The 40,428-nt window shown below is 43.3% G+C and carries 41 protein-coding genes and 1 other RNA gene; 7 read left to right on the plus strand and 35 right to left on the minus strand.

Annotation, left to right across the window (positions count from 1 at the left end; translation table 11 throughout):
- Positions 1–145: 145 nt before the first annotated feature.
- The 3 genes from rpmF to pta form a co-directional block, all read right to left on the minus strand.
- On the minus strand, positions 146–325 hold the full coding sequence (gene rpmF / locus EV212_RS12195) for a 50S ribosomal protein L32 (RefSeq protein WP_132093879.1): 180 nt from the start codon (positions 323–325) through the stop codon (positions 146–148).
- A gap of 3 nt (positions 326–328) precedes the next feature.
- The gene (locus EV212_RS12200) at positions 329–847 is read right to left on the minus strand and encodes a YceD family protein (RefSeq protein WP_165873373.1); all 519 of its coding nucleotides are present in this window, start codon (positions 845–847) and stop codon (positions 329–331) included.
- A gap of 151 nt (positions 848–998) precedes the next feature.
- Positions 999–1,997, minus strand: coding sequence for a phosphate acetyltransferase (pta, locus tag EV212_RS12205; protein WP_132093885.1), 999 nt, complete (start codon positions 1,995–1,997; stop codon positions 999–1,001).
- Between the two features lie 184 nt (positions 1,998–2,181).
- Here pta and EV212_RS12210 point away from each other — a divergent pair, with 184 nt between their 5' ends.
- Together EV212_RS12210 and EV212_RS12215 are read left to right on the plus strand one after the other, a co-directional pair.
- Entirely contained in the window at positions 2,182–3,414 is a 1,233-nt protein-coding gene (locus tag EV212_RS12210; RefSeq protein WP_165873374.1) for a tRNA(Met) cytidine acetate ligase, read from the plus strand.
- 39 nt (positions 3,415–3,453) lie between these two features.
- Entirely contained in the window at positions 3,454–4,326 is an 873-nt protein-coding gene (locus EV212_RS12215) for a hypothetical protein (RefSeq protein ID WP_132093891.1), read from the plus strand.
- A gap of 9 nt (positions 4,327–4,335) precedes the next feature.
- On the opposite strand, the gene EV212_RS12220 is transcribed toward EV212_RS12215, so the two are convergent.
- The 7 genes from EV212_RS12220 to EV212_RS12250 all read right to left on the minus strand — a co-directional run bounded on the left by EV212_RS12220 (position 4,336) and on the right by EV212_RS12250 (position 10,747).
- On the minus strand, positions 4,336–5,043 hold the full coding sequence (locus EV212_RS12220) for a hypothetical protein (RefSeq protein WP_207669118.1): 708 nt from the start codon (positions 5,041–5,043) through the stop codon (positions 4,336–4,338).
- A 2-nt stretch (positions 5,044–5,045) separates the two neighbouring features.
- Positions 5,046–5,534, minus strand: a complete 489-nt coding sequence (gene coaD, locus EV212_RS12225; protein ID WP_132093894.1) for a pantetheine-phosphate adenylyltransferase — start codon at positions 5,532–5,534, stop codon at positions 5,046–5,048.
- A 19-nt stretch (positions 5,535–5,553) separates the two neighbouring features.
- Complete coding sequence (gene rsmD / locus EV212_RS12230; protein WP_132093897.1) at positions 5,554–6,108, minus strand: 16S rRNA (guanine(966)-N(2))-methyltransferase RsmD; 555 nt, start codon at positions 6,106–6,108, stop codon at positions 5,554–5,556.
- A gap of 176 nt (positions 6,109–6,284) precedes the next feature.
- Positions 6,285–6,494, minus strand: coding sequence for an alpha/beta-type small acid-soluble spore protein (locus EV212_RS12235; protein ID WP_132093900.1), 210 nt, complete (start codon positions 6,492–6,494; stop codon positions 6,285–6,287).
- A gap of 95 nt (positions 6,495–6,589) precedes the next feature.
- Positions 6,590–8,638: an ATP-dependent DNA helicase RecG gene (gene recG / locus EV212_RS12240; RefSeq protein WP_243115557.1), complete on the minus strand. Its 2,049-nt coding sequence runs from the start codon at positions 8,636–8,638 to the stop codon at positions 6,590–6,592.
- A 68-nt stretch (positions 8,639–8,706) separates the two neighbouring features.
- The gene (locus EV212_RS12245; RefSeq protein WP_132093983.1) at positions 8,707–10,368 is read right to left on the minus strand and encodes a DAK2 domain-containing protein; all 1,662 of its coding nucleotides are present in this window, start codon (positions 10,366–10,368) and stop codon (positions 8,707–8,709) included.
- A gap of 19 nt (positions 10,369–10,387) precedes the next feature.
- Complete coding sequence (locus tag EV212_RS12250) at positions 10,388–10,747, minus strand: Asp23/Gls24 family envelope stress response protein (protein WP_132093903.1); 360 nt, start codon at positions 10,745–10,747, stop codon at positions 10,388–10,390.
- Positions 10,748–10,925: 178 nt separating this feature from the next.
- Between EV212_RS12250 and rpmB the strand changes: the two genes are divergently transcribed.
- Positions 10,926–11,111 (plus strand): 50S ribosomal protein L28, encoded by a 186-nt coding sequence (gene rpmB / locus EV212_RS12255; RefSeq protein ID WP_132093906.1) that lies wholly within the window; start codon positions 10,926–10,928, stop codon positions 11,109–11,111.
- 106 nt (positions 11,112–11,217) lie between these two features.
- Here rpmB and EV212_RS12260 read toward each other — a convergent pair whose 3' ends face one another.
- The 7 genes from EV212_RS12260 to EV212_RS12285 form a co-directional block, all read right to left on the minus strand.
- A complete protein-coding gene (locus tag EV212_RS12260) occupies positions 11,218–12,372 on the minus strand; it encodes an FHA domain-containing protein (RefSeq protein ID WP_132093909.1) in 1,155 nt (384 codons plus the stop codon).
- A gap of 30 nt (positions 12,373–12,402) precedes the next feature.
- A complete protein-coding gene (locus EV212_RS13515; protein ID WP_165873375.1) occupies positions 12,403–12,543 on the minus strand; it encodes a hypothetical protein in 141 nt (46 codons plus the stop codon).
- A gap of 57 nt (positions 12,544–12,600) precedes the next feature.
- Entirely contained in the window at positions 12,601–12,999 is a 399-nt protein-coding gene (locus EV212_RS12265; protein WP_132093912.1) for a GerW family sporulation protein, read from the minus strand.
- Positions 12,990–14,012 carry a DUF2953 domain-containing protein gene (locus tag EV212_RS12270; protein ID WP_132093915.1) on the minus strand — a complete coding sequence of 341 codons (1,023 nt, stop codon included), beginning with the start codon at positions 14,010–14,012 and terminating at the stop codon, positions 12,990–12,992. Before EV212_RS12270 ends, EV212_RS12265 begins: the two co-directional genes overlap by 10 nt.
- Before the next feature lie 10 nt (positions 14,013–14,022).
- Positions 14,023–14,334 carry a hypothetical protein gene (locus tag EV212_RS12275; RefSeq protein ID WP_132093918.1) on the minus strand — a complete coding sequence of 104 codons (312 nt, stop codon included), beginning with the start codon at positions 14,332–14,334 and terminating at the stop codon, positions 14,023–14,025.
- Positions 14,335–14,347: 13 nt separating this feature from the next.
- Positions 14,348–15,160, minus strand: coding sequence for a rhomboid family intramembrane serine protease (locus EV212_RS12280; protein ID WP_132093921.1), 813 nt, complete (start codon positions 15,158–15,160; stop codon positions 14,348–14,350).
- A gap of 137 nt (positions 15,161–15,297) precedes the next feature.
- Complete coding sequence (locus tag EV212_RS12285) at positions 15,298–15,648, minus strand: LysM peptidoglycan-binding domain-containing protein (RefSeq protein WP_132093924.1); 351 nt, start codon at positions 15,646–15,648, stop codon at positions 15,298–15,300.
- A gap of 153 nt (positions 15,649–15,801) precedes the next feature.
- Between EV212_RS12285 and EV212_RS12290 the strand changes: the two genes are divergently transcribed.
- Positions 15,802–20,037, plus strand: coding sequence for a 2-hydroxyacyl-CoA dehydratase (locus tag EV212_RS12290; protein WP_132093927.1), 4,236 nt, complete (start codon positions 15,802–15,804; stop codon positions 20,035–20,037).
- 63 nt (positions 20,038–20,100) lie between these two features.
- Here the strand turns inward: EV212_RS12290 and EV212_RS12295 are convergent, their stop codons facing one another.
- Genes EV212_RS12295 through hisH form a run of 3 tightly spaced genes read right to left on the minus strand, consistent with a single transcriptional unit; the run spans position 20,101 to position 22,186 of the window.
- A complete protein-coding gene (locus EV212_RS12295) occupies positions 20,101–20,781 on the minus strand; it encodes a uracil-DNA glycosylase (protein ID WP_132093930.1) in 681 nt (226 codons plus the stop codon).
- Positions 20,782–20,808: 27 nt separating this feature from the next.
- A complete protein-coding gene (gene hisF, locus EV212_RS12300) occupies positions 20,809–21,570 on the minus strand; it encodes an imidazole glycerol phosphate synthase subunit HisF (RefSeq protein ID WP_132093933.1) in 762 nt (253 codons plus the stop codon).
- A 10-nt stretch (positions 21,571–21,580) separates the two neighbouring features.
- Complete coding sequence (hisH, locus tag EV212_RS12305) at positions 21,581–22,186, minus strand: imidazole glycerol phosphate synthase subunit HisH (RefSeq protein WP_132093936.1); 606 nt, start codon at positions 22,184–22,186, stop codon at positions 21,581–21,583.
- A 136-nt stretch (positions 22,187–22,322) separates the two neighbouring features.
- Here hisH and EV212_RS12310 point away from each other — a divergent pair, with 136 nt between their 5' ends.
- Positions 22,323–22,523, plus strand: coding sequence for a DUF6465 family protein (locus EV212_RS12310; RefSeq protein ID WP_132093939.1), 201 nt, complete (start codon positions 22,323–22,325; stop codon positions 22,521–22,523).
- Between the two features lie 49 nt (positions 22,524–22,572).
- Here the strand turns inward: EV212_RS12310 and EV212_RS12315 are convergent, their stop codons facing one another.
- Both EV212_RS12315 and EV212_RS12320 read right to left on the minus strand, forming a co-directional pair.
- Positions 22,573–24,210: a HAMP domain-containing sensor histidine kinase gene (locus EV212_RS12315; RefSeq protein WP_132093942.1), complete on the minus strand. Its 1,638-nt coding sequence runs from the start codon at positions 24,208–24,210 to the stop codon at positions 22,573–22,575.
- A gap of 12 nt (positions 24,211–24,222) precedes the next feature.
- Complete coding sequence (locus EV212_RS12320) at positions 24,223–24,906, minus strand: response regulator transcription factor (protein WP_132093944.1); 684 nt, start codon at positions 24,904–24,906, stop codon at positions 24,223–24,225.
- Between the two features lie 178 nt (positions 24,907–25,084).
- Between EV212_RS12320 and EV212_RS12325 the strand changes: the two genes are divergently transcribed.
- Positions 25,085–25,657, plus strand: coding sequence for a xanthine phosphoribosyltransferase (locus EV212_RS12325; protein WP_132093947.1), 573 nt, complete (start codon positions 25,085–25,087; stop codon positions 25,655–25,657).
- A gap of 58 nt (positions 25,658–25,715) precedes the next feature.
- Here the strand turns inward: EV212_RS12325 and EV212_RS12330 are convergent, their stop codons facing one another.
- The 13 genes from EV212_RS12330 to EV212_RS12390 form a co-directional block, all read right to left on the minus strand.
- Positions 25,716–26,546: an Mrp/NBP35 family ATP-binding protein gene (locus EV212_RS12330; RefSeq protein WP_132093950.1), complete on the minus strand. Its 831-nt coding sequence runs from the start codon at positions 26,544–26,546 to the stop codon at positions 25,716–25,718.
- 32 nt (positions 26,547–26,578) lie between these two features.
- The gene (locus EV212_RS12335) at positions 26,579–27,073 is read right to left on the minus strand and encodes a hypothetical protein (protein ID WP_132093953.1); all 495 of its coding nucleotides are present in this window, start codon (positions 27,071–27,073) and stop codon (positions 26,579–26,581) included.
- Positions 27,074–27,156: 83 nt separating this feature from the next.
- Positions 27,157–28,710, minus strand: coding sequence for a ribonuclease Y (gene rny / locus EV212_RS12340; RefSeq protein WP_132093956.1), 1,554 nt, complete (start codon positions 28,708–28,710; stop codon positions 27,157–27,159).
- Positions 28,711–28,842: 132 nt separating this feature from the next.
- Complete coding sequence (locus EV212_RS12345) at positions 28,843–29,448, minus strand: regulatory protein RecX (RefSeq protein ID WP_132093959.1); 606 nt, start codon at positions 29,446–29,448, stop codon at positions 28,843–28,845.
- Positions 29,449–29,519: 71 nt separating this feature from the next.
- Complete coding sequence (gene recA, locus EV212_RS12350) at positions 29,520–30,599, minus strand: recombinase RecA (protein ID WP_132093986.1); 1,080 nt, start codon at positions 30,597–30,599, stop codon at positions 29,520–29,522.
- A 134-nt stretch (positions 30,600–30,733) separates the two neighbouring features.
- A complete protein-coding gene (locus EV212_RS12355; protein WP_132093962.1) occupies positions 30,734–31,606 on the minus strand; it encodes a CPBP family intramembrane glutamic endopeptidase in 873 nt (290 codons plus the stop codon).
- A 75-nt stretch (positions 31,607–31,681) separates the two neighbouring features.
- Positions 31,682–32,030: RNase P RNA component class A (gene rnpB, locus EV212_RS12360), an RNA gene on the minus strand.
- 41 nt (positions 32,031–32,071) lie between these two features.
- Positions 32,072–33,736, minus strand: coding sequence for a nucleoside kinase (locus tag EV212_RS12365; protein WP_132093989.1), 1,665 nt, complete (start codon positions 33,734–33,736; stop codon positions 32,072–32,074).
- Positions 33,737–33,749: 13 nt separating this feature from the next.
- A complete protein-coding gene (locus tag EV212_RS12370) occupies positions 33,750–34,526 on the minus strand; it encodes a Nif3-like dinuclear metal center hexameric protein (RefSeq protein WP_132093965.1) in 777 nt (258 codons plus the stop codon).
- 14 nt (positions 34,527–34,540) lie between these two features.
- Positions 34,541–35,236: a tRNA (adenine(22)-N(1))-methyltransferase gene (locus EV212_RS12375; protein WP_132093968.1), complete on the minus strand. Its 696-nt coding sequence runs from the start codon at positions 35,234–35,236 to the stop codon at positions 34,541–34,543.
- A gap of 9 nt (positions 35,237–35,245) precedes the next feature.
- Positions 35,246–36,352, minus strand: coding sequence for an RNA polymerase sigma factor RpoD (gene rpoD, locus EV212_RS12380; protein ID WP_132093971.1), 1,107 nt, complete (start codon positions 36,350–36,352; stop codon positions 35,246–35,248).
- 32 nt (positions 36,353–36,384) lie between these two features.
- Positions 36,385–38,154: a DNA primase gene (gene dnaG, locus EV212_RS12385; protein WP_132093974.1), complete on the minus strand. Its 1,770-nt coding sequence runs from the start codon at positions 38,152–38,154 to the stop codon at positions 36,385–36,387.
- Positions 38,155–39,165, minus strand: a complete 1,011-nt coding sequence (locus tag EV212_RS12390) for a deoxyguanosinetriphosphate triphosphohydrolase (protein WP_132093977.1) — start codon at positions 39,163–39,165, stop codon at positions 38,155–38,157.
- 93 nt (positions 39,166–39,258) lie between these two features.
- On the opposite strand from EV212_RS12390, the gene mutY reads away from it, so the two are divergent.
- On the plus strand, positions 39,259–40,314 hold the full coding sequence (gene mutY, locus EV212_RS12395) for an A/G-specific adenine glycosylase (protein WP_207669119.1): 1,056 nt from the start codon (positions 39,259–39,261) through the stop codon (positions 40,312–40,314).
- Positions 40,315–40,428: the final 114 nt, after the last annotated feature.

The raw sequence follows: 40,428 nt of genomic DNA on the forward strand, positions 1-40,428 counted from the left end.
TCCGCCCGCATAGCAGGCGGTTTATTGTTTCACCGCTTTTCATTTTTCTTCCCAGAAAAACTCAAACCGGTTCAACAGGCTAAAGCCCATAAAAAAGAAAGACAGGAAATTCATTCCTGTCTTCTGTTCAATCCTGTTTAATGAATTACTGAACTTCAACGATAGATTTCTTATCGTAGTATCCACAAGCTTTGCATACTCTGTGAGGCATCATAAGCTCGCCACAATGACTGCACTTAACTAAAGCTGGAGCACTCATCTTCCAGTTAGCTCTACGGCTGTCTCTTCTTGCTTTGGATGATTTATTCTTTGGACAAATGGACATGGATCACACCTCCTTAAAATTCTTAAAAATATCCTGAATGGCAGCCATTCTGGGGTCTAACGAGGCCCTGTCGCAGCCGCACTCTCCATGGTTTAAATCCTTTCCACATTTCAGACATATACCTTTGCAATCTTCACGGCATAATGTCTTCATCGGAAAACGAATTAAAATTTCATGATCGATCAGAGCGTCCGTATTAATGCTATTTTCTTCCACATAACTGTCATCTGCCGCATCTTCCTGACGTTCCGGGGATAAATCCACCGTTTCATCCAGTTCAACGTGAAACGGCACAACCACTTCCTTCAGGCACCGATCGCATGGTATACCAAGGCTTCCCTGCCATTGACCTTCCAGATGAACTTTGCGATTTCCTGCATTGGATATAGTCAGAATAAGCTTTCCCTTCTCCCGAAACGGAAAACGGTCGCCCTGCAACTCATAAAAATCCATATCTACAGGAACAGTAAAGGTCTCAGTTTTTAATGGTGTAGAAATAAGCTCTGAAATATTAATAAACATAGACATCTCCTAACTCCATACCTCACTAATTATACATAGGAGAGAATATTTTGTCAATAATTATTTTTAAGTAATGTCAAGTGTTTTTACTTGACGAGTGTCGTCAAAAAAGACCGGCAATCTCTTGCCGGTCCCAATCCTGTAATTCTGATTATTTTGCCATCTGAGCCTGTACAGCTGTGATTGCTACAACACCAACGATATCGTCTGCGGAGCAGCCACGGGACAAGTCGTTAACAGGACCTGCAAGACCCTGTGTGATTGGTCCGTAAGCTTCTGCTTTGGCAAGTCTCTGAACAAGTTTGTAACCAATGTTACCTGCATCCAGGTCAGGGAAAATAAGAACATTTGCATGTCCGGCGATTTCATTGCCAGGAGCTTTCTGCTGTCCCACTTCAGGAACGATAGCCGCATCAAGCTGGAACTCACCATCAACCAGAAGTTCCGGATATTCTTTATGAGCAAATTCAACAGCATTCTGAACCTTATCAACATCCGGATGGCTTGCACTACCCATTGTGGAATGGGAAAGCATAGCTGTGATCGGTTTTTTGCCGATCAATGCCTCAAATGTCTTTGCTGAATCATAAGCGATATGTGCAAGTTCTTCGGAATTCGGATTCTGATTCAGACCGGCATCGGAGAAGATGAACACACCGTCAGCACCATATTCGCAGTTTGGCACATCCAGTACGAAGAATGCGGAAACGAGTTTGCTGTCCGGAGCAGTTTTAAGGATCTGCAGAGATGGACGAAGAAGGTTTGCTGTAGGTGTTGTACAGCCGCCGACCATACCGTCTGCATAACCCATTTTAACCATCATAACACCGAAAAATAAAAAGTTGGATGTAAGAATACGTCTTGCATCATTTAATGTCATACCTTTTCTCTTACGAAGTTCATAGAAATGAACGATAAAGTCGTCCAGTCCGGCAAAAGTTTCTGGATTAACGATTTCAACCCCTGTCAAGTCATAACCTGCAGCGGATTTAGCAATATCTTCCGGGTCACCGATCAAAATAACTTTGGCTACGCCTTCTTTTTCAATCTTGCTTGCTGCTTCGATCACACGCATATCGTAAGACTCTGGAAGAACAATTGTCTTGATGTCGTTTTTTGCGCGTGTTTTGATGCCATCAATAAATCCCATGATGAATACCCCTTTCATATTATAATATGTTTATTTTTTCTCTGATCATTATTATTATATACTAGTTAAAAGTTCAAAACAAGTAATTTTATTAGACATTAACATGAATTTTTGTATTTTTTTTGGAGCATATTCTCAATATAGGTGTTATAATAACAATGAATCAATGCCCCTGGAGGAAGATATGAAAGTCGGAGCCATTATTGCCGAATATAATCCGTTTCACAACGGACATAAATATCAGATTGAAACATTTCGCAATGAACAGAACATAGATTATATTATTGTTATCATGAGCGGCGATTTTACCCAACGCGGTGAACCAGCCTGGATGCCAAAGCACCTGCGGGCCAAAGCCGCTCTCATGGGCGGTGCGGACCTGATTCTTGAACTGCCCGTATATTATGCCACCGGAAGCGCTCAGATATTTGCCGAAGGCGCCGTCGCCCATCTGAATGCTTTAAACAGTGTGGATACTCTCTGTTTCGGATGTGAGACAGAAAAAAGTGAAACCAAGCATTTAGAATGGATTGAAACCGCTGCAGACGTTCTTCTGGAAGAGCCAAAATCCTTCAGAGAAAATCTTTTCGTTGCTTTAAAGTCTGGTCTTTCCTACGCGGCCGCCAGGGCCAAAGCCCTGGAAAGTTTCATCGAAACGCCCGAACTTTTGGCGATGCCGAACAATATTCTTGCATTGGAATATATAACGGCACTCAGAAAAACCCATTCCTCCATCCGGCCCATACCTGTCCGCAGAAAAGGCGAAGGATATCACAGCAAAAAAACTGACCGGACCTTTGCCTCCGCTTCTGCTATACGAAAGGCCTTCCCGGACATAACCCCATCGGCTCCATGGTTCAGTCTCCCGGACGGTACACAGGAAATCATAAAAACACATTTTAATAAGGATTTTCCTCTGATGCCAGAGGATTTTTCCGCCATGTTCGCTTCAGCATTTCTTCGTTCTGCTCCGAATTTAAATCAATACGCAGATGTTACCGAAGAAATTTCCAACCGTATGATACATTATTTTAAGCAGTATCGGACTTTAGATGATTTTCTTTTAGAAACAAAAAACAAATCCTGTACCTATAGCCGGCTGTGCCGATGTGCCGCTCATATCCTCCTGGAGCTGCGCAAAGATACTTTGATTCAGGCTAAAACCGATGGTTTTGCCTATTACGCACGGATTCTTGGATTTAGGGAGAAAGCTTCGCCTCTCCTTGGATATTTGAAGAAAAATACATCGATACCGCTCATAACGAAAATGGCCTCTTATCCAAAACATCTGTCCGACAATGGGTGTCATCTTATGGAAGCCGACATCCGTGCAGCCGATTACTACCGAACGGCTCTCCAGATAAAATTTGGTCAGACTTTAAAAAATGAATTTAATCAGGAAATTATCATATTATAATTTCAGGAGACATAGCCTATAACAAAAACGGTGTTGTTCATGGTCCTCTGTCTCCTGATATTTTTCTTATGTCTTTGTTTTCCCGAAATCACCGGTTCGGGTGTTAAAAATGGTCTCTCTTTGATCGCCGGTCAGGTCCTTCCGGCTCTCTATCCCTTCATTCTTCTGACAACCCTCTTTAAATATCTGGCAGGTCGCCGACCAGCCAATCAGTATTTATCTATTTTGATTGGTTTTCTTTCCGGCTATCCTCTCGGGGCTAAAGTAGCAGCTGAGCATGGTCCGTCCACTGGCTTCCTTTCCGGCCAATCTCTGCTTCTGATCTGCAACAATCCGAGTCCGGCCTATATGATCAGTTTTATAGGACTGCACTGTTTTGGTGCGCCATTCCTGGGTTTCCGTATGTATATCGCTATTATCATCGGAAATCTGATCACCGGTCTGCTTTTCACTTTCATGGACAGGATACTGTACCGAGGCTCTCTTACGTCTGAAAACATCCCGTCATGTTTAAAGGACACTCCGTCAGGAATTACAATACAAAAAAATTTACTGGATCAGGTCATCCGTGACACTTTTTCAATCATTATCAATGTATCCAGTTATATCCTTATTTTTTCCGTAGCCGCCGCCTTTATCCAACGCCTTTCTTTCTTTCCGGGAACAGCTCAGGGGCTTCTCTCCGGACTTCTCGAAATGACGACTGGCATCCAGATAGTTGCCGCCCAGCCCATACCCATGACAATCAAAATATATTTAACGACAGGAATCATTTCTTTTGGAGGTCTTTCTGTAATGGCCCAGACAAACAGCATGATTGCCGGAAGTGGTTTATCCATAAAAAAATACATGACAGAAAAAACCATAGCCTGCGCTATAGCTGTTTCTGTCATGTATATGATAAATCAATAAACACAAAAATCAGTCGATATCATCATAGTCGAAATCGTCGTCATCATCCGCTTCTTCCTCGACCTCTTCGTCATCATAATCCTCATCCGAATAAAGGTCTTCGTCATCGTCATCATCCGATGAAAGATCGGCATTTTCCGGTGTATAGATCGGAGGCTCTTCCGAAATGGTCGGTACATTTAACTGGCTGGCCAGAGCTTCCTGATTCTCTTTAAGCACCTGAAGACTTGAGGAGAGACCATTGATCAGTCCCCGGGAATGTTCCTGAGAAACGCTCAGCGCACCGCTCACGATATTCTCAAGATTATCTACCAGTTCCTTTGTATACTGAAGAGCGTTCATCCGAATCTCCTCAGCGTTGGCGTTCGCTTCATTGATCGTAGCTTCAGCCTGAGCATTAGCAGCATTCAGTACTTCCTCAGCGCGCTCGTAAGCTTTGAGCATAATCTGATGCTCTTCTACAAGCTGATTTGTATAAGCTGTTGTTTCTTCCAGCATACGTTCAGCCTGAGCCTGGGCATCATTGATGATCTTATCTTTATTTGCAATGATTTTCTGATATCTCTTTATTTCATCCGGAGTTTTCAACCTTAATTCCGTTAATAATTCAAATAATTCATCCTTTGGTACGATTATCTTTGTCTGAGAAAAAGGCTGTGGTTTACAGCTCTCTACAAATTCTTCAATTTCATCAATTAACTGCTCGATTCTACTCATCATTATTCTCCTTTTATATTGTATTTTGACTTGACCTTTTCAATAATACATGGCGGAGCAAAACGGTCCAAAGCTCCCCCGTATCTGGCAATTTCTTTTAAGATTGTGGAGCTCAAATATGAATATTCCTCGCTGGTCACCAAAAACATGGTATCCACCTTTGGATTTACAATTCGATTTGTCTGTGCCATCTGGAGTTCGTATTCGAAATCCGTAATTGCGCGAAGTCCACGCACGATAATACGGGCATCCATTGCATCCGCAAAATCAATGGTAAGCCCCTCAAAAGAAGTAACAGATACATTCGGCATATCTTTTGTGACTTCTTTTAACATTTTAACACGTTCTTCTACAGAAAACAATGGAGTTTTTGCACTGTTTTTCAGTACGGCAACAATCAATTCATCCACCATACGGGATGAACGACCGATAACATCCAGATGTCCATAAGTCACCGGATCAAAACTTCCGGTATAAATTGCTCTTTTCATTTTTGTATCCTCGGTTATATTATTTTATTTTCAGGAAAATATGTTTGTTTGTTTTATAATTTTTCTCTCTGACAACGGCATAACCATAGCCCTCTATGTATGAATAGTCAGTTTCCATACTCGCCTCGACCACGATCAACGTATCCTTATGAAGCAGGCGTGAACCGGATAACTGTTTCAGCACCCTCTTTTCATAAAAATGGTCATAGGGCGGGTCCATAAAAATAATATCAAAACATTTCCCCTCATTCTCCATCTGCTGCAGTGCTATAAATACGTCCTTTTGCATAACAACAGCGTCATCGGAGAGTCTTGTGGCATTTAGATTTTCCCGGATACAATTTACAGCATTCCGGTTATTTTCAACAAAAACAGCCATCTCACATCCTCTGCTTAAAGCTTCGATGCCGATGGCCCCACTTCCGCTGAACAAATCTAAAAAGCGAGCACTATATAGCTCCGGTTGAAGTATATTGAACAGTGTCTCTTTAATCCGGTCAGTCGTGGGTCTCGTATCCATCCCGGGAACAGTTTTTAATTGTATACGCCGGGCTTTTCCAGCTATGACTCGCATAAGATAACCATCCTTCGTACTTAACTGTTTATAATTTTAGTATGTTTCTACAATTTGTCAAGGGAATCCCTGGGATTTTTGTAAATTTTTCTTCTTATATTGCACATAGAGTAAAGTGGCCGCAAAATACGACCACTTATCTCCAGGTTTCTCCGCAACATTCACGGCTTCTTCAATTACTGACGGTTTGCCATTTCTTCTTCCTGTCTCCGAATCATCTGACGAACCATTTCGCCACCGACAGAGCCATTTTCACGGGAAGTCAGATCGCCGTTATAGCCCTGCTTTAAAGGAACGCCGATTTCATTGGCCACCTCAAATTTAAATCGGTCAAGTGCATTTTTTGCCTGGGGTACTTCAGGAGTATTAGAACTTCTTCTGCTCATAGCAAATTCCTCCGTTTCAAATTCTTAGTTCATTGGTTTCCTTTGTAGCTACAAGTCTAGTATGTGCTATCCACGTTCAAATACTCTGGAATTTTTTAGAGAATCACATCGTTACCCGCAAGACGCATATAGCGTTCCATGCGCCGTTCCAGGTTTTCCGGAATTTGATTTTCATATTTTTTTGCACAATCACCGGCCACCTGTAAAAGGTCACTGTCCTGATATAAATCTCCAATATGAAAATCCATCAGACCACTCTGACGCAATCCAAACATATCTCCCGGACCACGGAGCTTTAAATCTTCACTGGCAATTTTAAAGCCATCATTGGATTTAACAAGAATCTCTAAACGTTCTTTCGCACTCTCACTTTTTCCGGACTGAACAAATATACAGTACGACTGGTCATCGCCCCGGCCTACGCGGCCGCGAAGCTGATGGAGCTGAGCAAGGCCGAATCGTTCCGCATTTTCCACCATCATGACTGTGGCATTGGGTACATTGATTCCAACTTCAATAACAGTCGTGGAGACGAGGACCTGAATCTCCTGGCGATGGAAACGTTCCATGATTTCATCCTTTTGGGTTCCTGTCATTTTTCCGTGAAGATATGCCACTTTAATCGATGGCGGAAGGATTTTTCGTATTTTTTCTGTATAATCCAGAACATTTTCCAGATCCATAAATTCACTTTCTTCCACCATCGGGCAAATAATATACACCTGATGGCCCTGACGGACCTGATTTTCAATAAAGCGATAAGCGGCTGGCCGATATCCCGGATCCACCACACAATTTTTAATCGGCTTTCGTTTTTCCGGAAGCTCATCGATGACGGATATATCCAAATCTCCGTAAAGAATGATCGCCAGAGTTCTAGGAATCGGCGTGGCGCTCATAACGAGTACATGAGGCAGACTCCCCTTTCCAAAAAGCCATTCCCGCTGACTCACGCCGAAACGATGTTGTTCATCGGTAATGACCATACCCAGATCATGAAAATGAACCTTTTCCTGAATGACCGCATGTGTGCCGATGAGAATATCAATCTCATGGGTTTCCAATGCTTCATAAACCGCCCGCTTTTCTTTTGCCTTCATAGAACCAGTCAAAAGTCCGATTCGGAGACATATCCCTGTTTTTTGATAAAATTTTTCAAAATCATTCACAAAACTTTCATAGTGCTGTCTGGCCAATACCTCTGTCGGCGCCATCAAGCATCCCTGATATCCGGCCTGTACTGCAGTTAAGAGCGTCAATTGGGCAATGACCGTTTTTCCAGACCCCACATCACCCTGAAGCAGACGATTCATCACATGTGGTCCGGAAAAATCTGCTGAAATTTCCTTCCATGCTCTGAGCTGAGCATTTGTCAGACGATACTCCAGGCATCCGATAAACTGTTCTGCCCAAGTCCTGTCTGAGGCCGGATGAATATTTTCTGACCGTTCTCTGGATGCTTTCATCCGACGAATTGCCAGAGCAAACAGAAAAAACTCATCAAAGCCAAGACGGCGGCGTGCCAGAGTCAGCGTTTCCTGATTTTTTGGATAATGAATATTTTGCAGAGCAAAATTATACTCGGCCAGTTGAAATTCCATACGGAGTTTTTCCGGAAGATAATCTTGAAAAAGCGTCTTTTCCTCCAGCACCTGCCGCACCAGCTTCCCAATCAGCTTTTGATGCACACCTTCGGTCAAGGAATAAATAGGCTGTATCGTTGAACATATTTTCTCATAGGCTTCCGGTTCATAGATTTCCGGCTGTTCCATCGTCCACTGTCCATTTTTATTTTTTACAACACCGTAAAAAATATAAGTTTTTCCCGCTATCACCTGTTTTCTTAAATAAGGCATCCGATACCACAGAAGCTGAAGGCGGGTATCGCCATCGACCAGTGTGCCAGCAGTTTTCTCCACATGACCACCGGGAATCCGCACAAGACTCCGATGAAGAACTCCTCTGACAGCCAGATGTTTCCCCGGTATAATGTCGCTGACGTCCACCGGTACATCATAAGTCTGATAGGCTCTCGGATAATATTCCAGTAGATCTTCCACCGTAAAAATACCCAGTTTATTTAAATTGTTTTCCACTTTATCTCCGACACCTTTCAGACGTCGGACAGAATCCGTGATTTTCATACCGCACCTCTAAAACCGTTTCAAAAAAAGGAATGCCGCCTTTCGGAGACATTCCCTGATTATTTTTATTATTCTACAGAAAGTACATAGTAGTAAATCGGCTGTCCGCCATTCTGAAGTTCCACATCCACATCCGGATATTTTTCTTCAATCTGCTCAGCCAACGCCTCCGCATCTTCCTCTGCAACATCTTCCCCATAGTAAATACTGATCAGTTCCGATTCTTCATCCACTAAGGCATCAATCAATTCCGCTGTGGCTGAATCAACACTCTGTGTCACAGAAAGAATACCCGAATCGCCGATTCCCATAATATCGCCTTCGGTAATCGTCTTGTCATCAATGACCGTATCTCTGACAGCATAGGTCACCTGACCGGATTTCACCCGGGCCATCTCCTGAACCATATGCTCCGCATTCGCCTCTGCGCTCTCACCATCAATGTAATTCACAACCGCCGTAATTCCCTGCGGTACGGTCTTTGATGGAATGACGATCAGTTTTTTATCTTCTACTAAAGATCTGGCCTGTTCAGCCGCAAGAATAATATTTTTATTATTTGGCAGAACATAGATCGTATCTGCGTTGACCTTATCAACAGCGTTCATGATATCCTCCGTACTTGGATTCATCGTCTGACCGCCTTCAATAATATAATCCACGCCAAGACCTTTGAAAATCTCATTCATGCCCTCGCCGATGGACACCGCGATAAAACCGACCTCTTTTCTCGGCGCCGCAGCATCAGCCGCTTTCTGCTCTGCTGCCTTACGTTCAGCATCCTTAATCACTTTTTCGTTATGTTCTTCACGCATATTATCAATCTTCATACTGGTCAGAGAACCATAGGATAAACCTTTCTGAATCGCCAGGCCAGGATCATTGGTATGTACGTGAACCTTAACGATGTCCTCGTCATTGACACATACAATACTGTCGCCAATCGAAGAAAGGAATGCTTTAAATTCATTCTCCCTGTCCTGTGTATATGGTTTTTCCAACATAACGATGAATTCGGTACAATAACCAAATTTGATATCCGCCGTATCAATATCACTGTCCGGAACGACAACCTTCGCTGCCGGCTTAAAGTCTGAAGACATATCCACTTCTTTTCCGAGCAGACCATCATAAGCACCTTTGAGTACTTCCATAAGTCCCTGACCGCCTGAATCTACAACACCGGCCTGTTTCAATACCGGCAGCATTTCCGGAGTCTGACTCAGAACATAATCACCGTATTCCAAAACCCGGGCAATGCCTTCCACCAGGTCGTCTGTCTCTTCAAACACTTCCAGCGCCTTTGTGGACATTCCTTTGGCTACTGTCAGGATCGTACCTTCCTTTGGCTTCATAACCGCCTTATAGGCCGTCTCAGCTGCCCGTTCCAGGGCGGAAGCAAGAATCTGTGCATCAATAACTTCTGCTTCTTTGATTTCTTTTGAAAATCCCCGGAAAAGCTGTGAAAGGATAACGCCGGAATTTCCTCTGGCGCCTCTTAATGCTCCCATAGAAATTGCTTTTGCAAGATTTTCCATCGTCGGTGTCTCGATTGCCTGAACTTCTCTGGCAGCCGACATGATCGTCATCGTCATATTTGTTCCAGTATCTCCGTCCGGGACAGGAAATACATTTAATTCATTAATCCATTCTTTTTTTGAATCTAAACGCTGTGCTCCTGACAAGAACATTTTTTTCAGCATGTTCGCATCAATCGTATTCATAACCACTGCTGGTTCCTCCTTAATGTCAATCAATCACTCGAACGCCTTCGACAAAAATATCGATTCGGCCAACTTCCATTCCAGTAAACTGCTCTACTTTGTATTTCACATTGTTCATTAAGTTATCAGCAACGGTTGCAATACTTACGCCGTAAGCAATGATCACATGGAAACGGATATTAATCTGATTATCATCATTGATGGTCACTTCTACACCCTTGGTCAGGCTTTCTCTTTTAAGAAGTCTGGTAAGACCATCTTTCATGCTAATCATTCCCATGCCAACGATACCAAAACATTCGATGGCTGTCAAGCCAGCATATCTGGAAATAACATCTAAATCGATGGCAACAGTGCCACCTTCTTTATTTAAGTGCCCTTTCATAACGAGAACCTCCAATTCTATATTCATATGTTATATTATAACCGCTTTCCATAAAAAAGAAAATATTTATTTTGACATTATTTATAAATCTTTACTTGCAATTGTGGAAAATATCTGTTAGAATTGATTTGTTGTAAACCTGTAGGGTTAATATCATCTTTTAAGGAGGTGGCAGGCGATGGCAAAATGTGCAGTTTGTGAAAAAGCAGCACACTTTGGAATCAAAGTGTCTCATTCACATAGAAGAAGCAATAAAATGTGGAAATCTAACATTAAGAAAGTAAAGGTAAACGACAACGGAACACCAAAGAAGATGTACGTATGTACTTCCTGTTTACGGTCCGGTGCCGTTGAAAGAGCTTAATGAGGTTATGAAAGGCAGCAATCATGCTGCCTTTTTTCTTTATCTGTTTTCAGAAAAATAAAGGATATCCCCTGCCTTACGGCAAAAAGAATATCCCTTTTTCTTTTTACATTTCACAAATTTTAAAAATAAATTCCTCATTTCCAAGTAGAATCCGATCACCGTCCGCCAGCGTTTTCTCCTGACTGCCATTCAAAATAATACCATTGACAAAAGTATGATTTGTTGAACCATTGTCCTGAATCACATAGTCACCATCAAACTGGCTGATAATTGCATGTACACGGCTGACCGCCGGGTTATCATTAATACAAATATCATTTGCCGCAGCTTTACCAATACGTACTTCCGGCTGTTCCAGAACATGAACTGCCTGATTTTTCCGACGCAGGAGCACGCCTCTTGTCCTGCTTACATTCTGACTCCGGGCAAGATCATCATTCACCGCCTCCGGTTCTTCCACCGGTTCTTCCAGACTCTTTTTCTCCGGTTCTTCCATCGGCATTTCCATTGCTGTCTCTTCCGGTTTAATTTCCGTCTCTTCTTTTGAATCAAACTTCAGCGCATTTACACTTTCCGCCGCCGGAATGCTTTCAAGGACAGATTTCAGATCACTTAAGTCATCTTCCGCTGTCATTTCCTGTTCAGTTTCCGGTTCCATTGCTTCTTCCTGAGCTGTCTCAGGTTCTGCCTCTGAGACTGGTTTTCCGTCCAATTCTTCCTGAGTCTGCAAAAATTCATAGAAATCCTGGTAAGAAAATTGTCTGTTCCGACTGATATAACGGATTGTATTTCCAAGCCATGTCATATCATCCTCTTCACTGTAAACAATATTAACAAGCATTTCCTTCAGGAAAAGCCGAAGCGGTCTGGTCGGAAGAACCCCTTTCTTGACCGGTACATACACACAGGATACCTGACCGTTTTCTTCATTAAAAAAAACGCTGTTGATACCGAGAAGAATATGATCCGTATTCATCCCATATCCTTCGGCCTCGATATAAGCCATTGTCAGTGACTTTAAAAAGTTAATGGCTTCATTTTTTTCCACTACGTGGGATAAAAACTGTTTTAAAGTTATTCGTTTTCCATAGCCATAATATAATGTAAATGCTTTGCCATTTTCAAACTCACATTTTAAAAAGGACGGGCTGTCCAAATCCAGATAGATCTTAAAATCTCCTTTGTCAATGTCACTGATCGGTTCAACAACAATATAGGCCTCGTTGCTGTCATTAAAATTTATCTTTGATACACTCATATTTTCACCTTATCTTTTGTCGTATTTTATTTATTTGCAGCAGAAAAAATTATAACTCAAAACCAGAAAAAACAGAATGAGACAGATGCTCAGGAGAGCCGAATCAATAAACATCATAATCGTCATTCCTACAGCTACCCAGAACATTATAAATCCTATAATGCGTTTCATAAGCATCTCCCCATAGTATTGGTCTTTATATTTTATGCATCTGATGCAAAAAAAGTGCTAGTTATCTTCAACGATTGTGTTGACCTGTTCGGCCACTTTGACATCGTCCATCGGATCCCCTTTTGCAAAGCGATTCATAATATCCGGAACCATATCGATCAGCTTCATAAACGGCGACTGATGACTCTCTACTGGTATGATACGCACCACATCACCGCGGATAACAAGAACGGCACACGGATCCATACTGCATCCCAATCCTCCTGCAGATGCATCTTTCTTTTTTGAATCTGAAGCAGTCGAACCCGTTCCCATTCCGAAACTGACATCCACTAATGGAATGATAATTGTGTCATTGACGGTAATCGGTTCACCCACAACCGATTTTGTTGAAAGAATACCGTTCATACCATCGAATAAAGACTGAACGGATGTACTGAATGTATTTACTGCCATAAGGTTTCCTCCTTACTTTTAAAATGCTTTATAAATCTCAATAATTTTCTTAAATCTTTGTTTAACAGTCCTCGAAGTCCCCAGTAAAGGAAAATATACAGGCGAAGAGAACCTCGAATATCAATCTTTCCTTCCAGAACAGCCTGTTCAAAATCCGGCTGTAATGTCAGGCTGTCGCCATACCATGCATAAAGCATACTGGCATATCCGAGAATCTTTCCTGTATCCGAAGGTTTTTCAAAGCCAAAATGAATATTCCCCGAAATCTTTTTCGGAAGTACATGGCGAAACAGTGATGCGATTGCTTTTTTCCCAAAAACAATACTGCCCTGAGTAAAATCTGCGTTCCAGAACCGCTCAGCCAGTTCTTTCTTATGCATAAGCGCATCATATTTCTTACTAATGTGTTCAAAACACTTTTCCAAACGTTCAAACAATCCGGGTTTATTTTTCACCTTTGGAGGCTTCTCCACCCGTTTCGATCGCTTTGACTTTCGTCCTTTCCTTTCCGGCCCCCCGGTCTTTTCATCAAGAGAGACCTTGGCTTCCGGGAGATCTGCTTCATAATGATCTGCCGGAATATCTGCTTCAGGCTTTGCTGTCGGCGGGCTTTCCGGTTCCGGTCTTTCTGATTCCGCCGGCTCGCTTTTCAGAGATTCGGCTTCCTGCAATTCCGGTGACTTAGGAAGTTCTGCTGAAACAGAAGATTCCTCAGTTTCTTCCGGCGCATCATTGGTCTGAGTATCCGCTGTTTCGTCCATACTGAAAATGCGAAACCATAAAACCGAAGCTCTGGCCCGAAGCTTTTTATCCTTAAACTCTCCCCAGACCCTAATCGCCCCAAATAACCAGGAAAGTTTTCCTGATGCTTCGGGGTTTCCATCGTATGCCGCCGAAAACTCATATTTAAAAGGAACAAAAAGGACAATCAGCACCGCGGCTAAAAGCAATGCCAGAATTCCCAGGATGATACATCCAAGTATTTTTAAAATCAACAGAATGATATGTAGCACATCAACACCTCTATACCGTAATACCCAAATACCTCTTTATATCAAAACCGCGGGTATGGACATATACATCTTCAATAATATCTCTGACCACATCAAAGGCTTCAGCTTTATCGGAAGCCAGTCCAACAATATAAATTCCATCCGTATTCATATCCGGTGTTCTTAAAAACTGGCTTGGATAAATATCCAGGAGGTTTTTCGGACAATTTGACAGGGAAATACAATAATATCCTTTTGGTTTTTTCCCGAAAGCAATCTGAAAACGGACCCATTTCGCCTGTTTAATGGATTCCCCCAAATAAAGCTTTTTATACCATTTCATAAAATCACCTGAATTACTTGACATGTTGATGGGTAAATAAATGTTCCTGACAATACTCATAATTGCCATTACAACGAGAACAATAACGAAATTCCAATGTCTCATCATCTTCTTCCGTACGCCCGCAGACGGCACACTTATGATGGGTCGCCGACTTTTTCGCCTGGTTGACAGCTTTTGTATAAGTCATCTTTCGATGAACCTGCTTTGGCGAATAGCCTTTTTTTCGTATAATGGATGAAAAAAACAGAATAAAGTTCAAGAGTGACACAATAATGGCAATCCGTGTTCCCCAATTGCCCACAACCAGACTGTAGGCATACAACGCCATATCAATATAAGCCAGCCATTTCATCTTAATCGGAAGAATGAACATGAGCAGTACTTCCATATCCGGATATTCAAAAGCAAAGGCCAGAAACAGCGATGCATTGATATACGTTGTATCCAGATAATAGACCCGTCCGGTAATAAGATAAATAAAGATTGCCGCCAGTACCGTGCCGATCACTCCGGTAAAATAATAGACATTAAACCTAAAGCTCCCCCAGGTTCTCTCCAGCACACTGCCGATCATATAGTAAAAATACAACGTAATAATAAAGAACAGAAGGTTGTTTGACGGCGACTGGAGCAAAAAGGTAAAAATCCGCCATACCTGACCATGCAGGATCTGACTGGCGTCCAACATAAAATAGGTTTCATAGACCCCTGGTGTTGCAATGCGCAGAACCATCCCCAAAACGTATAATATGATGATATATTGCATCAGATTCGGAATGGCATATTTTCCAAATTTACGTTCCATCTTATCTAATAATGACATATAAAACCCTTTCTGTGAATATGAAAGGGGCTGCCGCATACAAGCTGCCCCTTTCTTTTCCTGTTTTGCAATTAGTTTTATTATAGTAAAAGCCGGGTTTTTTGTCAACCGGCACTTACCGCCCACACTGCCGCCCTTTACCCCTCCGTATCCGGAATATAGACCACATCGTTTTCTGTCAGCATCAGCGGTTTCATTTGGGGATTGGCGTTTCGGAAGGTCTCATAATCCAGGTTAAAATGTTCCAGAAGCCAGTCCAGAGTATCCCCACCCTGGATAATATAAGGTATGTGTTTTACTGGTATACATAGTTTATCACCAATCCTCAGATTATAAACATCCACTGTGGGATTTTTTTCCATTAAATCTTCTAAAGTCACGCCATACAGACGGGATACCTTATATAAAGTGTCCCTTTCTTTAATCTCATGCAACATCCCGTCACATCTTCCGTATTCATTGTCCTGACGCCGCACAAAATAATTCATAAGCCCACCTGTTTTTTATTTATTCTATGCTGTTTTCCAGAAAAAGGTGTATGATATCCTGCCAAAGAGAGTATTGAGTTTTTCGTCCGGTTGTACTATAATACATTCGACAAAGAATATATATTTTATATAGAAACTCTTAGGAGGAATTACATGAATACTACATATAGATTAGGAATTGATATCGGTTCAACAACCGTAAAGATTGCCTGTCTGGATGACAAAAATCAAGTCGTCTTCTCGGATTATGAGCGTCATTTTGCAAACATCCGTGAAACACTTCTGGACTTGATCATCAAAGCTAAAAATGCCCTTGGCAATGTGAATATTCACGGTATGATCACTGGCTCCGGCGGTATGTCCATCGCTAAACCGATGAATATACCTTTTGTTCAGGAAGTTATTTCCGTATCCACTGCCCTCCAGTATTTTGAACCAAAGACCGATGTGGCAATTGAGCTTGGCGGTGAAGATGCGAAAATCATTTATTTTTCTCAGGGAAATATCGAACAGCGTATGAATGGTATCTGTGCCGGCGGTACGGGTTCCTTCATCGACCAGATGGCATCACTTCTTCAGACGGACGCCTCCGGCCTGAACGAGTATGCGAAAGACTACGAGGCGATCTATCCGATCGCGGCCCGCTGCGGCGTTTTTGCCAAATCCGATATTCAGCCATTAATTAATGATGGTGCCACGAAAGCCGATTTATCGGCTTCTATTTTTCAGGCCGTCGTTAACCAGACCATCAGTGGTCTGGCCTGTGGCAAACCAATCCGGGGGCATGTGGCCTTCCTTGGCGGCCCGCTTCACTTTCTTTCCGAATTAAAGAAAGCTTTTATCCGGACACTCCATTTATCTGGAGAATATATTATTGCACCGGAAAATTCTCATCTTTTTGCCGCGATGGGCGCTGCCATGAACGACAGCAATACGGAAAGCCAGACACTGGATGAGATAATTGCCCTGCTCTCTTCGGATATTAAAATCGAGGCTGAGTCCAAACGCATGGAGCCACTCTTTAAAGATCAGGCCGACTATGACGCCTTCACAGAACGTCACAATAAACATGCGGTTAAAAAGGGAAGTCTCCAGGATTATGAGGGCGACTGTTTCCTCGGTATCGACGCCGGTTCCACCACAACAAAAGTGGCCATTGTCGGTGAGGACGGAACACTCCTTTATTCTTTCTACAGCAATAATAACGGAAGTCCGCTGAATACAACGATTCGCGCCATAAAAGAAATCAAAAAGCTGCTTCCCGACAGCGCACGAATTGTCCGCGCCTGCTCCACCGGTTACGGCGAAGCTCTGATGAAAGCTGCCTTTATGCTGGATGAGGGCGAGGTTGAGACCGTGGCCCACTACTATGCCGCCGCCTTCTTTGAACCGGAGGTTGACTGTATTCTGGACATCGGCGGTCAGGACATGAAATGTATTAAAATTAAAAATAATACGGTAGATAACGTACTTTTAAATGAAGCCTGCTCCTCCGGCTGCGGTTCTTTTATCGAAACCTTCGCCAAATCTCTGAATTATGAAATCTCAGATTTTGCTAAAATGGCTTTATTTGCTGAAAATCCAATCGATCTGGGTTCACGATGTACAGTGTTTATGAACTCCAATGTTAAACAGGCGCAGAAGGAAGGCGCAGAAGTGGGTGATATTTCTGCCGGGCTGGCCTACTCCGTTATTAAAAATGCCCTTTTAAAGGTTATTAAACTTACAGACCCGAAGGATCTGGGCGAAAAAATCGTTGTTCAGGGTGGTACCTTCTATAATGATGCCGTTCTTCGGAGTTTTGAACGTATTGCCGGACGGGACGCTGTCCGCCCGGACATTGCCGGTATCATGGGCGCCTTTGGCGCGGCTCTCATTGCCAGAGAACGTTATGATGGAACTGAATCCACCATGCTCTCACTGGATAAAATGGTCGCATTGAAGTACACCACCTCTATGGGACGGTGTAAAGGCTGTACAAACAGTTGTCACCTGACCATTAACCGTTTCAGCGGCGGACGCCAGTTCATTACCGGCAACCGCTGTGAAGTTGGTATCGGAAAAGCTAAAGCCGACAGTAATATTCCGAATTTATTTGACTATAAATACAAACGCATTTTCCAGTATGAACCATTGACCGAGGACAAAGCCAGCCGGGGTAAAGTTGGAATTCCGCGTGTACTGAATATGTACGAAAACTACCCATTCTGGTTTACTTTCTTTACAAAACTGGGATATCAGGTCGTATTAAGTCCGCAATCCTCTGCCAATATTTATACGTTGGGCATTGAATCTATTCCGAGTGAATCCGTATGTTATCCGGCTAAGCTGGTACATGGGCATATCATGTGGCTGATCAAAAATGGTGTGGACTTCATCTTCTATCCGAGCATTCCTTATGAGCGCGACGAGGTAGAAGGCGCCAACAACCACTATAACTGCCCGATCGTTACATCTTATTCGGAAAATATTAAAAACAACGTGGAAGAACTGGTTTCCGAACATATTAACTTCATGAATCCATTCCTCTCCCTGGATAATAAGGATCATATTATCCAGAGAATGACGGAAGAATTCTGTAAAACAACGGACATTCGTCCTCAGGAGATCAAAGATGCCGTCGAAGCTGCCTGGGCCGAACTGTCCAACGCCCGTCAGGATATGAAAGATAAGGGTGAAGAAACGATCAAATATCTGCGTGACAACAACATGAAGGGTATCGTCCTTGCCGGACGTCCGTACCATATCGATAAAGAGATCAATCACGGAATTCCGGAGCTGATCACCTCTTATGGTATCGCCGTACTGACTGAGGACAGTGTTTCCCATCTGGCTGAGATTGAGCGTCCCCTCATTGTCTCTGACCAGTGGATGTACCATTCACGGCTTTACAAGGCGGCCCAGTTTGTTAAGACTCAGGAGAATCTGGAACTGATTCAGCTCAACTCCTTCGGCTGCGGTCTGGATGCGGTAACAACCGATCAGGTAAAGGATATCCTTACCGGTTCGGGGCGCCTCTACACCTGCCTGAAAATTGATGAGGTCAGCAACCTGGGAGCAGCGCGTATCCGTATTCGTTCACTGATCGCAGCGATCCGCATGCGCGAGCAGAAACATATTCATGGAGAGATTCATTCCAGCGCTCATGACCGAATCATCTTTACCGAGGAAATGGCAAAAGATTATACAATCCTCGCACCAAATATGTCACCGATTCATTTTGACATATTGATCGAAGCCCTTCGGTATAATGGATTGAAAGTGGATTTGCTTCCTGACTGTGATAAGGAAGCCATCGATATCGGATTAAAATATGTTAATAATGATGCCTGCTACCCTTCCATCTGCGTTATCGGCCAGATTATGAAAGCACTGCTCTCAGGCAAATATGATTTAAATAAAGTTGCCATCGCCATGACCCAGACCGGCGGCGGCTGCCGCGCAACCAACTATATCGGATTTATCCGTCGTGCGCTTCAAAATGCAGGCATGCACCAGATTCCGGTCGTATCCATCAATGCTGCAGGACTTGAATCCAATCCGGGGTTGAAATTCACCCCGAAGCTGCTGATCGGGGCGATGCAGGCTATCGTTTACGGCGACGTATTTATGCGTGTACTTTACCGGATGCGTCCTTATGAAATTTATCCGGGATCAGCAGACCGTCTCCACAAATACTGGCAGCAGGTTTGTATTGATTCCATCACAGGAAAGAATCGGAACAGCTTTAAAAAGAATATTCAGGGTATTATTCGTGATTTCGACCAACTTCCGATTGATGAAAACCTGAAAAAGCCAAGAGTCGGCATTGTTGGAGAAATTCTTGTCAAATTCTCTCCTTCTGCCAACAACTATCTGGTAGACCTATTGGAAAAAGAAGGTGCTGAAGCCGTTATGCCGGACCTTTTGGACTTCTTCTTGTACAGTGCTTATAATAGTAACTTTAAATACGAAAAACTTGGGAAGAGCAAGAAAGGCGCCGTGATGGGCAATGCAGCTATTAAAGCCCTGGAAGCGGTTCGCAAAACAGCCCGCAAAGAACTTGAAAAGAGCCGTCACTTCCATCCACAGGCAAAAATCGAAGAGCTTGCCAGATATGCTGAACCGATCGTTTCAATCGGCAATCAGACTGGTGAAGGATGGTTTTTGACCGGTGAAATGATCGAACTGATTCATCAGGGCGCCGGCAATATTGTCTGCACGCAGCCATTTGGCTGTCTGCCGAACCACATTGTTGGAAAAGGCGTTATTAAAGAACTTCGAAATACATATCCGGGCTCCAATATCGTAGCCATCGACTACGATCCGGGCGCCAGCGAGGTCAACCAGATCAACCGTATTAAACTTATGCTGGCCACCGCCAATAAAAATCTGGCTGACGGAATCTAAATCCAAAAAAATTCTCCTCACGGAAACCTTGAAACGGTTTCAGCGAGGAGAATTTTTTAATCTTTATGAAGGTATATTTTCTATCTGCCAGTCTATCGGCTCTATTCCATGTTCTTTCAAGAAATTGTTCGTCTGGCTGAAAGGCCGGCTTCCGAAAAATCCCCGGTATGCAGATAACGGGCTCGGATGGGGCGCTTCCAAAATTAAATGTTTCGGGTTATTGAGCATAGTTTTTTTCATCTGGGCCGGACGTCCCCACAAAATAAATACGATCGGCCGTTCCACCTCATTCAATACCCGAATGGCTGCATCAGTAAACTCTTCCCATCCGATTCCCCGATGTGAATTGGCCTGATGAGCCCGTACGGTAAGTACCGTATTCAACAATAATACCCCCTGGTCCGCCCACTTTTTTAAGTAACCGTTGTTCGGTATATAGCAGCCCAGATCCTCATGGAGCTCCGTATAGATATTGACCAGAGACGGAGGAATGTCCACATCCGGTTTCACTGAAAAGCAAAGACCATGGGCCTGACCGTCCCCATGATATGGGTCCTGGCCGAGAATAACGACCTTGACCTTTGACAACGGAGTAAAATTAAAGGCATTAAAAATATCATCCGCCGCTGGAAATATCAGGCGGCTGTTATATTCGGTAAGTATCGTTTTGTAAAGTTTTGCATAATAAGGCTTACGAAATTCCGGTGTTAAGGGTTCAAGCCAGTCATTGCTGATTGCTGCCATGATTATCTTCTCCTTTGTAATTTTTATTTAAAGACGTATAGAAACGCCTCTGTCGCTTAAATAACGCTTTAAATCGCTGATTTCCAGTTCTTTATAATGGAACAGGGAGGCTGCCAAAGCAGCATCGGCTTTTCCATCGGTCAGGGCTTCATAAAAATGTTCTTTTGTTCCCGCACCGCCAGATGCAATGACCGGTATGGAAACGATTTCTGCAATCTGCCGAGTCAGTTCAATATCGTATCCGGCCTTTGTGCCGTCACAGTCCATACTGGTCAGAAGAATTTCTCCTGCGCCCAGTTTATTCACCCGTTCGGCCCACTCCACGGCATCCAGTCCCGTATCGATCCGGCCGCCGTTTTTATATATATTCCAGCCACTGCCATCAGACCGGCGTTTGGCATCAATCGCCACAACGACACACTGGCTGCCGAACTTATCCGCCGCCTCTGAAATCAACTCCGGACGATTGATCGCTGAAGAATTAATTGAAATTTTATCGGCCCCTTCACGGAGTAAAGCTCTGAAATCTTCCACCGTCCGGATACCACCACCGACAGTAAATGGAATAAATACATTCTCTGCCACCCGACGTACCAGATCCACAACTGTATTCCGTGCGTCCGAGGAAGCCGTAATATCCAGAAAAACAACCTCATCCGCTCCGGCCTTGTCGTAGGCCGCTGCAATCTCTACCGGGTCTCCTGCGTCCTTTAAATTGACAAAATTCACGCCTTTGACAACCCTTCCGTTATGTACATCCAGGCATGGTATAATTCGTTTTGTAAACATTGTACGCCTCCTACATTTCCATAAAATTCTTTAATATCTGAAGACCTGTACGACTGCTCTTTTCCGGATGGAATTGACAGGCAAATACATTACCTGATTCCACCGACGCATCCACATCCACACTGTACCAGGTCCGTGCCGCCACATCCTCCGGACGCTTTGCTTTCAAATAGTAGGAATGTACAAAATAGACATAGGGATTTCCCTCAATTCCTTTGAAAAGACGCGCTCCCGGCCGAATATCCAGAGAATTCCATCCCATATGGGGAATCTTAAGGCCCGGCGCCGGAGGAATCTCCAGTATCTCTCCCGGTAAAATTCCAAGGCCATTCACGCCCTTGCTTTCGTCGCTTCGCTCAAATAAAAGTTGTTGACCAAGACATATACCAAGGAAAGGTGTTTTTTTCTCCACCACATCATAAATTGTCTGTATCAAATGATATTCTTTTAAATGACGCATGGCGTCACCGAATGCGCCAACCCCTGGCAAAATCACATGACTTGCTTCCAGAATCTCGTCTCTGTCCCGGGTGATACAAACCTCCTGTCCAAGATATTGACAGGCCTTTTCAACACTTTTTATGTTTCCTGCATCATAATCAATAATTGTAATCATTACTTTAATCTCCTAAAATTTTGCTTGTCTAAACCATTCTAACATAAAACTATAAAATTTTCCATTGCCAAACGCGCAAAAAAGTACTACTATATTAAACAGAACATTTAGATGTGTATTTCTAAGGAGGCAATTTATGAAAACATCATTGTTTGTAGAGTATCAGGGATTACAGGTAAACGAAAGAGATATCGTTACAAAGATTAAAGAAATCTGGCTGAATGATGGTAACAAGATCAAAGATATCAAAGATTTAAAGCTTTATGTAAAACCTGAAGAATTTATGGCTTATTATGTAATTAATGATGATATCTCTGGAAAAATTGAGTTACAGTAAAATACATATACAGCGCAATACCCTGTGAAAATGCTCCACAGGGTATTTTTTATTCGTTCATCTCAATATTTTCAGACAGTTCCGGCACCTCATTGGATGCATCCAGCGTAAACCAGAATTCCACACCATTCTCCCGATTTTGCACGCCGTAAGACTGACCATGCCGTTCCATCGTCGCCTTCACAATGGAAAGGCCCACACCGCTGCCGCCATATTCCCGTGTCCGTGCCTTATCTACTTTATAGAATTTCACCCAAATCTGATCGATATCACTTTCCGGAATCTGCGCTCCCGTATTAAATACGGAAATTTTTGCCTTATTGCCATCTTTTTTAACCTTAACTTCGATTATCCGTTCACCGTCCACATGATTCAGAGCATTAGACATATAATTCGTAAACGCTTCTTCAATCAGATAGACGTCGCCCCATACATAAACCGAATCATCTGCATTAAATTTTAATGCGGCCTCCTTCTGACGGAAAAGAATCTCCGCATTAGACAGAATATTGTCAATCGTCGCAACGATATCAAAATGCTCCATCGTCAATGTTTCTGTTCCAAATTCAATCTGATTCAGATCCAGAAGTTTTTTGACAAGTACATTCATCTTGGCCGCCTCGTCCATAATGACCTCACAGTAAAAGTCCCGGCTCTCGGCGTCGTCATTGATATTCTCCTGCAACCCTTCCGCATAGCCCTGAATGAGAGCGATCGGTGTTTTCAGCTCATGTGAGACATTCGATAAAAATTCCTTTCGCATCTCATCAATCTGAACCTTCTGCTCCAGTTCCCGCTTCAACTGAACATTGGCACCCTTTAATTCACCCAATGTTTTTTCCAACGTTTCAGAAAGGGTGTTGATACTTTCCCCTAAAACACCGATCTCATCCTGGGTTTCCACCGGATATTTCTGGGCAAAATCCAAGTGGGACATTTTCTGGGCAATTTTTGCCAGATCCAGAATCTTTTCGGTAAAATGTTTCGAAATAAACAACATGGCCAGAAAGCTGATACCGCAGACACACATCGTAACATAAATAAAAAACTGGTTGGATATCTGTGCGCTCTCCTCGATACTTTCCACCGATGCCCGGAGCATAATATAATCTCCGTTGTCCATCGTTCCGATCAAATATATATATGAAGAATCCATTCGCTTCACATAAATTTTCTGAAGTGTATAACGGTCACTCTCACTGGAGATTTCCGTCTGCTTTTCCGACTGAATATAATCCCGGTAAATAGCAAAGCTCTCCACATCCTTCTCCGAAGAGGAATTGCTTCCACTGGAAGAAAAAAGAACCTGCATATCATACACAATCTGCTGATTGATCACCCGCTTATTCTGAATACGATAGAGTAAAATGCCAATATTATTACTCTGGCTGATCTGTTCCATCGATAATTCCATATCCAGAAAATCATTCAGGCTGGCAATAGCGTCTGTATTAAACCATTGATAGATATTATTTTCTGCAGTATCCTTCTCTTCTTCTTCGACGGATACTCCAAAGGTATTATACATTTGATTGATCTGATTATACACGCTGATCAATGTTTTCTGTTTGCCTGAAATATAATAGTCTACAAGAAAAAAATTGTTTACGAGCACGGAAATCACCATTGTCACCAATACGGTAGCCATCAGAGTGACGGATAATTTCACCCGCAATGATTTATTCATAAAACGCCTCCGTTACTCCTTTGTAACTTCAAATTTATAACCCATGCCCCAGATGGTCTTGATATATCCGCCCCGTTCGCCTAATTTATTTCTCAGTTTTTTCACGTGGGTATCGATTGTCCGTGCATCTCCAAAATAGTCATAATTCCACACGTTATTCAAAATGCGCTCTCTGGACAGAGCGATTCCCTGATTCTCAATAAAATAGGCCAAAAGTTCAAACTCTTTAAAACTCAATTCAATCGGCTGATTGCCTACAAATACCTCATGGGCATTTTTATTCATCGTAATATCTCCGATCCGGATAATTCCATCGTCAGTATTCACATTGCTCCTGCGTAAGATGGCTTCGACCCGGGCGACAAGAATCTTCGGGCTGAAAGGTTTGGTTACATACTCGTCCACTCCAAGTTCAAATCCAAGTAATTCATCTCTCTCATCCGCCTTTGCCGTCAGCATGATGATTGGCACCCTGGAAGTTTTCCGCACCTCACGGCAGACTTCCCATCCATCCATCTTCGGCATCATGACGTCCAAAATCAACAAATCAATATCTTTATCTTCGTAGAAAATTTCCATGGCTTCCTCACCATTGGCAGCCTCCAATACCTCATATCCTTTTTTGGTCAAAAAGTCCCGGACGAGTTTTCGCATACGGCTTTCATCATCAATCACGAGAATTTTACAATTTTTCATAAAGCATCCCCTTCCGAGCCAAAATTATTCCTCCCGAGGCTCAATTTTCTATTATTATATATCCAAAATATGACCATAGTGTGAAAAAATGTTTTTCTTTGTAAAATTATTTAAAAATCTTTTCTACATTTCATTGATGTGATATAATGTATGGAAATACACGTACGAGGTGAAAAAATTGAAATTACTTAAGGATAGAATTTTGGCAGAAGGCAAAGCCCTCAGCGACTCTGTACTAAAAGTTGACGGATTCTTAAACCATCAGGTAGACCCGGAATTAATGCAGGCAGTTGGTCTGGATTTTTGTGAACATTTCAAGGATTACGGTATCACACGAGTACTCACGATTGAAAGTTCCGGTATAGCTCCTGCCGTTTATACGGCTCAGGCCCTGAATGTACCGATGGTTATCCTGAAAAAACAGACATCGAAGATTTTAAACGGTCAGGTATTTCAGACAAATATCACATCTTTTACAAAAGGAACAAGTTATGAACTGACCCTCTCCCGGGATTATATTCATCGGGATGACAGGGTACTCATTATTGATGATTTTCTTGCCAACGGTGAAGCTGCTACCGGCGCCGCTCGTCTTGTTCAGATGGCCGGAGCCACTGTGGCCGGAATCGGAATCCTTATTGAAAAATCCTTCCAAAATGGACGCTCCCGTCTGGAACAGGCAGGCTTTGACGTTTATTCACAAGCCCGGATTTCCCGTCTTGGTGAAGGTATTATCGAATATTTGGAGTAAGTAAAAAGACTCTATCATCCATCCCTTAAAATCGGATGGATGATAGAGTCTTTTATTTCTATTTTTCTGTCAGTTTATCAATGAATGAACCGAGATACATGTTGTCATAATCTTCAATAGCTCCGGCATCACACAGTGCAGCAATCTCCGGAATCATAGGGAGAGACGCATAGGCTGGAATATTCAATTCTTTGGCTGTTTCTTCACCATGACCTTCACCATAAATGTAAATCTTTTTTCCACAATCCGGACAGATGATATAGCTCATATTCTGAATGAGACCAAGTACTGGAATATTCATCATCTGAGCCATATTGTAGGCTTTCTTTACGATCATACCTACCAGTTCCTGAGGTGAGGTGACCACAACGATGCCGTCTACAGGAAGAGACTGGAATACAGTCAGCGGTACATCACCGGTTCCCGGAGGCATGTCCACAAGCAGGTAGTCCAGTTCGCCCCAGACAACTTCATTCCAGAACTGTTTTACAACACCAGCGATAACCGGTCCACGCCATACGACCGGAGTTTCCTCATCATCCAAAATTAAGTTTACAGACATAACCTTAATTCCGGTTTTTGTCTCAAATGGAATAATACCATCATCGGTACCAAAAGCCTGTCCATGAAGACCAAATACTTTGGGAATCGAAGGTCCTGTAACATCCGCATCCAAAATACCTACTTTATAACCACGTTTCTGCAAAAGAACAGCAAGTTCAGAGGTAACCAGAGATTTGCCCACACCGCCTTTACCGCTGACAATGCCGATCACATGTTGAATATGACTCTTTGCATTGGCCGGAACACTAAAGTCCTCTGCTTTTCTTGAGGAACAACCTTCTACATTACATGAACTGCAACTGGATTCATTACATGATTCGCTCATTTATTTCACTCCTTTAAATTTCGTATCTTTCATTATACTACGCGCCCTCTGAGTAAGTCAAGGAGCCCCCTCTTTTCTTTAAAACCTGCATTGATTTTTTCAAAATCTCCCCGCTGAATCTGGTTTTTCGGAAAGTTTTTCCGCCATTCTTCTACAAGGAAATCCGCAAGATGATCCGTAGCCCGCGTTTGGAACCGGGCAATGGCCGGAATAACAAAAAGAGCTGTGAAAGCGCTGTCTTCCATCATCTTTATCTCTCTTTTGGATTTTTTTGTAATCTCATTGATTTTTTCCATCTCATGCGCCATGATTTTCAAGGCCACTTCCCGTGCATATTCCTCCGGTTTACTACTCATCTCATATAGCAAATTATAGGCGGTCAGACTCTGGGAATAAATATCATAAAAAGTCAGGAATTCGGCCTCATAAGCCTTTTTATTAAATATGGTTTTAATATCTCTGTCATTATCCACGATATGAATCAGACCATAATTGACAATCTTTTCTTTTTCTTCTCTTCCCTGCATAAAATCTCCTTTATGAAACATAAAACCCCTGGAAGACGAACGCTTCCAAGGGTCTATATATCCTTTCAATTTTAACGATGTAATTATTTTGCGTAATCTGTTACCCGGGATTCACGGATAACATTTACTTTAATCTGACCCGGATATTCCAATTCATCTTCAATCTTCTTGGAAATATCTCTTGCCAATAATATCATATCATCATCGTTAACCTGTTCTGGAACTACCATGATGCGAATCTCTCGTCCTGCCTGTATAGCAAAAGATTTATCAACGCCTTTAAATTCATTGGCAATATCTTCTAATTGTTTTAATCTGTTAGTATAAGTTTCTAAGGTTTCTCTGCGAGCTCCTGGTCTTGCGGCAGAAATTGTATCTGCAGCCTGTACAATACATGCAATCAGCGTTTCTGGTTCTACGTCGCCGTGATGAGATTCTACGGCATTAATAACAATCGCAGATTCCTTGTATTTGCGGCACAAATCCACGCCGATGGAAATATGTGAACCTTCCATCTCGTGGTCTACGGATTTACCAATATCATGTAACAATCCAGCTCTTTTAGCCATCCTTACATCAGCGCCCAGCTCACCAGCCAGCAAACCGGATAAATGCGCCACTTCGATAGAATGTTTCAAAGCATTTTGTCCATAGCTTGTACGATATTTCATCTTACCAAGCAAACGCACCAATTCCGGATGGATACCATGTACCCCAACTTCCAGAGTTGCTGCTTCCCCTTCCTCTCGAATCATGGTCTCAACCTCTTTCTGGGCCTTTTCAACCATCTCTTCGATTCGTGCCGGATGAATACGCCCATCCACAATCAATTTCTCCAGAGCGATCCGTGCCACTTCACGACGAATCGGATCAAAGCTGGATAAAATAACTGCTTCCGGTGTGTCATCAATGATCAAATCAATACCGGTCATCGTCTCTAAAGTACGAATATTACGCCCTTCACGTCCGATAATACGGCCTTTCATTTCATCATTCGGCAGCGGCACAACAGAAATCGTCGTCTCCGCTACATGGTCTGCAGCACATTTCTGGATAGCTGTGACCACGTATTCCTTTGCTTTCTTATTCGCTTCTTCCTTTGCCTTGTTTTCAAGGTCTTTAACTAACATTGCGGTTTCATGCTTTACATCATCTTCAACCGTTCTTAAAAGATATTCCTTTGCTTGTTCGGAGGTTAAACCTGAGATTCTTTCGAGTTCCTGTACTCTTTTCTGGTTCAGTTCATTTACTTCTGCCAGCTGCTTGTTCAATCTGTCCTCGCGTGATGCCAGTTGGTTTTCTCTGCGTTCAAGAGAATCTGCCTTACGGTCCACAGCTTCTTCCTTAGAAAGTACACGTTTTTCGTACTTCTGTAATTCGTTTCTGCGTTCCTTGCTTTCTTTTTCAAGCTCATTTTTATTCCTTAAAGCTTCTTCCTTGACTTCAAGAAGGCCTTCACGTTTTTTCGTTTCAGCAGTCTTCATGGCTTCGTCAATAATCTCTCGAGCCTTTTCCTCTGCTGAACCAATCTTGGATTCCACGACTTTTTTTCTATAAGAAATCGCCACATTCCAAACGATAAGAGCAGTAATTAAAACAGCTGCAACAATGGCAATAACTGCAGTAATTAGCGGCACAGGAGCACCTCCTTATTTAGTTTTAATTGTACATAAATACAACACTTAAATTCTATACTTTTTTTATAATGATGTCAAGTGGATTTCATGATTCTACTGACATATTGACTAAATATTCTGTAAAAAATTGTCTTAAATGCCCAAATTCCGATAAGCAGAGAGTATGTCTCCGCCATGAAATCCCCGTCTTCCCAGGTAGCGCATCATCCGCTCTTTTTCCTTTATATCCGGTGACGGGTCCTCGCCCCATCGCTTTTTCAGAATTTCCCGAATTGTCTCCTTATCATCCGGCAGTTTCATCTCATCTTCCAGTTCTGCCAGATGATACATATCAATCCCTTTCAATGCCAGCTCATACTCAAGTTCTCTGCGGCTTTTCCGATGACCTCTGTATTCAATATAATTTTTCGCGAAACGAGCATCATCCACGTAATGATAACCGTCCACATATTCTATCGTCTGTCGAACGATCTCCTCCGGATAACCATCCTGCTTTAAACGCTGAATCAGCTCTTTATGAGTTCTGTCCCGTACTTTTAAAAGGTTCAAGGCCCGAAGCCTGGCCTTTGGCATGAGATATTCTCTGTAAAGCTTTTCAAGGAGTGTATCCGCCATATCCTCGCCTGCTTTTACACCAAAAGAAAGCCAGTCCTTCTCTGAAATAATAAAATGGTCGCCATTTGCTAAAGTTACTTTTATCTTGGACTTTCCCGATTTTTCAGTATACGATATAAACATGCTTTTCCCCTTAATATTTCAAAAACCCTGCTGACTTTTTTCCATTCAGGAAAATCAGCAGGGTTTTTTACTTATTCATTCTCTGTTGAAGGTATCGTTTCAGCTTCCACATTGCCGCCATCCTGAACAGTTTCTTCAACCTGGCTGCCCAGACCATAATGTGCCCGAACCTTTGCAGCAACCTCTTCCATAATCTCCGGATGATCTCTCAGATAGGTTTTTGCATTTTCACGTCCCTGTCCAATCTTTACACCATTATAAGAATACCATGCACCGCTCTTGACGATAATATCCACATTCGCAGCAAGATCCAGAATATCTCCTTCTCTGGAAATCCCCTTACCAAACATAATATCAAACTCAGCCTCTTTAAACGGCGGAGCAATCTTATTTTTAACAACTTTGACACGGGTACGGTTACCGACAACCTCACCATTCATCTTCAGGGATTCGACACGGCGAATATCCATCCGCACAGAAGAATAGAACTTCAGCGCCCGGCCGCCTGTAGTTGTTTCCGGGCTGCCGAACATGACACCCACCTTTTCTCGCAGCTGATTAATGAAGATCACAACACAATTGGACTTACTGATCACAGCAGTTAATTTACGCAATGCCTGAGACATCAGACGAGCCTGCAATCCGACATGGGCATCTCCCATCTCGCCATCAATCTCCGCCTTTGGAACAAGTGCAGCAACCGAGTCAATAACAACAATATCAATGGCACCGGAACGAACCATCGTTTCGGCAATCTCCAGAGCCTGCTCACCATTATCCGGCTGAGAAATATAAAGATTGTCAATATCTACACCGATATTTCGTGCATAAGCCGGGTCAAGAGCATGCTCTGCATCGATAAATCCGGCGATACCGCCGAGCTTTTGTACTTCTGCAACCATATGTAACGTCACTGTTGTCTTTCCTGAAGATTCAGGGCCATAGATTTCAATAATACGCCCCTTTGGAACACCGCCCAGTCCAAGCGCCAAATCCAGACTCAAAGCCCCGGTAGGTACCGTCTCCACATCCATATTGGCAGTGTTGTCTCCCAATTTCATAACCGAGCCTTTACCATACTGTTTCTCTATATGTGCAATAGCCGCATCCAATGCTTTCAGCTTATCTACCTTATCCACTTTGTTTCCCATAGATTCATTTCTCCTTATCTGTGATTTAGCTCCGAACATTCGTTCGTCCATGCATTCATCATACATGATTTTTCTCTTCCTGTCAATGATTATATCGCTATTTTTTGATCGGGTAAATCACATTCTTCTGACAGTTACTCGTCACATTCGACAGAATTTTTCTCCATACTGAATCTCTGTAATGGAATAATTTTGTAAAATTTCCCCTGTTTTAAACCATACAGACCAAACATTCCAAGAAGAAAGAATGCAACAATCCCGATGGAATAACCCATGGAAGACAGCGGATTCATCTGATTCAAAACCAGAGAAGACAGATTGCTGGAAATATGGAACAGAACCGGCGCCCAAAAAGTTCCGGTACGTTTATAGGCAAAAATCATGAGTATCGAGAAGACAAAAGCATATGCGATCTGAATGAGCGTTCCGTGATAGACACCAAACAAAATACTCGTCAGAATGACTCTGGCGGCTTCATTACCGTATTGCCCCAGTCGTTCATAGATAAGACCACGAAACATCAATTCCTCTACGACCGGCATAAAAAAACCGATGACCACGACCTGCATAAACAACGGTTCCGAATAAATTCCCCTGGCCAGCTGAGCATAGTCAATATCATATCGAAACAATTCAAATGCATTGACGGCCAGATTAAAAGCCATTGTCATGCCGACAGCAGATAAAATCACATAAATATAACGTCGAAACGGTCCGCAAATCGGCAAAATACGATACGGCCGTTTCATCCACTCTTTATTTAAAGCCCGATAAAAAATCGGAATAGAAAGTATCGCCGCAATTCCCGACATCAAAACGATATTGTTGCTCAACATTTCAGCAGCATTGATCTGCAGCTCCATTATCTGTTTGTCACTTAGGATTTCGGCTGCATCCACTTTACTGTTCATAAATGTAAAAGCCGCACTAAAAGAAATCACACGCTGAATCACAAGAAAAATCACCATTGGTGATACTATTCCCCAGGCTCTTTTTAAACCATTCATTTTCCACCCTTACCCTCTTTTGTTTTTCATTGTTTTCTGATGATAATGAAAAAAGACACTGAAAATCAGTATCTTTTTTCAAGTCTGCCTGTAAGCCGAGTTATGTTAAAAATGGTCATCTATCTCGACTTCCTGTTGCCAGGAAGCTCCAGCAACCTACCCTGAGACACGACGGGCCGCCGTATCGTCTCATGTGCGGTCTTGCTTCGGATGGGGTTTACATAGCCCCTCCTGTTACCAGAAGGACGGTGGGCTCTTACCCCGCCTTTCCACCCTTGCCGGTCGATACCGGCGGTTTATTTCTGTTGCACTTTCCTTAGAGTCGCCTCCACCGGACGTTATCCGGCATCCTGCCCTGCGAAGCTCGGACTTTCCTCACCTGAAACCTTTCGGTAGATACAGGCGCGACCATTTGGCAGACTTGAAATATTATATTAGCACTCTTTCACACATTTGTAAAGAGGTCTATACATTAAAGTAACTTCCTCCGATGAACTCTCTGAGAATCGAATTTTTCGGGATATTTTCACTTGTAACTCCCACAAAATAATCCAGGAATTTCAAAAGGCGTTTGGCTTCTTCATATTCAGGCTGCTCCGGCCGTATGCGGAATAACAGCGGTTCAGCAAACTGCTTCAATACGGATAATTCATAGATCAACGCTGAATTAAACTGGGCGTCGGCATTCTCCTGATATGGAAAAATATTAAATTCCTCTCCTCGCCGCACCGAGTTCCACATGGCAATCGTGTGGGCAGCCTGTGTTCCTCTATGGGCCGCATCCCTGACAATACGTCGGATCAATCGACCGTCTGTCGTTGCAATGCGATTGTGTTCGTCCAGATTCAACTGGGTCAGAGCACTGATATACACCCGATATTTATCATCCTTCGGAATACTGCTCGTTAATGCATCATTCAAACAATGAATGCCTTCGATGACAAGAACATCTTCCGCCCCTATCTGCATAAAATTATTTTTACCATACTCAGACTTTCCACTTACAAAATTAAAAGTCGGCAGTTCCACCCGATCTCCTGCCAGAAGCCCGGTCATATCCTTATTAAACTGATCAATATTTAAAGCTTCCAGACATTCAAAATTATAATTGCCATCTTCATCTCTTGGTGTCTTTTCCCGGTCAACAAAGTAATTATCTACCGGAATCGGATGAGGCTTTAATCCTTTGGCACGAAGTTGTACACTGAGGCGATGGGAAAAGGTTGTTTTTCCCGAAGAAGAGGGGCCGGCAATAAGAATAATACGTTTGCCGCTATTATAAATATCTTCTGCAATATCCGCAATATTTTTTTCCTGAAGCGCTTCGGAAACAAGCATCAACTCCATAAATTCACCATTGGAAATACAGTCATTTAACTGTCCGGCATTGCATATGCCAAGCCGTTCGCCCCAGAGTGTGGATTCTTTAAGCACATTGAAAATCTTTTCTGACGGCTTAAACTCCTGGATGATCTCCGGAGCTTCCGCCACAGGCATTTGCATGACAAAGCCATCGCGGTATGGAATCAGTTCAAACCGGGTGATATAACCTGTAGACGGAGCCATATATCCGTAATAATAATCCAAAATATCTTCAAGCTGATACATATTTACCCTAGAAGCTCTGCGATATTTCAAAAGAGAAACTTTTCCTGCCATTCCGTTTGATTCAAACATTTCGGCCGCTTCTCTTGTGGACACTGTGCGTTTGATGATCGGAAGATTTTGTTCTGCCAGTATTCTCATGCGCTGACTCAATTTTTTAAGCAGATTCTCTTCCATTGGCATATGGCCCTTAATTTCACAATAATAACCCTTGTGTACTGAAAACTGAACAACCAGCTTTTCGGATTTTCCCATGACATCCCGAACAGCCTTTGTCAGCATCAGTGTTGCCGTCCGGCGATACGACTGTTCGCCGATCTTCTCCCCGGTCGTCACAAACTCCACCAGAGCGTCCCCATCCAGTGATTTATGCAGTTCATTTAATTTTCCGTTCACCCGCGCCATTATAATCCTGTGCGGATATCTGTCCTGAAAATCTCCGGCAACCTTCTCCAGTGAAACTCCCGCAGAATATTCCCGCTGTTCATCCAGAACAGTTACTTGAATGTTGTTTATTTTTCCCATCATATCACCTTCTCTACATTGTTCGAAATGGATAGACAATTTTCGACTTACACACCTTTATTTCCGGGCAATATTTCGTAAAAAAGCCGGCCATATCATCAATAAAAACATGTTCCAGCCCATAATGTCCTGCATCGATCACAGCTATATGTTTTTCCAGGCAGTCCAGACCTTCATGGTGTCCGAAATCACCGCCGATCAGTACCTGGCCCCCCTGGGCCAACGCGAAGTCTTCCATCCCTTTGGCCGAACCCGGACAGACAGAAACCCGTTGAATTTTCTGATTTAAATCACCATAAACACGCACGTCCGGAATATGAAACCAGGCTTTGATTTTTAAAGCACAGGTTTCCAGAGTCATCGGCGTCTCAAAGTCTCCTGTATATCCGATGCCTTCGCTGCCGTCAGCTGCTGTGGCTTCCAATACCTCAGGATTTTTAAGTCCCATCCGGGAAACCACCAGATCTGCCATACGCTTTACATCATAATTGGTGTGCATGGCATAGCAGGCCACGTGGTTTTCTACCATGCGCAGAAGCCGTTCCCCCAGATAATCGCCTTCTTCAATCCGTTTGATTGCTGAAAAGATCACCGGATGGTGGGTCAGCAGCAAATCTGCTCCGGCTTCTACCGCCCCGTCAACCACATCCGTTGTCGCATCCAGAGCGATATAAACTGTCCGGATATCTTTATCCATACGTCCGCACAGAAGTCCCACATTATCCCATGAAAGCGCCGCCTCATTTGGAAAATGTCTCTGAAGAAGCACATATAATTCTTTACCGTTCATATGTATTCACCCACTTATTTACTGTAATAATCCATCCCCCGACCCAGTTCCTCCAGATAGCCCGTGACCTCTCTGTAGCGCTCCGTGCCGGACTGATGGGTTTCATCTAATTGTTTTAAAATTTTATGATAAATTCTCTTTTCTTTTTCTAAATAGTCCAGCAATACAGGGTGTTTCTGTCGGAGAAGAACCTTACCGAACAAATACTCGGTTTCATTCCACCCGGGCTCCTTTCCCGGCACAGCTCTCATAGCCATATAATACTTTTCTTCATCCATGAGCATGATTTCATCCACGATCTTAAAATCGTGTTCGATCAAAAAACGCCGTACCGACGGGATTTCTGACTGGGGCTGGAGCACCCAGGATGAAACGCCTTCCGCATTGCTTCGTCCTTCTGAGAGAATCCGAATCATCAGCGGTCCGCCCATTCCGGCTATGAGGACCGTATCTGCCTCCCCGGGCTGAAGTTTTTCCAGGCCATCAGAGAGACGAAGGTCCATCACATCCTGGAATCCATATCGGTCTCTGTTTTCTCTGGCACGACATAACGGCCCTTGATTGACGTCCATCGCAATGGCCGACGGAATCCGCCCCTGCTGCAATAACCATATTGGTACATAGCCATGATCTGTTCCCACATCGGCCAATCGCGAGCCCTCAGGTACCAGTCCGGCAACCTGAATTAATCTATGAGATATTTTTACCATGATCGTCTCCTAATTCGACAAAAAATCAACTAACTTACTGCTTCTTCCACGGCTGCGGAGCTTACGCAAAGCCTTGGCTTCAATCTGACGAATGCGTTCCCTCGTCACATTAAACTCCTTGCCTACTTCCTCTAATGTCCGCGCCCTTCCGTCATCCAGTCCAAACCGCAGACGAAGTACCTTTGCTTCCCTGTCCGACAGGGTAGCCAATACTTCCTCTAATTGTTCCTGAAGCACAGAAAAAGCCGCCGCTTCCGCAGGTACAGGCACATGATCATCCTGAATAAAATCCCCCAGATGGCTGTCCTCTTCTTCACCGATCGGTGTTTCCAGAGAAACCGGCTCCTGGGCAATCTTCATGATCTCCTGAACACGTTCCACAGGCAGGTTCATCCGCCCGGCAATCTCTTCCGGAGTCGCTTCTCTTCCCAGTTCCTGAAGAAGCTGTCTGGCCGTGCGGCGCAGTTTATTGATCGTCTCTACCATATGCACCGGGATTCGTATGGTCCGGGCCTGATCCGCGATCGCCCGGGTAATCGCCTGACGGATCCACCAGGTCGCATAGGTACTGAATTTATAACCTTTGCGATAATCAAATTTCTCCACCGCTTTCATCAAGCCAAGATTTCCCTCCTGAATCAGATCCAGGAACATCATCCCCCGGCCCACATAGCGTTTGGCAATACTTACAACAAGACGCAGATTTGCCTCGGAAAGGCGCTGCTTCGCCTCTTCATCCCCATCCTCAATCCGTTTTGCCAGCTCCAATTCTTCCTCTGTAGACAACAGCGGCACTTTTCCGATTTCTTTCAGATACATGCGCACCGGGTCCTCCAGGCTGACCCCTTCCGGCACGGAAAGGTCAATCTCCGGTATTTCCTCGTTGCTTTCCTCTTCAAGAAAATCTTCCGGCACATCGCTGTCATCTATTTTCATCAAATCCACATGGGCCTTTTCCATAGCGTCATAAATCTGTTCAATCTGTTCTTCAGTCAGATCAATATCAGAAAAATAATCGAGAACTTCCTGAAAAGCCATACTGTCTTTTCTATTACGGCTGGACGATACCAGCATTTTTAAACGTTCGTTAAATGTCATCTTTTCGCCCATATTCATCCTCCTGGCAATCTGTCTATATTCTTTCCATACTAGAGAGAAATATGCAAATTCTGTAAATCGGATTTCATCCGGATAATTTTCTGCAATTCGCCCAAATCCTGGGTATGTCGGGTCAACTCCTCCAAATGATACTTTTTAATTCGAATAACGGTTTCTGTCAACGCTTTTTCCCTGGCATTTTTATCCTCAATTCCTGCAATATCCGAATTAAAAATGCCTGCGACAAGCTTTTGTTCATCCTTTTCCTGAAAAAGATCAATGATCTGCCCGGGTACGATCTGTCCCGTCGTCTCAATAGCTTCATACACTGCACGGCCTACTGTCCGGTAGACCGGATGTACAAAGTCTTCCCAATCGAGCCATGGTCTGATTTTTTTGAATAAGGTGACATCGTTGACCAGCCAGGTTAATAACAGCTTCTGAGCCGCAAGCAACGCTTCCGGATACTGGCCGTTATCTTTCTCCCGACCGGCCGCCGGGTGTTCTTCCCGCATCGTCTGCCGCTCTGGAAGCGTCAGGCCATAGCGGTTCACAAGCTTCTGCAAATCCGTGAAAGAAATGCCATACTTTCTGGCGATGGCTTCGATATAATTATTCCTCTCCAACTCCTGTTCGAATTCCAGCAGGCGCTGCGCCACCGCATTGAAAAAACGGGTCTTTCCGTCCGGATCCCCAAGATTATAAGACCGCTCTAACACGGACACTTCAAATAAAAAGCTGTTTTCTGCCTGATCGATTCGCTCCTGAAACGCCTCCATGCCGAGATTTTTAATAAATTCGTCCGGATCCTTATAAGGATTCATATGTATGATCCGAATCCGCAGCCCCGCAGAACGCAGAATAGGAATCGCACGAAGTGCTGCTTTTACACCGGCTTCATCACTGTCATAGGCCAGGCGGACTTCCTCTGTATACCGTTTTAAAAGAATACCATGTTGAAGGGTAAAGGCCGTTCCAAGAGACGCCACTGCGTTGGTGAATCCGGCCTGATGCATAGCGATTACATCCATATATCCTTCGCAAATGATCATAAAAGGCTGTCTAGATGTCCGTCCAAAATTCAATCCGTAGAGATTCCGGCTCTTATCAAACAAAAGGGTTTCCGGCGAATTCAGATATTTTGGCGTTCCTTCACCGAGGACCCGTCCCCCGAAACCAATAACTTTATTATTCACATCCATGATCGGGAACATGACCCGGTTCCAGAACTTATCATGGGCACCATGTTTTTCATCAATAGTCACTAATCCCGAATCTTTCAAAATCTGATCGTCATATCCTTTACTTTTTAAAAACTGATACAGATCATTACTGTAGGGATTGGAAAAACCCAGTCCAAAATGGGCGATCGTCTCCTTTGTAAGACGACGCTTTTCAAAATAAGCCCGGGCATTGGCGCCGTTTTTGCTCTTCAACTGATAATAAAAATACTGAGCCGCCTGTTTTTGTATATCCAAAAGCTGCTGCCGTTTGTTCTGAATCCGTTTTTGTTCTTCGGTCACTTCCACCTCCGGAAGCTTTATTCCGGCCCGTTCCGCCAGATATTTCACAGCTTCCACAAAGGTATAATTTTCGTATTCCATCACAAATGTAAATACATTACCTCCGGCGCCGCAGCCAAAACAATAATACATCTGTTTATCTCTGCTCACCGAAAAAGATGGTGATTTTTCATTATGAAACGGGCATAGTCCAAAATAAGAACTGCCCTTTTTTGTCAGTTTTATGTAATTTCCAATCAGGTCCACCACGTCATTACGTGAACGGACTTCTTCTATCACATCGTCGGAATAAAACACTTAAACCACCTTCCACACAAAAGGCACGTACAGATTTTCGTAAACATTAATTGAATACTGGTCTGTCATCCCTGCAATATAATCGCACACTACTGACTCCAACCTTTCGCCCCGCTCTGTGACAAGCCCTACATATTCTGCCGGAAGCTCATGAAAATTTTTCATAAAATGATGGTACAGCACTTCCAACATATTCTGGGCTTTTTTCTCCTGTCCTTTAGCAATAGGATTCGTATATACATTTTCAAACATATAGGTTCGCAGCCCCAACATCGCTTTTTCAACCTCTTCAGCCATGCGGATATCCGGCTGATCCATGCTTTCACCGATAATACTGTGAATCAGGGAATTCAGCCTCTGCTTTGGTGAATGTCCAAGAACATCCGTATATACCTTTGGCAAATCTTCTTCACTGATAATATGCGCCCGAATGGCGTCATCAATATCATGATTAATATATGCGATCTTGTCAGCGAAGCGGACGATCTTTCCTTCCATCGTCATCGGCATCCGTGATGTGGAATGGTTCATCATACCATCTCTGACCTCCTTTGTCAAATTCAGCCCCTGACAATTTTTTTCAAGCAATTCTACCACCCGGACACTCTGGTAATAATGTTTAAAACCTTCCGGATGCAGCCTGTTCAAAATATCTTCTCCCGCATGGCCAAAAGGCGTATGTCCAAGGTCATGTCCAAGGGCAATAGCTTCGGTCAGATCTTCATTCATCCGCAAAGCTCTTGCAATCGTTCGGGCAATCTGAGAAACCTCCAGTGTATGGGTCAGACGTGTCCGGTAATGATCCCCGGCCGGGGCCAGAAAAACCTGAGTTTTATGCTTCATCCTCCGAAAAGATTTGGAATGGAGGATACGGTCCCTGTCCCGTTGGTATAATGGACGCAGATCGCATTGAGGTTCCTCCCGGTCCCGTCCAAGAGAATTCTGGCTTAAAGATGCATAGGGACTTAAATATTCTTTTTCCCATATTTCTTGTTTTTCCCGAATATTCATGAAAATCCCTCCTTATTATATATATTCGTCGTCAAATTGAAAAATCCTTCCCGAAATATAGAAAAATCCTGATAAATATGTTACACTTTGCCTATGTGCAATTTAATGGATATTGAGAAATTTCAGAAAAACTTAATCGAGTGGTATAAAAAAGAAGGCCGCGATCTGCCCTGGCGTCATACGCGGGATCCCTATGCCATCTGGGTCAGCGAAATCATGCTTCAACAAACCCAGGTGGATACGGTAAAAAAATATTACACCCGCTTTCTCAGGACACTGCCGGATATTGCTTCTCTGGCTGAAGCTGATGAAGACCTGGTCTTCAAACTCTGGGAAGGACTTGGTTATTACCGCCGTGTCCGCCATATGCAGGAAGCTGCCCGGCAGATCATGACCGAATACGGCGGTCATTTTCCTGAAACTTATGATACGATCATCCGGTTGAAAGGTATCGGTGCTTATACATCCAGCGCCATTTCAAGCATTGCCTTCGGACAGGAAAAGGGTGTGATCGATGGCAATACGCTGCGCATTCTATCAAGAATTTATGATCGTCAGGATAACATTGCCCTGGAAAAAACAAAAAAAGCGTATCAACTTCTGATGGATGAACTCATTCAGGGTACTGACCCTTCTATGTTTAATCAGGGAATGATGGATCTGGGCGCCGGTATCTGTACACCAAGACATCCGGACTGTGAACACTGCCCGGTCCGCTCTTTTTGCAAAGCCCATGCTGCCGGAACAGAATGCCTGCTTCCGGTCAATATAAAAAATACATCAAAAACAGATTTATATTATATTACGGCCATCTTAAAAAAAGACGGTAAATATTTTCTGATAAAAAACAATGACGGCCTTTTGGAAAATCTTTATGGATTTGTTCAGTATGAAGTGGAGTCACCTGTCAGCTTCGAAGAAATGTTTTATGAAAATTATGGTCTGTCTGTCCGACTTTATGAATACTGCAAAGAAATCAAGCACGTATTCTCTCATCGAATCTGGCATATGAATGTCTATCTTGGAGAGATCATGGACACCCCGGAACCGATGAACGAAAGTCTTTCCGTCTGCCTTTATACAGAATCTGAAATGGCCGAACTGCCTATCTCGACTGCCCACAGAAAGGTCTGTACACAAATTCCTTAATCAGTTTTTCTACTTATTGATCGAGTAGGAGGAATTTCTCTTGATTGAGAAATTCCGACCTCTCACACCACCGTGCGTACCGTTCGGTACACGGCGGTTCAATCAACTTGACAT

This window comes from Frisingicoccus caecimuris (assembly GCF_004340975.1).
GTDB classification, from domain to species: Bacteria; Bacillota; Clostridia; order Lachnospirales; family Lachnospiraceae; genus Frisingicoccus; species Frisingicoccus caecimuris.

Coding starts and splice junctions, on each gene's coding strand:
- rpmF (WP_132093879.1), bottom strand. CDS start 325: ATGTCCATTTGTCCAAAGAATAAATCATCCAAAGCAAGAAGAGACAGC.
- EV212_RS12200 (WP_165873373.1), bottom strand. CDS start 847: ATGTTTATTAATATTTCAGAGCTTATTTCTACACCATTAAAAACTGAG.
- pta (WP_132093885.1), bottom strand. CDS start 1,997: ATGGGATTTATTGATGGCATCAAAACACGCGCAAAAAACGACATCAAG.
- EV212_RS12210 (WP_165873374.1), top strand. CDS start 2,182: ATGAAAGTCGGAGCCATTATTGCCGAATATAATCCGTTTCACAACGGA.
- EV212_RS12215 (WP_132093891.1), top strand. CDS start 3,454: ATGGTCCTCTGTCTCCTGATATTTTTCTTATGTCTTTGTTTTCCCGAA.
- EV212_RS12220 (WP_207669118.1), bottom strand. CDS start 5,043: ATGAGTAGAATCGAGCAGTTAATTGATGAAATTGAAGAATTTGTAGAG.
- coaD (WP_132093894.1), bottom strand. CDS start 5,534: ATGAAAAGAGCAATTTATACCGGAAGTTTTGATCCGGTGACTTATGGA.
- rsmD (WP_132093897.1), bottom strand. CDS start 6,108: ATGCGAGTCATAGCTGGAAAAGCCCGGCGTATACAATTAAAAACTGTT.
- EV212_RS12235 (WP_132093900.1), bottom strand. CDS start 6,494: ATGAGCAGAAGAAGTTCTAATACTCCTGAAGTACCCCAGGCAAAAAAT.
- recG (WP_243115557.1), bottom strand. CDS start 8,638: ATGAAAATCACGGATTCTGTCCGACGTCTGAAAGGTGTCGGAGATAAA.
- EV212_RS12250 (WP_132093903.1), bottom strand. CDS start 10,747: ATGAAAGGGCACTTAAATAAAGAAGGTGGCACTGTTGCCATCGATTTA.
- rpmB (WP_132093906.1), top strand. CDS start 10,926: ATGGCAAAATGTGCAGTTTGTGAAAAAGCAGCACACTTTGGAATCAAA.
- EV212_RS12260 (WP_132093909.1), bottom strand. CDS start 12,372: ATGAGTGTATCAAAGATAAATTTTAATGACAGCAACGAGGCCTATATT.
- EV212_RS13515 (WP_165873375.1), bottom strand. CDS start 12,543: ATGAAACGCATTATAGGATTTATAATGTTCTGGGTAGCTGTAGGAATG.
- EV212_RS12265 (WP_132093912.1), bottom strand. CDS start 12,999: ATGGCAGTAAATACATTCAGTACATCCGTTCAGTCTTTATTCGATGGT.
- EV212_RS12275 (WP_132093918.1), bottom strand. CDS start 14,334: ATGAAATGGTATAAAAAGCTTTATTTGGGGGAATCCATTAAACAGGCG.
- EV212_RS12280 (WP_132093921.1), bottom strand. CDS start 15,160: ATGTCATTATTAGATAAGATGGAACGTAAATTTGGAAAATATGCCATT.
- EV212_RS12285 (WP_132093924.1), bottom strand. CDS start 15,648: ATGAATTATTTTGTGCGGCGTCAGGACAATGAATACGGAAGATGTGAC.
- EV212_RS12290 (WP_132093927.1), top strand. CDS start 15,802: ATGAATACTACATATAGATTAGGAATTGATATCGGTTCAACAACCGTA.
- EV212_RS12295 (WP_132093930.1), bottom strand. CDS start 20,781: ATGGCAGCAATCAGCAATGACTGGCTTGAACCCTTAACACCGGAATTT.
- hisF (WP_132093933.1), bottom strand. CDS start 21,570: ATGTTTACAAAACGAATTATACCATGCCTGGATGTACATAACGGAAGG.
- hisH (WP_132093936.1), bottom strand. CDS start 22,186: ATGATTACAATTATTGATTATGATGCAGGAAACATAAAAAGTGTTGAA.
- EV212_RS12310 (WP_132093939.1), top strand. CDS start 22,323: ATGAAAACATCATTGTTTGTAGAGTATCAGGGATTACAGGTAAACGAA.
- EV212_RS12315 (WP_132093942.1), bottom strand. CDS start 24,210: ATGAATAAATCATTGCGGGTGAAATTATCCGTCACTCTGATGGCTACC.
- EV212_RS12320 (WP_132093944.1), bottom strand. CDS start 24,906: ATGAAAAATTGTAAAATTCTCGTGATTGATGATGAAAGCCGTATGCGA.
- EV212_RS12330 (WP_132093950.1), bottom strand. CDS start 26,546: ATGAGCGAATCATGTAATGAATCCAGTTGCAGTTCATGTAATGTAGAA.
- EV212_RS12335 (WP_132093953.1), bottom strand. CDS start 27,073: ATGCAGGGAAGAGAAGAAAAAGAAAAGATTGTCAATTATGGTCTGATT.
- EV212_RS12345 (WP_132093959.1), bottom strand. CDS start 29,448: ATGTTTATATCGTATACTGAAAAATCGGGAAAGTCCAAGATAAAAGTA.
- recA (WP_132093986.1), bottom strand. CDS start 30,599: ATGGGAAACAAAGTGGATAAGGTAGATAAGCTGAAAGCATTGGATGCG.
- EV212_RS12355 (WP_132093962.1), bottom strand. CDS start 31,606: ATGAATGGTTTAAAAAGAGCCTGGGGAATAGTATCACCAATGGTGATT.
- EV212_RS12365 (WP_132093989.1), bottom strand. CDS start 33,736: ATGGGAAAAATAAACAACATTCAAGTAACTGTTCTGGATGAACAGCGG.
- EV212_RS12370 (WP_132093965.1), bottom strand. CDS start 34,526: ATGAACGGTAAAGAATTATATGTGCTTCTTCAGAGACATTTTCCAAAT.
- EV212_RS12375 (WP_132093968.1), bottom strand. CDS start 35,236: ATGGTAAAAATATCTCATAGATTAATTCAGGTTGCCGGACTGGTACCT.
- rpoD (WP_132093971.1), bottom strand. CDS start 36,352: ATGAATATGGGCGAAAAGATGACATTTAACGAACGTTTAAAAATGCTG.
- EV212_RS12390 (WP_132093977.1), bottom strand. CDS start 39,165: ATGAATATTCGGGAAAAACAAGAAATATGGGAAAAAGAATATTTAAGT.
- mutY (WP_207669119.1), top strand. CDS start 39,259: ATGTGCAATTTAATGGATATTGAGAAATTTCAGAAAAACTTAATCGAG.